We start from the raw sequence: 50,006 nt of genomic DNA on the forward strand, positions 1-50,006 counted from the left end.
GCGTGTGGTTGTTCAGCCGGGGCCACAGCTTTGCCGAGCTGATGTGGGCGCGCGCCCTGATGGGGGCGGGGCTGGGCGGCTGTTTCATGGCTGCCGTGAAAGCGATCTCGTGCGCCATCGCGCCGTCGCGCCTGCCTTCCGTGCACGGCTATCTGATCGCCGTGGGTGGCCTGGGCGCGGCCACGGCCACCATGCCCGTCAAGCTGGCCCTGCATTACACGGACTGGCGCGGCGTGTTCCTGGGGCTGGCGCTGGCGGCGCTGGCCGTCGGCTTGCTGATCCGCCTGCTGTCGCCGGCCATGCCCGCGCCTGCCGCAGGCATGCACAAGGTGAGCAAGGTCAGCGTCTGGAGCGTGTACCGCGATCCCGGCTTTCGCCGCACCATCGCGCTGATCCTGTTGCCGCACACGGTGTTCTTTGGCGTGCAGGGCTTGTGGGTGGGGCGCTGGCTGGCCGACGTGGGCGGCTTGTCCGATGACAGCGTGGCGTATTTGCTGTACCTGGGCATGGCGGCCGTCATCTTCGGCGCCATCGGCATGGGCATGCTGACGGAATGGGCCGGGCGGCGTGGCATTGCGCCCATGCAAGTGGCGGCCGTGGGCATCATCCTGTTTGTCGCCGTGCAAGCGGCGATGGCGTGTAATGTGGTGCCCAGCCTGCCGTTGCTGTCTGTGCTGTTTACCTTGCTGGGCACGGTGACGGGCCTCGAGTATGCGATCGTCGCGCAAAGCATGCCGGCCAGCCTGACGGGCAGGGCGGCCACCTGTCTGAATTTGCTCATTTTTACGGGCGCCTTCCTGGTGCAGGCGGGTTTTGGCCTGATCCTCGGCTGCTGGCCCCTGAACAGCCAGCAGCAGTATCCGCCGCAGGCGTATCAGGCGGCGTTTGGCGTGCTGGCGGCCTTGCAACTGCCGGGACTTGCGATGTTTTTCATCAACCGCTACAGGCGTGCCGGGCCATCCGGTAAAATGGCAGCCTGCACAGCGGCAATGATCAACTCCAAGGAAGACTATGAAACTCGTTCGTTATGGACGTCCAGGCAAGGAAAAACCGGGCCTGATCGATGAAGAAGGCAAACTGCGCGACCTGTCCGGCGTGATTGCCGATATTGACGGCGCACAACTGTCCGACAAGGCCTTGCGCAAGCTGGCCAAGCTCGACGAAAAGACCTTGCCCCTGGTGCGCGGCAACCCGCGCTTCGGCGTGCCGCTGGCCAAGGTCGGCAAGTTCATCGGCATCGGCCTCAATTACGCGGACCACGCGGCCGAATCGGGCATGCCGATCCCGGCCGAACCCATCGTGTTCATGAAGGCGATCACTTGCCTGAACGGTCCGGACGACAATGTCGTGTTGCCGAAAGGCTCGAAAAAGACGGACTGGGAAGTGGAGCTGGGCGTGATCATCGGCACGCGCGCGCAGTACGTGAGCGAAGAGGACGCGCTGAAATACGTGGCCGGCTATTGCGTCGTCAACGATATTTCCGAGCGCTCGTTCCAGCTGGAACGGGGCGGCCAATGGGATAAAGGCAAGGGCTGCGATACCTTCGGCCCTGTCGGCCCGTGGCTGGTGACGCGCGATGAAGTCATCGACGAGCAGGACCTGGACCTGTACCTGGAAGTCAACGGCAAGCGCATGCAGACTGGCAATACGCAAACCATGATTTTCACGGTGGCGCAGATCGTCAGCTACCTGTCGCAATTCATGACCCTGGAACCGGGCGACGTGATCGCCACGGGCACGCCGCCGGGCGTGGGCCAGGGCCGCAAGCCGCAGCGCTTCCTCAAAAAAGGCGACAGTCTGCGCCTGGGCATCGCCGGCCTGGGCGAACAGCAGCAGGACGTGGTCGCCTGGACTGCCTGATGGCCGGTAGCGATATCGACCGCTTGCCCGCGCTGCCTTTGGCGCAGCTGGACCCGCAGCAGCGCGCCGCCGCGCAAGCCATCATCGATGGTCCGCGCGGTGCCCTGTACGGCCCCTTCGTGCCGCTGATCCGCAGCCCCGAGCTGATGGAAACGGCGCAGCGCATGGGCGAGTATTTGCGCTACCGCAGCGCCATCGGCACGCGGCTGTCGGAGCTGGCGATCCTGGTGACGGCGCGCCAGTGGGACCAGCAGGTTGAGTGGGCCATCCACGCGCCGCTGGCCGTGCAGAACGGTATCGCGCAAGCGGCCGTGGACGCCATCGCCGCGCGGCGCGCGCCGCTTGCCCTGAAGGAAGACGAGCAAGCCGTGCATGACTTCTGTATCGAGCTGCAGCAAAACAAGCGCGTCAGCGACGTCACGTATGCGCGCGCGCTGGCGCTGTTCGGCGAGCACGGCGTGGTCGACTTGATGGGCATCAATGGCTATTACACCTTCCTGGCCATGGTGATGAATGGCGCGCAGACGGCCATGCCGGCCTTGGGCGTCACGCCTTTGCCCGATTAGAATAGTTCTTCGGCAAAGATGGACAAAGTGTAATGAAGTTGAAATTATTCAATATATAATTTTGCTTCCCTTCCATTGCCCATTAGCTCAATGAAAACTCGTCCGTGCATCACCCTGATGGGCCGCGCCTTCCTGGCGCTGGCCCTTTCTTTTTGTCCGTTGATGACGCTGCGGGCGCTGGCCGCCGAGACCGCCGCTACGGCGAACGCCAGCGCTTCCGCCCTGGAAAATTCCGTCGTCAAGGTGTTTTCCACCCTGCGCGGGCCGGACCCGTATAAACCGTGGAGCAAGGCCGCGCCGCAGGAGGTGACGGGCTCGGGCGTCGTCATCGAAGGCCGCCGCATCCTCACCAATGCGCACGTGGTCGGCTATGCCAGCCAGGTGCAGATCCAGGCCAATGGCGCGGGCGACAAGATACCGGCCACCGTGCTGGCCATTTCGCGCGGCATGGACCTGGCCTTGCTGAAGATCGACGACGACAGTTTTTTCGCCAGCCACAAGGCGGTGCCGCGCGCCAACGTCTTGCCGGACGTGCGCGATGCCGTGCTGGCGTATGGTTATCCGACGGGCGGCACCTCGCTGTCGATCACCAAGGGTATCGTCTCGCGCATCGAATTCGTGCGCTACAACTTCCCCGTCTCCGGCCTGCGCATCCAGATCGATGCGGCCATCAATCCGGGCAATAGCGGCGGCCCCGTGATTGCCGGTGACAAGATGATCGGCCTGGCCTTTGCGGGCATGCTCAATGCGCAAAACATCGGCTACATCATCCCCAACGAGGAAATCGAGCTGTTCCTGCGCGACCAGGAAGGCGGCGCGCCCAAGGGCAAGCCGGCCATGCGCGACGTGACGCAAACGCTGGAAAACCCCGCGTTGCGCACCTACCTGAAACTGGCCAAGGGTGTCGAGGGCGCCGTCGTGATGACGCCGGCCAGCAAGGATGCCGCCTATCCGCTCAAGGAGTGGGATGTCATCACGCATATCGGCGATTTTCCGGTCGATAACCAAGGCATGGTCAAGCTGAATGCCAACAGCCGCGTGCGCTTCCAGTACCGCGTGCAGCAGCTGGCGAAAGACGGCGAATTGCCGTTGACGGTGGTGCGCCAGGGCGCGCCCCTGAAAATCAAGGTGCCCGTCTCGGCGGCGCACCCGATGCTCATCAGCGGCCTGCAGGGCAGTTATCCGTCCTATTTCATCTTCGGCCCCATGGTGTTTTCGCGCGCCACGACGGAATTCATGGCGGCGCCCAATGGCAACCCGGCGATCTTGGGCGGCATGGCGTTTGCCGGCAATCCGCTGGCCACGCGGCGCGGCGATGCGCCCGATGCCGAGCGCGAAGAGCTGGTGGTGATCGCCGCGCCGTTCTTCCCGCACAAGCTGATGAATGGCTACAGCACCCGTTTCTTCTCGGTCGTCGATTCCGTCAATGGCGTGCGCGTGCACAGCCTGGCGCACCTGGTGGCCTTGCTGCGCGACCAGACCGATGAATTGCTGACATTCCGCTTTCAGCAGCGCGATGCGGAAATGGTCGTCGTGCCCCGCAAGGAGATGCTGGCCGCGACGGAATCGGTGCTGACGGACAACGGTATCCGCTCGGAAGCGTCGGCCGACATGCTGAAAATCTGGAATGCAAAAACGCCGGCGAACTGATCGTTCCCGGCGCTTCGTACTTTACGTACAGGTACAACAACAGGCGCGGCGCACACCGCGCCTGTTTTACTTTAAGCCAATACTTTTTTCAGCCACGCGCCGATGGCGTCGATTTCTTCCTGGCACAGCGAGTGCTGCATCATGTATTCATGCCATTCCACTTTGTAACCCATACCGGTGAGCAAGTCGCGCGACTGCTGCGCGCGGCCGATCGGCACCACGGGGTCGGCCGTGCCATGCGCCATGAAGATCGGTGTTTCCAGGCTGGCCGGCGTGCGCTCAAGAGCCGTCTTGTCGGCCAGGGGCAGGTAGCCGGACAGGCACATCAGGCCGGCCAGCGGTTCCGCATGGCGCAAGCCCGTCTGCAAGGTCATGGCGCAGCCTTGCGAGAAGCCGGCCAGGATGATGCGGCTGGCGGGAATGCCGCGCGCCTTTTCGCGCGCGATCAGCGCTTCGATCTGCGCCTGCGAGGCGCGCAGGCCGCCCTCATCTTCGCGGCGTACGAGGTCGTTTACGAGGATGTCGTACCAGGCGCGCATCACATAACCGTTGTTGATGGTGACGGGCATGGTGCCGGCGCTGGGAAAGATGAAGCGGATGGCGGGGCAGCCGCGCAAATCGAGTTCTTTCACCAGGGGCACGAAATCGTTGCCGTCGGCGCCCAGGCCGTGCATCCAGATGATGGAGACGGTGGGATTCGGTGCGCTGTCGAGTTCTATGGTTTCCAGCAAGGTGCTCATGTATTTTCCTCGGGTAATGGTTGCGCCGGACGCAGCGCCGATTTGGGACGGAAGGCCTTGCAGATGGCCGGGTCGGTTTCCATGTAGGGACCTCCGATGAGGTCGATGCAATACGGCACGGCGGCAAAGATGCCGTTCACCAGTTGCACGCCGTCGGCGTCTTTCAAGCCTTCCAGGGTTTCCTTGATGGCTTTCGGCTGGCCCGGCAAGTTCATGATCAGGCAAGCGCGCTCGGGCGTTTCGCGGATCACGGCCACCTGGCGCGACAGGATGGCCGTCGGCACGAATTGCAGGCTGATCTGGCGCATCTGTTCGCCGAAACCGGGCATTTCCTTGGTTCCCACGCTGAGCGTGGCTTCCGGCGTGACGTCGCGCCGCGCGGGACCCGTGCCGCCCGTCGTCAGGATCAGATGGCAGTGGTTCAGGTCGACCATGTCGATCAGCGTGTTTTCAATTTGCGAGCGCTCGTCCGGGATCAGGCGCTTTTCCAGGCGGAAAGGCGTACGGATGGCGGCGGACAGCCAGCTTTCCAGGGCGGGGATGCCCAGGTCTTCATACACGCCGCCGCTGGCGCGGTCGGAGATCGACACGAGGCCGATAATCAATTCGTCTTCTATCGTGGTCATGGGCACCTCTCTATGTCGTAAAAAAACCGGGCTGATCCCGGTTTTTCGCTGCTTTCGGGGTCAGACCCGTCGGGTCTGACCCCAGTTGCTTATTCGTCTTCTTCTTGCTCAACGCCATCTTCATCGGCATCTTTCTTGCCGCTGTTGTTCTTCTTGGCGATCTCTTTCAAGATCTGGAAGATTTCGCGGTAGGCTTTCGGCGGCTTGTTCTCGGCTTGCTCCTTGCGGGCATTGCGGATCAGGGTGCGCAGGTGCTGCACGTCCAGTTCCGGGTTTTCCGACAGCAAGACCGTGAGCGCCTTGTCATCCGTTAACAGCTTGTCGCGGCGGCGTTCCATCGCGTGCATATTGGCCGTGTCGGCTTTCGACAAGCCTTTCCAGCTATCGATGGTGCGTTGGATGGCGGCAACTTCTTCTTCATCCAGGGTACGCATTTTCTTGCCCACGTATTGCAGCTGGCGGCGGCGGCCTTCGTGATCCTTGATTTGCTGGCATTCGAGAATGGCGTCGCGCACGTCTTCCGGCATCGGGACGCGCTTGACGCGGTCGCGTGCCTCATTGACGAGTTCTTCGCCCAGCTTTTGCAGGACGGTCATCTGGCGCTTGAGTTCCGATTTCGACGGACGTTCATATTCCTGTTCGAATTCGGTGGATTGGAAGCCGCAAGCTCCCCGGTTTGGATTTGGCATGATAAGGCGGGATTGGCCGCGTAGGCCGCACCTGTAAACTGTAAACGACTGCTATGATAACCTTTTTAGCGGCTTTCCGAAGAAAACAGCGCATGAACGACTCCGTATTTACCCATAGTCAAGAGCAATTGCAGCAACTGGCCCGTGATGTGTTGTCTTTTGTGCGGGAAGCGGGCGGCACCGACGCTGCCGTCGAGGTCAGCGAAGGCGGCGGCCTGTCCGTTTCTGTACGAAAAGGCAAGATCGAGACGATCGAGCAAAACAAGGACAAGGGCATGGGCGTGACCGTGTTTGTCGGCAAGAAACGCGGCAATGCCAGCACCTCCGACTTTTCGCCGTCCGCCCTGCGCGCCACGGTGGACGCCGCCTACAATATTGCGCGCTTCACGGCCGAGGACGATTGCGCGGGCCTGGCCGACGCCGACATGCTGGAAATGTCCCCCCGCGATTTGCAACTGTTCTATCCCTGGCTTATTTCGACCGAGGAAGCCGTCGCACTGGCCCAACGTGCCGAAGCGGCCGCGTTTGCCGTCGATCCGCGCATCACGAACAGCGAGGGCGCCAGCGTGCACGTGCAGCAATCGCACTTTGTATCCGCCAATTCGCGCGGCTTCATCGGCGGCTACCCGTTTTCGCGCCACACGCTGTCCGTGGCACCCATCGCCGGCAAGGGTGCGAAGATGCAGCGCGACGACTGGTATTCGTCCGTGCGCGACGCCGCCAAGATGTCGAGCCCGGAAGCCATCGGCCGCTATGCCGCCGAGCGCGCGCTGTCGCGCCTGAACGCGCGCAAGCTGGGCACGCGCACTTGCTCCGTGCTGTTCGAGGCGCCGCTGGCGGCCGGTTTGCTCGGTACCTATGTGCAAGCGACCTCGGGCGGCGCCCTGTACCGCAAATCCACGTTCCTGAACGATTCACTGGGCACGCAGGTGCTGCCGTCGCACGTGCAGATCTTTGAAGATCCGCACGTGATCGGCGGCGTCGGTTCGGCGCCGTTCGACGAAGAAGGCGTGAAAACCGTCAGCCGCGACGTCGTCAAGGATGGCGTGGTGCAAGGCTATTTCCTGTCGACCTATACGGCCCGCAAGCTGGGCATGCAGACGACGGGCAACGCGGGCGGTTCGCACAATCTGTACCTGACCTCGAGCCTGACGGCCGCCAGCGACGATTTTAGTGCCATGCTGAAAAAACTGGGCACGGGCTTGCTGGTGACGGAACTGATGGGACAAGGAACCAATTACGTGACAGGCGACTATTCGCGCGGCGCGTCCGGTTTCTGGGTGGAAAATGGCGTGATCCAGTATCCGGTGGAAGAAATCACGATTGCCGGCAACATGAAGGACATGCTGCGCAACATCGTTGCCGTAGGCGCCGACGTGCTGCGCCGCGGCACCAAAGAGACGGGTTCCATCCTCATCGAGAGCATGGTGGTGGCCGGCGGCTGAGTGCTTGGGGGCCCGCCGCGGCAACGCCGCGCAGGCGGCCCATGCTTTACTGCTGGACTTGATAGCCATCCGTCAGGGTGGCCAAAAATTTCACCATATCTTCGATCTCGCCCGCCGTCAGCGCCGGCGCCATGCCGCGCTTGCGGTCGAACGGCGCTTCGCTGACGTTGACGTTGGCGCGGTACCTCGCGGGTACGTCATTGAATTTCTGCACTTTCCCTCGTTGGTCGCGCGGATACCATTCTTGCGGATGCGTATCGCGCCGCGCATAGAAGCGCAGGGCATCCGTCAGGTTGTCGAACACGCCGTTGTGGAAAAACACCTGGCGCGTGGCCACATTGCGCAGGCTGGGCACCTTGAAGGCGCCGCACAGCTCGCCTTTCAGCGCCAGGTCCGTGCGGTCGGGGCCGCACAAGCCCAGATCGAAATACGCGGGGTCGGCCGTGGCGGGAATGCGCGTATTGCGCGGCACGCCCAGATTGTCGAAACTGAAGTCCGTAAACAAGGGCGGCGCGCCATGTTCGCCCCGCCCGCTGGGGTGGCAAGCGGCGCAATTGCCCTTGCGTTCATCGTTGAACAGGGCCAGGCCACGCAATTCCGCCAGCTCCAGCGGAACCTTGTTGGCCAGGTAGAGGTCATATTTGGAATCGTAGCGGTGGAAGTCCGGCTCTTCCTGCTGGAATTGCTGCAAGGCATAGGTGATGCGGCGGAATGCCTGTTGCGGTTGCGTAAAGATGGCAGCGCCAAAGACGTGCCGGAATGCTTCCGCGTAACTGCCGTTGCGCAGCCGTTCCACCACTTCATCCGTGCTGGCATTGGCCATTTCGTGCGGTGCCAGGAAAGGCCGTTCCGCCTGTTCCGCCAGGCTGGCGGCGCGGCCGTCCCAGTTGATGCCGCCGTTGGGTGCGCCTTCCCCATCAAAGCGGAAGGGCGGAGTGTGTTCCAGGTAGCGCAGCGATGGCGTAGCGCGGTAGCCGTGCGCCTGGCCATCTGCGCCCCCCAGTTGCACGGCCAGCTTGTTGGCTGGCGCGTAAGCATGGGCCGGGTCATGGCAACTGGCGCACGACTGCTTGCCCGAGGCGGACAGGCTGGCATCGTGGAAGATGCGCCGCCCCAGCTGTGCGGCAGGGCTGAGTTCGGCCGCTGCGCCCGGCATGCCGGGCAAGCCAAGCAACAAAGATATGCACACGTGTGCAAATCGGGTCGGTGAAAATCGCGCCTCAGCGCGTGGCTGGTCTTTGATGGTCATAGGTGGGGTCGCTATCGGCAAGGGGAGGGACAGACAATGCTGCGCCCAGTATAGGCAGCAATAGCCGGCGTGGCAACGATTTACGATGCTGCGCTGCGCCATGGTTTAGAGCCTATCCCAGTAGGGAGCGTCTTCTGCTGGCAGTTCATCAGGAGCGCGGACAAGGCGTGAGGAGGACGCGTGGCGAGCCACGCGACGACGATCAACGCAGTTCCCGCTTCTGAGGGCCGCCAGCAGGGGATGTATTCATCTACTGGGATAGGCTCTTGGTGCCGCCCGCCGTGCCGGAGGGCGGCACGGGCGGCTGGCTGCGGCACCGTTAGTACGGTCAGTATTGTTCCCACTCGCCTTCCGCCACCATGGCGGGCGCGGTGCTCTTGCGGCTGGCAGGGGCGTTGGCGACGAGCCGGGGGTGGGCCGCCGTGGCGGCTGCGGGCCGTGGCGCCGGCTTTGGCTCCGGCCGCGATGCTGGCGCGGCTGGCGCGGCTGGCGCCAGCGCCTGTGTGCCGTCGAGTTTGAACACGCTGACGGCTTCAGCCAGGATGCCCGCTTGATCCTGCAGCGCTTCGGACGCGGCGGCCGCCTCTTCCACGAGGGCTGCATTTTGCTGGGTCACGGCGTCCATTTCCGTGATGGCCTGGTTGATCTGTTCAATGCCCGCTTCCTGCTCGTTGCTGGCGGACGTGATCTCGGCCATGATATCCGTGACGCGCCGCACGCTATTGACGATTTCCTCCATGGTGCTGCCCGCCTGGTTCACGAGGGTGCTGCCAAGACTGACCTGGTGCACGGAATCGTCGATGAGGATCTTGATTTCCTTGGCGGCGGAGGCGGAGCGGTGGGCCAGGTTGCGTACTTCCGTGGCGACCACGGCAAAGCCCCGTCCCTGTTCGCCTGCCCTGGCTGCTTCCACGGCCGCATTCAGCGCCAGGATATTGGTCTGGAAGGCAATGCCGTCGATAACGCTGATGATGTCGACGATTTTCTTCGACGAGGCATTGATGGAATCCATGGTGGTGATTACTTCCGCCACCACCTGGCCGCCCTTGCTGGCCACGCTGGAGGCCGATTGCGCCATCTGGTTGGCCTGGCGCGCGTTTTCGCCATTCTGCTTGACGGTCGACGTCAGTTCTTCCATCGACGAGGCCGTTTCTTCCAGCGAGCTGGCTTGCTGTTCCGTGCGCGAAGACAGGTCCATATTGCCGGAGGCGATTTCACGCGAGCCGTGGGCGATGGCGTCCGTGCCATGGCGCACGCGGGCCACGATGCCTTGCAGATTGTCATTCATCTCTTTCAAGGCGCGCAGCAGCTGGCCCGTTTCATCGTTGCCGCGCGCGTCGATGCTGACCGACAAGTCGCCGGCCGCCACCCGTTGCGCCACCTTGACGGCATCGGCGATGGGCCGGCTGATGGAACGGCTGATCAGGATGGCCAGCGCGATGGCAATGGCCGTCGCCGCGATGGACAGGGACAAGGTCAGGATGATGGCCATGCGCCCATCGGCGGCGGCTTGCTTGCCTTCGCTTTCCATCAGCGATTCCTGGAAGCTGGTCATGGCCGCCAGGGCCGTCAAGAATTTTTCTTGCGGATAGCGCAACTGCGTCAACAGGAAGATGCCCGCCGTTTCCGATTTGCCTTCTTGTAATAGTTTGATGTTCGCATCGCGCGTCCTGGCATAGCTTTCGCGGCTGCTCATCACGGCCTGGAGCAGTTCCTGGCCCTTGGGCGTGTTGATCATGGTTTTCAGGCGCGCCAGCAGCTCCGTATTCTTTTTGATCGAGGCCTGAATCTTGGTCACGGAACTGCTGACTTCGTCGGCATCGTTGGCGCCGATGATGGCGATGCTCAGCAGGCGGGCCTGGATATTGACCTCGGACTGTATCGTATTCGACAACATGACCTTGACATAGCGGTCGTTGAGAATTTTTTCCGTCGAGGTGTTGATGTTGCGAATGCGGCTGATGGAAACAAATGCCACCATGGCAAGCAGGACAATGATCAAGCCGAAACTGACGGCCAGGCGGGTACTGATTTTAAGCTTATACATAGGTCATTCATCCTCGGCGAAAAGCGGAAAGCGTGCGCAGGGAATCGTCCCGCGGACAGGCTGTGTCCATTCAAGACGATGCTGATGCGGTCAGTTTGCGTTACAGAAAGCTAATTCGGCAGGGACAGGGCCGTGGATGCGTATTGCCGGTGGCCGGGAAGTCATGGCGACCCGCCCGGCGAGATATTCTTGCGGGGCAGCGCAGCGTGGCGCGGCCCGATTCTGTTGCTTAGTGTAGGACGATAATTTCTGACAGGCAAGATGTTAGGAAAAAAATCCGCTCGGCCAGCAACGCTTGTCGTGCGGTCAAAAAAAATGCCCCGGCGAGCGGGGCAAGGGATCAAGCGGGCCGTGTCGGCCCAGGCGCTCAGGCGCGCAAGGTGGACAGGATAGGTTGCAGCACGGCCGCGCCCAGTGCGGCGCTGCGGGCGCCGCTCCAGCCCGTTTGCGGGTCGGGATCGTTGGCGTTGTCCTTGAACGGCAATTCCAGGGTCAGCGACAGGCAGCCGAAAGCGTGCGTGATGTGGGGCGAGCCCATGGTCAGCACTTCCGGCGTGAACGGGCCGTCTTCATAGCCATGCTCATCCTGGAAGTCGGGGCTGGCCACCTTGAAGTCGGCGATGAAGCGCTCTTGCTCGGCCTTTTGTGCTGGCGTGAAATTTTCCAGCGCATCGCTGCCGGCCACGAAGACGTAGGGCAAGCCTTCGTCACCATGCACGTCGAGGAACAGGTCGCAACCGATTTCATGCATTTTCTGTTTCACCAGGAACACTTCCGGGCTGCGCTCCATGGTCGGCGTCATCCATTCGCGGTTCAGGTTGGCGCCGGCCGCGTTGGTGCGCAGGTTGCCGTGCACGGAACCGTCCGGGTTCATGTTCGGCACCACGTAGAAGACGGCGTCCTGCAGGCACTGGCGGGCAAAGGGATTGGCCTGGTCCAGCAAGGCTTCAAGCATGCCTTCGACAAACCACTCGGCCATCGTCTCGCCCGGATGCTGGCGCGCGATGACCCAGACTTTTTTCTCGGCATCGGCGTCGCCGACGACCAGCAGATTCATGTCGCGGCCTTCCACCGTGCTGCCCAGGTCGATCAGGCGCACGAGCGGCGACGCTTGCGCGCTGTCGATCAGGGCCAGGTGGCGGTCCCATGGATACGGTTCGAAATAGGCGTAGTAGACGCTTTCTTCCTCGGGGGTGTGTTCGATGGTCATCACCGTGCCGTCAAAGCTGGTCGGCACGCGGAACCAGGTTTCGCGGTCGTAGCTGGCCACGGCCTGGTAGTCTTTCCAGCCGTCCGGGTAGGCGGACTTGCCGGCATTCATGAAGCGGATCGTGCACGCCTCGCCTTGCGCGCCTTGCAGGCGGAAGTAAAACCACTGCGTGATGTCGGCGTGGGAATCCTTGCGGATGTTCAGTTCGATGGACTGGGCATCGTCGGCGCGCAGCACCTCGATCGCGCCGGCGTCGAATTGCTGGCTGATTTTAATGGTCATGAGTGTTCCTGATAAAAACGTATGGGTTTTGCATCGTGTGCAATGGCGCGATGATACCTGTTTTGCGGTGGCCTTTGTGCTGGCGCAAACGATGACGGACATGCTTTGCTAACGTGGAAGCTCCGACATGGGGAGATCATCATGGACGACCATAGCAACCACATACGCGAACTGGAAAAGAAAATCAGCGCCCTCAGCGACGCGCTGGCGCACCTGGGCAAGGGCACGACCTTGCAGGAATTGCTGCGCATCATACGTTTCCCCGGCTACACGACGCCGGCCGAATTCACCTTCAACGTCGCCATCCTCGACACCATGCTGGTGCAGGCCAATGCGCTGGAAAAGCTGGGGCAGGATTTGCTGGCGGGGGCCAAGCAGGTGGTGGCAAAACAGTGAGCAGGCGGTGACTTACAACACCTAACAAAACCGTAGCGAGCGGAAGGGAGTTGTGGTTGAGAAGCGCAACTGTACGAAGGTACAGTGAGCATCGCAGGCCGCAAATACCGACGCGCAGTAGGTTTTGATAGGTGTTCTTATTCCTGAACACCTGAAAAATGGCCAGGGCAAGGCGCAGGGCCGCAGGCAGTACGAACGTACGCCCAGGCCCTGCAACGCCGCCATGGACGTTTTATCAGGTGTTCAGTCCGCCGAAGCGTTCGTAAAACCACGGCTCCACGTCCGGCGCGTGCTCATCCTCGCGACGCAGGGTGGCCAGGATGTGTTCCTCTGCAGGAGCATACGTGATGCGGTACAGGTCGCGCGCCAGCGCATAGGCTTGCGTGCCAGGCCACGGTTCGGGCAGCAGTTCGACGGGCAGTTGCGGGTCGTGCAACTGCACGCGACGGTAGGCGTGCGTCAGCAGCGAGCGGATGACGAACGCTTGCTCCGCATCGAACACGGGTTCTTCCTGCAGCAGGGTCAGCAGCGGCTGGAAGCTGGCGATGAATTTTTCGTAGCCAGCCATCACTTCCGACAAGTCCCAGCAGTCGCCCACCATGTCGCGCAGGGGACGCGTGCTGACGCCTGGCAATTCCGTGGTGTGGCAGACATACAGCTTGCCCTGCACCTCGTTGCGCACGAGGATATCTTCCAGCGCCTCCGCATTGCTGGCCGGATGGCCAAAGATGCCGGGAGAGATCAAGCCGTAGCCCGCCCACAATAATTCCTTGCGCAGCGCGCCCCGTTCGGCGGCGCCGATGCTGCCGGCCGGACCGATCACCAGGGTCCAGCTGCCATCCCAGTGCACGACCAGCGGCGCGTAGATGCGGCGGTAGGCGCGTTCGAAGCGGGCCAGCGCCTCCGGGCGTATCGCATAGGCGCTGCGGCGGCCGTCGCGCTGCGAGCTGAGCCAGCCTTCCTGCGCCAGGCGGAACACGCTGGTGCGCAATAGCCGGTCATTGACGCCGAATGGCGCCAGCAGTTCGATCAGGCTGCCCAGCCAGATGGCGCCGCCGCGCGGCACGATGGCGTCGCCGAAGATGGTCATCACCAGGGACTTCGAGCGCGGTGGGTCGCTTTCCAGGAAATCGGCTATCCATGCCGTGCAGCGGGTGTTCTTCATGTGGTTCCGGTCTGGCCGTGTTGCGGTCGGTTCAATAAAAGCAGCAGTTTACTTGGCTGCGCGGGTAGCGCGGCAATAATTTGCCGGAAGCGCGGGTAGCGCCCCATGGTGTTTTCTCATAAGCAATATCATACGCACAAAAAAGCTGCACAAGATACGATTTTTTAAAATGATTCACATCAAGTGTATGCAAATCGTTTTTTGTATCGTATTATCTGTTTATCGCACCGCGTTGCTGCGCAAAATCAAAGACATGGGAGACACATCATGTACGCACAAATGGTTGAAACCGGCCTCAAGAACGTCCGCTCCATCGACGACATGGGCCAGGAAGAGCGCGCTTTCCAGGCGCGCATCGACGAAGGCATCAAGATCGAGGCCAAGGACTGGATGCCGGACGCCTACCGCAAGACTCTGATCCGCCAGATTTCGCAGCACGCGCACTCGGAAATCGTCGGCCAATTGCCCGAAGGTAACTGGGTCACGCGCGCACCGACCCTGAAACGCAAGTCGATCCTGCTGGCGAAGATCCAGGACGAAGCGGGCCACGGCCTGTACCTGTACAGCGCCGCGGAAACCCTGGGCGTCTCGCGCGACGATTTGCTCGCTGCCTTGCACTCGGGCAAGGCCAAATATTCCAGCATCTTTAACTATCCGACCCTGTCGTGGGCCGACATGGGCGCCATCGGCTGGCTGGTCGACGGCTCCGCCATCATCAACCAGATTCCCCTGTGCCGCTGCTCCTACGGTCCGTATGCGCGCGCCATGATCCGCGTCTGCAAGGAAGAATCGTTCCATGCGCGCCAGGGCTACGACATCATGATGTCGCTGTGCAAGGGTACGCCCGCACAGAAAGCCATGGCGCAAGATGCCTTGAACCGCTGGTGGTGGCCGTCGCTGATGATGTTCGGCCCGTCCGACGCCGCCTCCGTCAACAGCGCCCAATCGGCGCAATGGCGCATCAAGCTGTTCTCGAACGATGAATTGCGCCAGCGCATGGTCGACCAGACCGTGCCGCAAATCGAATACCTGGGCCTGACCGTGCCCGATCCCGACCTGAAGTTCAACGCGGAGACGGGCCACTATGAATTTGGCGAGATCGACTGGGCCGAGTTCAACAATGTCCTGAAGGGCAATGGCCCGTGCAACCGCGAGCGTTTGCAAACGCGCGTGAAAGCGTATGAAGACGGCGCATGGTTCCGCGATGCCTTGGTCGCCTATGCCGACAAGCAAGCCGCTAACAAAGCAGCAGCGTAATTACATAAGACAGATAGGGGATAGCAACATGAGCAAAGAATGGCCTTTGTGGGAAGTTTTCATCCGCAGCCAGCACGGCCTGGCGCACAAGCATGTAGGTAGCCTGCACGCTTCCGACGCCGCGATGGCGGTCAACCATGCGCGCGACGTCTACACGCGCCGCAATGAAGGCGTGAGCATCTGGGTGGTGCGCGCGGCCGATATCGTCGCCAGCAGCCCCGGCGACAAGGGCGCCCTGTTCGAACCGTCGAACAGCAAGGTGTACCGCCATCCCACCTTCTTCCCGATGCCGGAAGAAGTCAAGAACCTGTGATGGGAGCGCCTGCAATGGATGACAAGGTCAACTACCTTTTGCGCCTGGGCGACAACGCCCTGATCCTCAGCCAGCAGCTGTCGCAGCTGTGCGGCAAGGGACCGGCGCTGGAAGAAGACATGGCGCTGACCAACGTGGCGCTCGATCTGTTGGGCCAGACGCGCTTGTGGTTCAGCTATGCGGCGGAACTGGAAAACGCGGGCCGCGACGAGGACGACATCGCCTTCTTGCGCGACGCCCACGATTTCAAGAACTGCCTGCTGGTCGAACAGCCGAACGGCAATTACGCCGACACCATGATGCGCCAGTTCTTCTTCGACAGCTGGCACTACTTCCAGCTGCTGGAACTGACGAAATCGTCGGATGGTCGCATCGTCGAAGTGGCGCAAAAGTCGATCAAGGAAGTGACGTATCACCTGCGCCGCAGCGGTGACCTCATCGTGCGCCTCGGCGACGGCACGGCAGACAGCCATGCGAAAACGCAGGCCGCGGCCGACAAGCTGTGGATGTACACGGGCGAGATGTTCACGTACGACGCCGTCGACCAGGCCATGGTCGCGGCCGGCATCGCGCCGCCATCGGACATCCTGCGCCAGGCCTTCCTCGAGCACGTGGCCGAGATCTTCGCCGAAGCGACATTGACCATGCCGGCGCCTGACGCCTGGATGCAAAAGGGCGGCAAGCAGGGCACGCACACGGAGCACCTGGGTTTTATTCTGGCCGAGATGCAGTTCCTGCAGCGCGCCTATCCCGGGGCGGAGTGGTAATGAACACGCCCATGGCAGCGCTGGACGCGGCCCAGGTCTGGGCCTGGCTCGGCGATGTGCCTGACCCGGAAATCCCCGTCATTTCGGTGGTGGACCTGGGCATCGTGCGCGCCGTCGAAGTGACGGATGGCGATGCCTGCATCGTGACGATCACGCCCACGTATTCGGGATGTCCGGCCATGCAGGTGATCGCCGACGCCGTCACCGATGCCTTGCGCAGCCATGGCGTGGCCAGGGTGACCCTGGTGAACCAGCTGGCACCCGCCTGGACCACGGACTGGATGAGCGAGGCGGGCAAGGCCAAGCTGAAAGGCTACGGCATCGCGCCGCCGCAGCAGCAGGTGATCGATATCAGCGGCTTGCGTGGTGGCGTGAAACGGCAACCGATGCCCAAGCTGGACGTCATTTGCCCGAACTGCGGTTCCACGCATACGCAGCTGACCAGCCAGTTCGGCTCCACGCCGTGCAAGGCCCTGTACAAATGCCTGGCTTGCCGCGAACCGTTTGACTACTTCAAGTGCCACTAAAAAAAATCAGGCACACGTTCCGAAGAAACTGGAGATGAAGCATGAGTAAATTTTATCCGCTGTCCGTGGCCAACGTGCGCAACGAAACGCGCGACACCATCGCCGTCACGTTCGACGTGCCGTCTGAACTGCAGCAGCAGTTCCGCTTCCAGCAGGGCCAGCACCTGACCCTGCGCGCCAACATCAACGCGGAAGACGTGCGCCGTTCGTATTCCATCTGTTCGGCGGTGCAGGACGGCACCCTGCGCGTGGCCATCAAGCGCACGCCGGGCGGCGCTTTCTCCACCTGGGCCAACGACACATTGAAAGCCGGCGCCACCATCGAGGTGATGCCGCCCATGGGCCACTTCAACGTGCCGCTCGACTGCGTCAACCGCAAGCATTACCTGGCATTCGCGGCCGGCAGCGGCATCACGCCCATCCTCTCCATCATCAAGACGACTCTGCTGACGGAACCCCTGAGCCGTTTTACTCTGTTCTATGGCAACCGCGCCTCGTCGTCCGTCATCTTCAAGGAAGAATTGACGGACCTGAAGGATGTGTACCTGGAGCGTTTGAACCTCGTCTACGTGATGAGCCGCGAGCAGCAGGACATCGAATTGTTCAACGGCCGCATCACGCAGGAAAAATGCGAGCAGTTCCTGCAGCACTGGATCAAAGTCGAAGACTACGACAACGCGTTTATTTGTGGCCCGGAAGACATGATGCTCGGCGTGTCCGCTGCCCTGCAGGCGGCCGGCATGCCCAAGCAGAATATCAAGATCGAACTGTTCGCCGCCAGCATCCCGAAAAACGCCCACAAGCCGCGCGCCCAGCTGGCTGCGGATGCTGTGCAGGAAACGGAAGTGACCGTCATCATGGATGGCAACCACACCACGTTCATGATGGACAAGGACAAGGAGTCCATCCTCGACGCGGGACTGCGCAGTGGGCTGGACATGCGCTACTCGTGCAAGGGCGGCGTATGCTCGACCTGCCGCTGCAAGATCCTCGACGGCAAGGTCGAGATGGACGTCAACTACGCGCTGGAAGACTATGAAGTGGCGCGCGGCTTCGTCCTCAGTTGCCAGAGTTTCCCGCTGACCGACAAGGTCGTCGTCGATTTCGATCAGGCAGAATAAAAGCCGGGGTCAGTTCCTGCGGAATCGTAATTCGGCCCATTGGGGCGAATTACCCCGCCGGGTCTGACCCCAGATTTCCGCTGCGGGCCAATAAATAAAAATAGCGAGATGCCATGACCTACCAAAACATCCTCTTCACCATCGAGCAGGGTATCGCGACGCTCACCCTGAACCGTCCCGACAAGCTCAATAGCTTTACGCAAGCCATGCACGAGGAAGTGCGCGACGCGATTGCGCAAGTGAACGCCGACAGCACCGTGCGCGTCTTCGTGCTGACGGGCGCGGGCCGCGGCTTTTGCGCGGGCCAGGATTTGTCCGACCGCGCCGTGGAACCTGGTTCGAAGGGCGTGGACCTGGGCGAATCGGTGGAAAAGAACTACGCGCCGCTGGTGCTGGCCTTGAAAGCCCTGGCTATGCCCGTGATCTGCGCCGTCAACGGCGTGGCCGCCGGCGCGGGCGCCAACCTGGCGCTGGCTTGCGACATCGTCATCGCCGGCAAGTCGGCCAGCTTCGTCGAAGTGTTCTGCAAGCTGGGCCTGATTCCGGATACGGGCGGCACCTTCTTCCTGCCGCGTCTGATCGGTTCGGCGCGCGCCATGGGACTGGTCATGCTCGGCGAAAAACTGACGGCCGAAAAGGCCGAGGACTGGGGTTTGATCTGGAAATGCGTGGACGACGCCGAATTGGCGGAAGAGACGCGCAAGCTGGCCGTGCACTTTTCCACGGCGCCGACCAAGGGCTTGGCGTACACCAAGCAGGCGCTGGGTCTCAGTGGCGCCAATACCCTGCCGCAGCAGCTTGCGCTGGAAGCGCGCATGATGAGCGATCTCGGTAACAGCGACGATTACCGCGAAGGCGTGGCCGCCTTCATGGAAAAACGCACACCGCAATTCAAGGGACACTGATATGGCAGCTTTGGACAACAACAGTATCGTCGCCGTCATCGGCAGCGGCGCCATGGGCGCCGGCATCGCGCAGGTGGCCGCTGCCGCCGGCTACAGAGTCAAACTGTACGACACGCGCGCGGAAGCGGTGAGCAAGGCTTTGCTTGATATCGGCAAGATGTATGCGAAGCTGGCCGAGAAGGGCCGCATGACGTTGGACGAAGCCACGGCCGCCACGGCGCGCCTGCAGGCGGCCGGCAGCCTGGCCGATGTGAGCGATTGCGCCCTGGTGGTGGAAGCCATCGTGGAAAACCTCGACGTCAAGCGCGGCCTGTTCGCCGAACTCGAAGCGTTGGTCAGCGACGACTGCATCCTGGCGACGAATACCTCGTCGATCTCCGTGACGGCCATCGCCGCCAAGCTGCGCCGGCCGGAACGCCTGGTCGGCATGCATTTCTTTAATCCCGTGCCCCTGATGGCGCTGGTGGAAGTGATCAGTGGCCTGGCCACCAGCGAGCAGGTCGCTGCCACCGTGTATGACACGTCCATCGCCTGGGGCAAGAAGCCCGTGCATGCGAAATCGACACCGGGCTTCATCGTCAACCGGGTCGCCCGTCCGTTCTATGCGGAAGGCTGGCGCTTGCTGAATGAACAGGCGGGCGATGCCGCCACCATCGATGCCGTGCTGCGCGACGCGGGCGGTTTCCGCATGGGCCCATTCGAACTGATGGACCTGATCGGCCACGACGTGAATTTCTCCGTCACCCAGTCCGTGTTCGGCGCCTACTTCAACGACCCGCGCTTCACGCCATCCGTGCTGCAGCAGGAAATGGTCAACGCGGGATTCCTTGGCCGCAAATCGGGCCGAGGCTTTTATCTGTACGGCGAAGGCGCGGCTGCACCCGTGGCGCAGGCGGAAAGCGCGCAAGCGGCCCCGGAATTCGTCGCCCTGTCGGCCGCCATCGGCGGCGATGGCCGTGGCCACAGCGGCATCATCCGCAGCCTGGTGCAGCGGCTGGAGCAGGCGGGCGTCACCTTCAGCCGCCGCGTGACGCAGGAAGGCCAGGCGCATGACGAGGCACCGGCCCTGCATTGCCATGGCGCCGCGATCTATCTGACCGATGGGCGCAGCGCCACCCAGCGCGCGCACGACAACCAGCATCCGGACACGGTGCTGTTCGACCTGGCGCTCGATTACGCCAGTGCAAAGCGCATCGCCGTGGCCCGTGCCGACCAGTGCAGCGACGACGCCTATGCGGCCGTCGTCGGCCTGTTCCAGGCAGCCGGTTTCACCGTCACGCGCCTGGACGACGTGCCTGGCCTGGCCGTCATGCGCACCGTCGCCATGCTGGCCAACGAGGCGGCCGACGCCGTCAACCAGGGCGTGTGCACGGCGGATGCCGTCGATATCGCCATGCAGAAGGGCGTCAATTATCCGCGCGGACCGCTGGCCTGGGCCGATGCGGTAGGCGTTCAACAGATTGTCACCGTGCTGCACCACCTGGCGCAAGGCTATGGCGAAGACCGCTACCGGGTCTCGCCGCTGCTGCGCCGCAAACTCGCCAATGGAGCACCGTTTCATGCATAAGGAAGACCATATTCACGCTGCCCAGGCTTTGGCCGAAGCGGCTGCCGCCTCCATGCTGTCGCGCGATAACGCCACCGCCGCCATGGGCATCGCCCTGGCCGACGTGGGTCCCGGCCATGCGCGCATGACGATGACGGTGCGCGCCGACATGCTCAACGGCCACCAGACCTGCCACGGCGGTTTTATTTTTGCCCTGGCCGACAGCGCCTTCGCCTTCGCCTGCAACAGCTACAACATGAACACCGTGGGCGCCGGCTGCACCATCGACTACCTGGCGCCAGGCCGCGAAGGCGACGTGCTGACGGCGCACGCCGTCGAGCAGGCGCTGGCCGGCAAGAGCGGCGTCTATGACGTCAAGGTCAGCAACCAGGAAGGCCGCGCCATCGCGCTCTTCCGGGGCAAGTCGATCCGCGTGGCGGGCGAAGTCATACAAGAGCAGGCTTGAACTGCCGGAACTGTTTTAGATTTTTTTTAAGATTAAAAACGCCTCGACAAAACCGTCGCGAGCGGAAGTGAGTTGTGGCCGAGAAGCGCAACTGTGCTGTGGCACAGTGAGCATCGCAGGCCGCAAATCACGACGCGCAGCAGGTTTGGTCAGGCGTTACTAGAGGAGACAATGATGGTCCAACGTACGCCTTCCCCGAATGACCTCGAGCCGATCGAGCGCGCCAGCAAGGATGAACTGCAGGCGCTGCAGCTCGAACGCATGAAATGGACACTCAAGCACGCGTATGACAACGTGCCACATTACCGTGCCGCTTTTGACGAAGCGGGCGTGCATCCGGACGATCTCAAATCCTTGTCCGATCTTTCCAAATTCCCGTTCACGGACAAAAAAGTCTTGCGCGACAATTACCCGTTTGGCCTGTTTGCCGTGCCGCGCGAGCAGGTGGTGCGCATCCACGCCTCGAGCGGCACCACGGGCAAGGCCACGGTGGTCGGCTACACGCAGAACGATATCGACACCTGGGCCAACGTGGTGGCGCGCTCGATCCGCGCCGGCGGCGGCCGCGCGGGCGATATGGTGCATATCTCGTATGGCTACGGCCTGTTCACGGGCGGCCTGGGCGCGCACTACGGCGCCGAGCGCCTAGGCTGCACGGTCATCCCGATGTCCGGCGGGCAGACGGAAAAGCAGGTGCAGCTGATCCAGGATTTCAAGCCGTCCATCATCATGGTCACGCCGTCGTACATGCTCAACATCATCGAGGAATTCACGCGCCAGGGCCTGGACCCGGCCGAATCGTCGCTGAAGGTGGGCATCTTTGGCGCCGAACCGTGGACGGACGCCATGCGTTCGGAAATCGAAGCGCGCGCCGGCATCGACGCCGTCGACATCTACGGCCTGTCCGAAGTGATGGGGCCTGGCGTGGCGTCCGAATGCATCGAGAGCAAGGACGGTCCCGTCATCTGGGAAGACCATTTTTATCCCGAGATCATCGATCCGGAAACGGGCGAAGTGCTGCCGGACGGCGAAGAGGGCGAACTGGTGTTTACCTCCTTGTCGAAAGAGGCGCTGCCCATCATCCGCTACCGCACGCGCGACCTGACCCGCTTGCTGCCGCCGACCTCGCGGGCCATGCGCCGCATCGGCAAGATCACGGGCCGCTCCGACGACATGCTGATCATCCGCGGCGTGAACGTCTTCCCCACGCAGATCGAAGAGCTGATCCTCAAAATGCCGAAGCTGGCGCCGCAGTACCAGCTGGTGGTCACGCGCGACGGCCACCTCGACAAGCTCGAAGTGATCGCCGAGCTGCGCATCGACCTGACGGCCACCATCTCGGCCAGCGAAACGGATGCCCTGGCGCGCGAGCTGGAACACCGCATCAAGACGCACGTGGGCGTGAGCACGCGCGTGCGCCTGGTGGCCGCCGCCGGCATCGAACGCACGCTGACGGGCAAGGCCCGCCGCGTGGTCGACCAGCGCCCGAAGATTTTCTCCTGATAGCCCGAACAAGGAAGCAAACATGAACGAAGCCTTTATCTGTGACGCCGTGCGCACACCTTTCGGCCGCTACGGCGGTGCCTTGTCCAGCGTGCGCGCCGACGACCTGGGCGCGCTGCCGATCGCCGCGCTGATCGCCCGCAACCCGTCCGTCGACTGGTCCGCCATCGACGACGTGTTCTACGGCTGCGCCAACCAGGCGGGCGAAGACAACCGCAACGTGGGCCGCATGGCCGCGCTGCTGGCGGGCTTGCCGGCGGCAGTGCCGGCCAATACCATCAACCGCCTGTGCGGCTCCAGCCTGGACGCCGTGGGCATGGCCGCCCGCTCGATCAAGGCGGGCGAGGCGGAGCTGATCATCGCCGGCGGCGTGGAAAGCATGACGCGTGCGCCTTTCGTGATGGGCAAGGCCGACAGCGCGTTCTCGCGCGCGGCGAAAATCGAAGACACGACCCTGGGCTGGCGCTTCGTCAACGGCAAAATGAAGGCGCAGTACGGCATCGACACCATGCCGGAAACGGCGGAAAACGTGGCCGTGGAATTTGGCATCAGCCGCGCCGACCAGGACGCGCTGGCCTTGCGCAGTCAGCAGCGCTGGGCCGCCGCCAACGCGGCCGGCGTGTTCGATCGCGAAATCGTGCCCGTCGCCGTGCCGCAAAAAAAGGGCGAGCCGAAGATGGTGACGATGGATGAACATCCGCGTCCGGACACCTCGCTGGAAATGCTGGCGAAACTGAAAGGCGTGGTGAAAGCGGATGGCACGGTCACGGCCGGCAATGCCTCGGGCTTGAACGACGGCGCCTGCGCGATCTTGCTGGCGTCCGCCGCCGCCGTGGATAAATACAAATTGACGCCGCGCGCAAAGGTGCTGGGCATGGCCACGGCGGGCCTGGCGCCGCGCATCATGGGCTTCGGTCCCTCGCCGGCATCGCGCAAGGTACTGGCGCAGACGGGATTGGGCATCGAACAGATGGACGTGATCGAACTCAATGAAGCGTTTGCTGCACAGGCGCTGGCCGTCACGCGCGACCTGGGCCTGGCCGACGATGCGGCCCACGTGAACCCGAATGGCGGGGCGATTGCCATCGGCCATCCGTTGGGCGCATCGGGCGCGCGCCTGGTGATGGCTGCATTGAACCAGCTGGAACGCACGGGCGGGCGCTATGCGCTGTGCACCATGTGCATCGGCGTGGGGCAGGGTATTGCTGTCGTCATTGAACGCGTATAAAAAAGTAAAACAACAAAAAAGGCGCAGGCTTGCAAAAAAGCGCCAACCATAATTGACCGTAGTGCCAACCTGGTGGAGACCATAATGATTGCCAATATCTTCAAGAAAACCCTGATCGCCGGCGTGCTGACCATGACTGCCGCGGGTGCGTACGCGGCCGACAACATCAAGATCGGTTCCGTGCTGTCCGTCACGGGCCCGGCCGCCTTTCTGGGCGACCCGGAACTGAAAACCCTGCAGCTGTATATCGAGAAAATCAATGCGGCCGGCGGCGTGCTGGGACGCAAGCTGGAACTCGTGCATTACGACGACGGCAGCGATGCGGCCAAGGCCAACGGTTTTACCAAGCGCCTGATCGAGTCGGACAAGGTCGACGTGCTGATCGGCGGCACCACCACCGGCGCGACGATGGCGATGGCGCCGCTGGTGGAGCGCGCCAGCATGCCGTTCATCTCGCTGGCGGGAGCCGTGGTGATCATCGATCCGGTCAAGAAATGGGTCTTCAAGACGCCCCATACGGACCGCATGGCGGCCGAAAAGGTGTTCGAGGACATGAAGAAGCGCGGCATCAGCAAGGTGGGCCTGCTGTCGGAAACGAGCGGCTTCGGCGCCTCGGGCCGCAAGGAGTCGCAGATCGTCGCTTCCAAATATGGCATCACCCTGGTGGCCGATGAAACCTACGGCCCGAAAGACACGGACATCACGGCGCAGCTCACGCGCATCAAGAATACGGCTGGCGTGCAGGCCGTCTTCGTCTTCGGCCTGGGCCAGGGCCCGGCGGTCGTGACCAAGAACTACGGCCAGCTGGGCATGGCCGCGCTGCCGCTGTACCAGTCGCATGGCGTGGCGTCGGACGAATACCTGAAGCTGTCGGGCAAGGCTGCCGAAGGCGTGCGTCTGCCGACGCCGGCCCTCTTGATCGGCGCCATGCTGCCCGACAGCGACGCGCAAAAGGCAGTCGTCGTCGGCTACGACAAGACGTATAAAGAGCGCTACAAGATCGATCCGTCGACTTTTGGCGGCTATGCGCTCGACGCCCTGAACCTGTCGGTGGACGCCATCAAGCGCGCCGGCGGCACGGACCGCGAAAAAGTGCGCACGGCGCTGGAGCAGACCAAGGGTTTTGTCGGCACCACCGGCGTGTTCAACATGTCGGCCAAAGACCACATGGGTCTGGACCTGTCGGCTTTCCGCATGGTGGAAGTGAAGAACGGCGAGTGGCAATTGTCGAAGTGATGTAAGCCAGAGTACCTGCGCGAGGCCGCCCTCGAAGGCGGCCCGCGCATAGCCGAACATAATGGAGACACCATGGAAGTCGCTCAATTTCTACAATTTCTGTATTCCGGGATGACGGTCGGTTCCGCCTACGCGCTGGCGGCGCTGGGCTTTACCATCATCTACAACACCAGCGGCGTGATCAATTTCGCGCAAGGCGAATTCATCATGCTGGGCGGGATGCTGGCCGCCGTGATGTCGGCCGCCGGCGTGCCGCTGCCGCTGGCCATCATCCTGGCCGTCATCGCCACCGGCATCGTTGGCCTGTTGATGGAAAAAGCCGTGATCGAACCGGCGCAAAACGCGCAGGTCATCACGCTCTTGATCATCACCATCGGCGCCTCGCTGGTGTTGCGCGGTCTCGTGCAAATCTGGCTGGGCAAGGATACGCACTCGCTGCCGGCCTTTTCCGGCGACGCGCCGATCGAATTTCTGGGTGCGAGCCTGCTGCCGCAAAGCCTGTGGGTGCTGGGCGTGACGGTCGTCATCGTGCTGGTGCTGGGCTGGTTCTTCGGCCGCACGCTGATGGGCAAGGCCATGCTGGCCACCTCGCACAACAAGCTGGCCGCGCAACTGGTGGGCATCAACACGCGCAAGGTGCTGCTGTTCTCGTTCGGCCTGTCGGCCCTGCTGGGCGCGGCGGGCGGCATCCTCGTCGCACCGATCACGTATACCTCGTATGACGCGGGCATCATGCTGGGCCTGAAAGGTTTTGTCGCCGCCGTCCTCGGCGGCCTCGGTGGCGGCGCGGGCGCCATTGCCGGCGGCCTGATCCTCGGCATCGCCGAAGCCATGACGGCCGGCTACATCTCGTCGGCCTACAAGGATGCGGTGCCGTTCGTGCTGATTCTATTGATCCTGTTCTTCCTGCCGCAAGGCTTGTTTGGCGCTAAAAATTCGGAGCGTGTATGAAGAATTTCCTTACCCGCTCGCGCCATGGCGGCTTGCTGGTGCTGGCCCTGGTGCTGGCCATCCTGCCCCTGTTCCTCAGCAATGCGTTCTACTATGACGTGGCGATCCGCATCGCGCTGAACGCCATCGTCGTCATCGGCCTGAACCTCTTGATGGGCTATACGGGCCAGATCAGCCTCGGTCACGCGGGCTTCTATGGCCTGGGCGCGTATGCGTCGGCCGTGCTGACCACGCATTATGGCTGGCCGCCGCTGGCCGCCCTGGCCGCCGGCGCCGTCGCCACGGGCCTGCTGGCGCTGCTGCTGGCGCGTCCCGTACTGAAACTCAAGGGCCATACCCTGGCCATGGCGACGCTGGGACTGGGCATCATCATTTCCATCGTCATCAACAACGAGACGCAATGGACGGGCGGCCCGGACGGCATCGGCGTCTCCGCCTTCAGTGTCGCCGGCCTGGAAATCGCCGGCGAAAAATCATGGTACCTGGTGTGCGCCGTGCTGCTGTTGCTGGTCACGTGGCTGGCCCTGAACCTCATCGATTCGCCCGTCGGCCGCGCGCTGCAGGCCATCCACGGTTCGGAAGTGGCGGCCCGCGTCGTCGGCGTCGACACGACGCGCTTCAAGGTGCGCGTGTTCGTGCTGTCGGCGGTGATTGCCAGCATCGCGGGCAGCATCAGCGCCCATTACATCGGTTTCATCACGCCCAACCTGGCCGGCTTCTTCCACTCGATCGAGCTGGTGACGATGGTGGTGGTGGGCGGCATGGCGTCGATCTTCGGTTCCATCATCGGCGCCGCGCTGCTGACGGTCTTGCCGCAACTGCTGTCCAGTTTTGAAGGCTGGGAAACGGTGGTGTTTGGCGTGATCCTGATGGCGACCATGATCTTCATGCCCAAGGGCCTGGTGCCGAGCCTGGCCAGCCGTTCGCGCAAGCGTTCTGCCACGCCGAAAGCACCGCCTCAATCTGCACGGGAGGTGTGAGATGCTGACGATTAACAACCTGAGCAAGAGCTTCGGCGGCGTGCATGCGGTGCAGGACGTGAGCTTTACCGTCAAGGAAGGCAATATCCACTCCGTGATCGGGCCGAACGGCGCCGGCAAGACGACCCTGTTCAACCTGATCACCGGTGTCTATACGCCGACCAAAGGCGAGATCCTGCTCAATGGCGAGAACGTGGCCGCCATGTCGCCCGATGCGCTGGCGCGGCGCGGCATGAGCCGCACCTTCCAGAATCTGCAGGTATGCATGAACATGACGGCCATCGACAATGTGATGGTGGGCGCGCACCTGCGCCTGAACCAGAACCTGTTCGCCTCCATGCTGCGTTTGCCGTCCGTGCGCCGCGCCGATGCGGCCTGCCGCGACGAGGCGGCGGGCCTGATGGAATTTGTCGGCGTGGGCCGCCACATCGGCGACGAGGCGGGGCAGATGTCGTATGGCGCATTAAAACGCCTGGAAATCGCCCGTGCGCTGGCGGCCAAGCCGAAGGTGCTGCTGCTCGATGAGCCGGCGGCGGGCCTGAACCACACGGAGACGGGCGAGATCGAAGCCCTGATCCGCAAGGTGGCGCAATCGGGCGTGACGGTGGTGCTGGTCGAGCATGACATGAAACTGGTGATGAATCTGTCGGACCATATCCTGGTGCTCGACTATGGCAAGAAGCTGGCCGAAGGGACCGCCGCCGAAGTGCGCGCCAATCCCGACGTGGTGGCGGCATACCTGGGAGTGGCGGCATGATGAAGATGGAAAAACCTCAGACACCGCTGGTGCTCGATATCGCCGGCCTGACCAGCCATTACGGCCGCATCCAGGCCCTGCACGGCATCGACCTGCAGGTGCGCCAGGGCCAGCTGGTGGCGCTGGTGGGCGCCAATGGCGCCGGCAAGACGACCTTGCTGCGGGCGATCTCCGGCGTGCAGCCGATCAGCGCCGGCAGCATCGCCTTCGCCGGCCAGGACGTGAGCCGCATGAGCGCCGACAAGCGCGTGCGCGCCGGCATTTGCCAGGTGCCGGAAGGGCGGCAAGTGTTCGGCCCCATGACGGTGGAAGACAATCTGCGCCTGGGCGCGTTTACACGCCCCGCACAGGACGTGGCGGGCGACATGGAGCGCATGTACGGCCTGTTCCCGATCCTGAAGGAAAAGCGCCTGCTGCTGGCCGGCACGCTCTCCGGCGGACAGCAGCAGATGCTGGCCATGGCGCGCGCGCTGATGGGCCGCCCGCAACTGCTGCTGCTCGATGAACCGAGCATGGGCCTGGCGCCGCTCCTGATCGCGGAAATCTTCCGCATCGTGGCCGAGCTGCGCGACCAGGGCATCACCATCTTCCTCGTCGAGCAGAACGCGCACGCGGCCCTGTCGATCGCGGACGTGGGCTATGTGATCGAGACGGGCGCGATTACCCTGTCCGGTCCCGGTCCCGAGTTGCTGCACAACGAGCAGGTACAGAGCGCGTACCTGGGTATGTGAAGACAGCAGCGGAGGGCCGGGGTCAGACCCGCCGGGTCTGACCCCAGTTTTCCGCTGCGTCTAGTAATAGCGTGCATGGCGCGCAGATGAATAGGAGTTTGCATGGTCAAAGTCTACGAAATCAACGGCGTCACCCCCGTCGTCCACCCCAGCGCCTACGTGCACCCGTCGGCCGTGCTGATCGGCGACGTGATCGTCGGTCCGCGCTGCTATATCGGTCCGCTCGCTTCGATCCGCGGCGACTTCGGCCGATTGATCCTGGAAGAGGGGGCGAACCTGCAGGACACGTGCGTCATGCACGGCTTCCCCGGCTGCGACACGGTAGTCGAAGTCGATGGCCATATCGGCCATGGCGCCGTGCTGCACGGCTGCCGCATCGGCCGCAATGCGCTCGTCGGCATGAACGCCGTGGTGATGGACAACGCCGTCATCGGCGAGGAATCCATCGTCGCCGCCATGAGTTTCGTGAAGGCAGGCATGGTCGTCGCGCCGCGCAGCATGGTGGTGGGCACGCCCGCCAAGGTGATCCGCGCGCTGACCGACGATGAAATCAAATGGAAAAGCTCGGGCACGGGCCAGTACCACGAACTTGCCGTGCGCTCGATGCAGACGATGCGCGAAGTGGAAGCGCTGACGCAAGTCGAGGCGAACCGCCAGCGCCTCAATTTCGAATCGGCCTTGCCGCTGCATTTGCACAAGAACGCTGCTGCGCAATAACCTTTAACCCTTTAAATGCTGGGGTCAGACCCGACGGGTCTGACCCCTAACGGAGAAACCACATGGCTCACATATCCACCCTGCAAAGCCTGATCGCCGGCCGCTGGCTGGGCGAAAGCGCCGCCGTGCCCCTGCACAGTGCCTTGAACAACCGCGTCATCTATCACACGCATGCGGAAAAGATCGACTTCGACGAAGCCGTCACGTATGCGCGCAAGACGGGCGTGCCGGGCCTGATGGCGCTCGATTTCCAGCAGCGCGCCGCGCGCCTGAAGGCGCTGGCCCTGTACCTGGTCGAGCGCAAGGAAGAACTGTATGCGATCTCGCACCTGTCGGGCGCCACGCGCGCCGACAGCTGGGTCGACATCGAAGGCGGCACGGGAACGCTGTTCGCCTACGCCAGCATGGGCAGCAACGAGCTGCCGTCGTCGAACGTGCTGCATGAAGGCCCGGCGATCGCGCTGGGCAAGAAGGGCGGTTTCGCCGGCACGCACATCCTGGTGCCGCGCGGCGGCCTGGCCGTGCATATCAACGCCTTCAACTTCCCCATCTGGGGCTTGCTGGAAAAATTCGCGCCCAGCTTCCTGGCGGCCATGCCCTGCATCGCCAAGCCGGCCACGGCGACCAGCTATCTGACGCAGGCCGTCGTGCGCATGATGCATGAATCGGGCTTGCTGCCGGCCGGCAGCTTGCAGCTGGTGATCGGTTCCACGGGCGACTTGCTGGACCGCCTGAATGGCCAGGATTTCGTCACGTTTACAGGGTCGGCCGCCACGGCCGCCAAGCTGCGCACGAATTCCAACCTGATCGCCCAGTCCGTGCCTTTCAACGGTGAAGCCGATTCGCTCAATTGCGCCATCCTGGCACCGGACGTCACGCCCGATGATGTGGAATTCGACCTGTTCGTCAAGGAAGTCGTGCGCGAAATGACGGGCAAGTCGGGCCAGAAGTGCACGGCGATCCGCCGCATCATCGTGCCCGAGCACCTGATGGACGCCGTCGGCTCGCGCCTGCGCGAGCGCCTGGCCAAGGTGGTGGTGGGCGACCCGTCCATCGAAGGCGTGCGCATGGGCGCGCTGGCGTCGAAAGAGCAGCAGAACGACGTGGCCGAACGGGTCGCCACCCTGTCGCAGGGTAATGAAGTGGTGTTCGGCGCGGCCGACGGATTCAATCCGCTCGGCGATGGCGCGCAGGACGGCAGCTTCTTCTCGCCGACCCTGCTGCTGTGCCGCGATGCCTTCGGCAACGATGCCGTGCATGACGTGGAAGCGTTCGGCCCCGTCAGCACCATGATGGGCTACCACGATATCGACGAAGCGCTGGCCCTGGCCGCGCGCGGCAAGGGCAGCCTGGTGAGCACCCTGGTGACGCGCGATCCGAAGATCGCCGCGCGCGTGGTGCCGCAGGTGGCGGCTACGCATGGCCGCGTGCACGTGCTCGAGCGCGTGGCTTCCGTCGATTCGACGGGCCATGGCTCGCCCCTGCCGCAGCTGAAGCATGGCGGTCCTGGCCGCGCGGGCGGCGGCGAGGAACTGGGCGGCGTGCGCGCCGTGCGCCATTACCTGCAACGGGCGGCCGTGCAAGGCTCGCCGACCATGCTGGCGGCCATCACGGGCGAATACGTGCGCGGCGCGGACGTCAACGAAAGCCCGATCCACCCGTTCCGCAAGCACTTCGAGGATTTGAAGACGGGCGACTCGCTGCTCACGCACCGCCGCACAGTCAGCGAAGCGGACATCGTCGCCTTCGGCGGCATCTCGGGCGATTTCTTCTACATGCACTTCGATGAAATCGCGGCGAAGGAATCGCAGTTCGGCAAGCGCATCGCCCACGGCTACTTCGTGCTGTCCGCCGCCGCCGGCCTGTTCGTCTCGCCCGGTGTCGGTCCCGTGCTGGCCAACTACGGTCTGGACAACCTGCGCTTCGTCGCGCCGGTGGCGATTGGCGACACCATCCGCGCCCGCCTGACGTGCAAGCGCAAGGTCGACCGCAACCGCAAGGACGTGTTTGGCGTGGGCCAGGGCGTGGTCGCGTGGGACGTGCAGGTGACCAACCAGAACGAGGAACTGGTGGCCAGCTATGACATTCTGACCCTGGTCTCCAAGCGCGAGTAAGTCCGAGAGTAAGCGTCTCCGGCAGGACCGGTGTGAATGGCGCCACCCGCGAACTTCGCGCGGGTGGCGCTTTTTTTATGGGGGTTCTTTTGGTCTTGAATTATCCATAAGTGTATGAAAAATATAGGCTAAGTGTGGTTTTGCACAGCGTGCTATTTAGATAAACCCCTCTAGAACGCGTGCTTTTTTCATCAAAAGCGGCGAATTCGCTCATTGCCGCAAGAAAACTTTCCAACGTAAAACCTTTTCTATGTAGCATGGTTTTACTCACTGGTCACGTCGCCATGCACGCCCAAGGCGATGGTGGCGCGAAAAAAAACGGACCCGGCCTTTTGCGGCTGGTGAACCCTCGACCGCGAGTTCCATTCCACGATTAACGTTCACCGCTACGGGTATTTAATTACTATGAATAAACACGTCCTGATTTTCCTGTTGGCCATGCCCCTGGCCATCAGCCATGCCTACGCCGAAGAGGCCGTTGGCCCCGCCGTCAAGATCAGCGGTTACGGCACGGCCGCCCTGACCATGGCCGATACGGACAACGCGCAGTTCGCGCGCCCGAACCAGGCTGCCGGCGCCGGCCGCACCGCCCGCACGGGCGTCGATTCCAACCTGGGCTTGCAAGCCAATGTCACCGTCAACCCGTGGCTGTCGGCCACCGTGCAGGGCCTGGCGCGCAAGGATGGCGAAGATGATGTCGGCGCCGAACTGGCGTGGGCCTTCGCCAAGGCCAAGGTATCGGACAGCTTCAGCGTGCGCGTCGGCCGCATGGGCCTGCCCGTCTTCATGATTTCCGATTATCGCAACGTGGGCTATGCCAACACCATGCTGCGCCCGCCCGGCGAAATGTATTCGCAGGTGCCCCTCAATAGCATCGATGGCATCGACGGCACCTACCAGTTCAGCGCGGGCGATACCAGCATCACCACGCAGCTGGCGCTGGGCCGTACCAAGGCCACCCTGGCCACGGGTCCCGCTTCGACCGTGCAGGTGGAAGGCAAGTCCATCGTCGCCTTGAACGTGGTGGCTGAACATGGCCCCGTCACCGTGCGCTTCGGCCGGGCCGAGACCAGGTTGACGATCAACGATTCACCGAGCCTGAACACCTTGATGGGCAGCTTGCGCGCGGCCGGCAGCGGCTACCGGATCGCCCAGCTGGGCGCCCTGGCCGATGCGCTGGAAGTCAAGGACAAGAAGGCGTCGTTTACCTCCGTGGGCCTGGGCCTGGACTGGAACAATGTGCTGCTACAGTCGGAATATGCGAAGCGCAAGACGGACAGCTATGTCAGCGACAGCACCTCGTGGTATGTGATGGGCGGCTACCGCATCGGTGCTTTCCTGCCCTACTACAGCCACGCCAGCCTGAAGGCCGATGGCCGCGTGAACAACACCGTGCCGGCATCCTGCCCTGCCGGCTATCCGGCCGCCTGTACGCCGACCCTGCGCGCCCTGTCGGCCGGCGTCGAGACCCTGGCCACCATGCGCAACCAGCTCGAGCAATCGACGGACAGCATCGGCGTGCGCTGGGACTTCCACCGTTCGGCCGCGCTGAAAGTGCAGATCGACCGCATCAAGCCGAAGAATGGACCTGGCCTGTTCGTGCAAGCCAAGCCGGGCTTCCATGGTCCCGTCACGGTGGCTGCCGCCGCCATCGATTTCGTTTTCTGAGGAGCGCCGCATGAAACCATTGATCTTGAATGTGGCTGCCTTGCTGGCGCTGTCGACCGCCGTTCCCGCCATGGCCGAAGTGGTCGTGGTGGTCAATCCGAAAAGCGCCGCCGGCGCCATGACGAATGAACAGGTGGCGCAATTCTTCCTCGGCAAATCGACGGCCATGACGCCGATCGACCAGCCGGAAAGCGCCCCCGTGCGCGCCGAGTTCTACAAGAAGGTGACGGACAAGGAACCGTCGCAAGCGAAGGCCCTGTGGTCCAAGCTGGTCTTCACGGGCAAGGCCACCTTGCCGAAGGAAGTGGCCAATAGCGCCGACGTGAAGAAGGCCGTGGCTGCCGATCCGAAAGCCATCGGCTATATCGAAAAGAGTGCCGTCGACGCCAGCGTCAAAGTGGTGCTGACGGCGCCATAAAGCCGGCCCGGGCCGCACGCCATGCGGCGGCCCGGTACACATACCATCAGGAGACAGCAATGAGCATCAAACGCAAGATATGGGCGCTGCCTGCCGTCTCGGCCGTGATTTTCGGGCTGGGGCTGGCCGTCAGCGCCTATCTGTCCACGGCCACGCTCAATTCCATCCACGCTACCGAAAGCGCCGACTATCCCGTGCTCGACATGGCCAAGTCGCTGACTCTGGACGTGGCCGCCGTGGGCGACGCCCTGCGCGACGCCGTCAGCGAAGGCGACAAGGAGCGTATCGGGCAAGTTGGCGGCCAGGCCGTCAAGCTGCGCGAAAAACTGGCCGCCTTTGCGGCGATTCCCGGCCAGCGCGAGCAGGGCCAGCGCCTGACCAGGGAATTCGATGCCTACTATGCGCCGGCACTGAGCGCGGCGCGCATCATGCTGGAAATGGAAGAGGGCGACCCGCAAGCGACCGTGGCGCGCATGCAGGGCGCGCTGGCGGTGCTCAATGCCGACCTGGCAAAGACCAACGAACAGGCGCAAGCGCAGTTCAGGCAGGGCATAGAACGCAGCGCGGCCAATGTGCGCAATGCGCTCAATACCAGCATCGCCGTGGCGCTGGCCGTCATCGTCTGCCTGGTGGCCGTGTCGCATTTCGTCGTGCGCGCCATCTGGCAGCAGCTGGGCGGCGAACCCGAATATGCGCGCCAGATCGCGCGCGCCGTGGCCGATGGCGACCTGTCGATGCACATCGTGACCGAGGCGGGCGACCAGGACAGCCTGCTGGCGGCGCTGAAGGACATGCGCGCCAAGCTTGGCGGCATGGTCTCCGATATCAAGGCGTCGGCCGAAACCATCCAGGTGGCCAGCGCGGAAATCGCGCAGGGCAATGCGGACCTGGCCGCGCGCACGGAATCGCAGGCGGGCAGCCTGGACCAGACGGCGCGCAGCATGGACAGCCTGACTTCCACCGTGCGCGACAACGCCGCCAACGCGGGCCAGGCGCATGCGCTGGTGGTGTCGGCATCGTCGGTTGCCGTGAAGGGCGGGCAGGTGGTCAGCCAGGTGGTCACCACCATGGGCGAGATCAACGATGCATCCAAACGCATCGTCGACATCATCGGCGTCATCGACGGCATCGCCTTCCAGACGAACATCCTGGCCTTGAATGCGGCCGTGGAAGCGGCGCGCGCCGGCGAACAGGGGCGGGGCTTTGCCGTAGTGGCGTCCGAAGTGCGCAACCTGGCGCAGCGCAGCGCGGCAGCGGCGCGCGAGATCAAGCAATTGATCGGCGATTCGGTGGCCAGGGTGAATGTCGGCTCGAAGCTGGTCGACGAGGCGGGTCTGACCATGGGCCAGATCGTCGATTCCGTGAAAAAGGTGGCCGACATCATGGCCGAGATCAGTGCCGCCAGCCAGGCGCAGAGTGCCGGCATCGGCGACATCGGCGTGGCCATCGGCAGCATGGATCAGATGACGCAGCAGAATTCCGCGCTGGTGGAAGAAGCGTCGGCGGCGGCTGAATCGCTGCAGGAACAGGCCGTGCAGCTGGGTACGGCGCTGGCCGTGTTCAAGCTGGCGCAGGGTGCTGTGTCGGATTACGCGCTGCGCGCTAATCCGACCTACCGGGCATTGGCGGTATAGGTTGGATTAGCGCAGCGTAATCCAACACAGCAGTGTAGGTTGGATTAGCGCAGCGTAATCCAACACAGGAGCGCCGGCTTACGTGCGCAAACCGAACGGATCGTCGATGCTGTGCGCCGGTTGCGTGAACCAGCGCGGTCCGTTTTCCGTCATGTAGAAATGGTCCTCGTGGCGGATGCCGAATTCGCCGGGGATGCAGATCATCGGCTCGTTCGAGAAGCACATGCCCACGTCGAGCGGCGTCGTGTCGTTGCCCACCAGGTAAGGCCACTCGTGGATATCGAGGCCGATGCCGTGGCCCGTGCGGTGCGGCAGGCCGGGCAGCTTGTAGCCGGGGCCGTAGCCGTCCGCTTCCAGCGAGACGCGCGCGGCGCGGTCCACGTCGCCGCACGGTACGCCCAGTTGGGCGGCCGCGAATGCGGCGGCTTGCGCGGCCTTTTCGCTGTTCCATACGCTGCGCTGGCGCTCGCTGATCTGTCCGAAAACATAGGTGCGCGTGATGTCGGAGATGTAGTTCATCACCTGGCAGCCCGTGTCGATCAGCACCGTGTCGCCCGCCTTCAGGGTCTGCTCGTAGTTGACGCCATGCGGGTAGGCGGTCGCCTCGCCGAACAGCACGATGCAGAAGTACGAGCGGGGCGCGCCTACCTTGCGGTGCGCGCGCTGGATGAATTCCTCCACTTCCACCGTCGTGATGCCTTCGTACAGCATGCTGGCCGTGGCCACGTGCACGGCCAGGGTCATGTCCATCACGCGCTGCATCAGGGCGATTTCCGCCTGTGATTTTCTGCTGCGGCAGTACGCGGTGACGGTGCGCGCGTTTTCCAGTGCATAGCCGGGTGCCAGCGGCTTGATGCCGTCGTAGATGAAGAAGGCGGCGCTTTCGCAGATGCCCACGCGTAGCGGTCGATTCGCGTCCTGGACGATTCCCATGCGCGCCAGCACGTCGACGAACAGCTGGTACGGGCTTTCATGCTCTTCCCAGCAATTGACCTTGCCCTCGATGAGCATGAAGCCTTGCAGGGTGCTTTCCTCGAAGGCGGGGGCGATGTATTCGATCTCGCCGCTGGCCGGCAGGATGGCGCCCACCATGCGTTCGCTGGCATACCATTTGGTGCCCGTGAAATAGGTGAGGTTGGCGCCCGCGTTCAGGTAGATGGCGGCGATGCCCTGTGCGCGCATGAACGCTTGCGCCCTGGCGATGCGTTGCGCATGTTCGTCCTTGCCGATGGCGACCATGCCGCCCGTCATGTCCGACAGCGATGCCAATGCCTGTTCGATGGAAGTGCCACCTATGCTCATGCCTGCTCCTTTGCTCGATGCTGAATATGGAATGCGGGCATGATATCAGTTCGCGCCTTTCGGCTTGAGGCCGGGCGCGCCGCCGGCCGCGTCGGGCGGAGCCAGCACCAGGTCGTGCGGATACGTGAAGTGCCAGTCGGCGTAGCGCTGCTTGCGGCGCAGGCTGGCGTCTTCGTCAAGGAAGTTGTCCTGCTTGATGGGCAGCTGCGGCGACAGCGAATGGATGCCGACGATGCGTCCCTCCTGCCGCAGCACGCCCCATTCCGCCTTGCCCGTGACGGGGTCCGCATACAGGCGGCGCAAATGGCGCCGGGCGTTGGCAAAGCGCGGGTCACGCAGCAGTTCCTGCAGGGTCAAGGGATAGCGGGGTCGCCCGTCGGCCGGCGTGCTGTCGTAGTAGCGGCCCAGCGCGTTGCGGAATTCATGACCGATGAACAGCAGCTCGCGTTCCTTCTCGCGCCGCGCGGCCGTGGCAAACAGTTCGCTGGCCAGCACCAGGCCCACGCCCATGAATGCCACCAGCATCAGGGTCCAGATATACGCGAAGCCCCGTGCGCGGCGCCGGAAACTAGAGCTGTTCAAACGGAATGCCCTCGCGCGTCTTGCCCTTGGCGCCGCTGCGCACGTCGGCCACGCCGCCGATCTCGCCATTGGGCGAAGGGATCAGCTGCCAGGTGGCGGCCGACTCCGTGACGGGGTCCAGCGGCACGCTGCGGAAGTAATGGTGGGTCACCAGGTCGGCCAGCGCGGCCGGGTATTCTCCCTTGTCGGCATAGTATTTATCGAGGCCGCTCCTGAGCACCTGCAGGTTTTCCTTCAGGGCGACTTCCTTCGACTTTTCCACGGAGCCGAAATAGCGGGGGATGGCGATCGTCAGCAGCAGCGAGATGATCGCCAGCACCACCAGCAGTTCGACCAGGGTAAAGCCGCGGCGTATGGTCGGGGTATGCATGGCGGTCACCATTGATTGAGCGGCACGCCGTTCAGGCCCACCTTGGTCGAGCGCGAGGCGACGTCGAACACGTCTTCGCCTTCGCTGGGATTGTCGGGCGGCGAGGCATAGGCGCGCTTGCTCCAGCTGTCGGCCGCGCTGCCGGCTTCCCTGGGCTGGAACGGGTCGCGCGGCAGGCGGCGCAAAAAGTAGATGTTCTGCTTCGACGGGCTGCGCTGGTCGGGCACGCCCTCGACCAGTTCCTCGAGTTTTTTCGGATAGCCCGATGCGCCCAGCGACAGCTTGATGCGGCCATTGTCCGACGCGCGCTTGTAGGCGTCGATCGCTTCGCGCATCTCGATCAGGGCGCTGCGCAGTTCCTGCTCCTTGGCCCGTTGCAAGGCCACCTGCGCCATCGGCACGGCCACCGTGGCCAGCGTCGCCATGATGGCCAGGGTGATCATCAGTTCGATGAAGGTAAAGCCCCGCTCTTTCACTGGCCACCTCACTGGCCACCTTTGCCGGACTTGTCGCCTGCCGCGGGCGCCTCGTCGCCGCCCGTCATGGGCGAGCCTGCGCGCGCAGGGGCTTGCTCGGGCGCGGCGATGGCTTCCGGCGTGCCGCCCACGCTGGCGCGCCCGCCCACGGACGCCTCGGTGCCCGAGTTGAATTCGGCCGTCATCAGGTCGGGGCGGCGGATGCTGCGCAGCAGGCGCGGCGTGATCGACAGCACGATCTCGCTGCGCATGGCGTCGTCCTTCTGGCTGCCGAACAGGCGGTTCAGCACGGGCAGCTCGCCCACGCCGGGCACCTTGTTGGCCGTGCCCCGGTCTTCGTCGCTGATCAGGCCCGCCAGCACCTGCGTCTCGCCATCTTTCAAACGCAACACGGTCGAGGCGCTGCGCGTGCCGATCTGGTAAGCCTGCGTGCCCGTTTTGCTGATCACTTCCTTGACGACGTTCGATACTTCCAGGTTGATCTTGATGGCCACCTCGTCATCCAGGTAGACGTTCGGTTCCACGTCGAGTTTCAGGCCCACGTCGATGTAGTTGACGCTGTCGGAACTGACGCCGTTGTTCGTCGTGACGGTAATGACGGGCACGCGGTCGCCGATGAGGATCTTCGCCTTTTCCTTGTTGCGCACGCGGATGCGCGGGTTGGCCAGGATATTGCTGTCGCTGTCCGTCTTGTTGGCGTTGAGGGTGACGCCGCCGATGCCCAGGTTGATATTGTCGCCATTGATGCGGTGCAGGTCCGCCACCTTCAGGCCGCCCAGGCCACCCGTGCTGCCTGCGACGCCGGCCAGGGTCAGGCTGGCCTGGTCGGGCCAGCGCACGCCCAGTTCCATCAGGCGCGTGCGCTTGACTTCCAGCACCTCGACTTCCAGCATCACTTCCGGGTCGGCCAGGTCCTGCACGTTGATGATGCGCTCGGCCATGCGCACCATTTCCGGCGTATCGCGCAGCATGATGATGCCCAGGCGCTCGTCGGTGACGACATCCTTGGCCTTGAGCAGGGTCTTGATGGAGAACGCCACCGTCTTGACGTCCGCATTGGCGAGGAAAAAAGTGCGTACCACCAGCTGCTGGTAATCCTTTACCTTTTGCGGCGTGTTCGGGTAGATCGTGATCGACTTGTCGCTGGTGACGCTTTGCTCGAGCTGGTTCGCGCCCAGCAGCATGGCGATCGCTTCCTCGATGCTGGTGTCGCGCACGGAAATGGTGGCGCGCAGGGCCGGGTCGACCTCCTTGTCGAAGACGAAGTTCAGGCCTGACACCTTGCTGAGAAGATCGAACACGGAGCGCAGGGGCGCGTCGCGAAATTCCAGGGTCACGGGTTTGCGGTACGCAGCCGCCAGCTTGCCGCCGGCCGGACGGCTTTTGGCCAGCTCGTCGCCGATGCGGCCGTTCAGGGCCAGCGCCTCGCGCTGCGCGGGACGCTCCTGCAGCACCTGGCGCAAGGCTTCCTGCGCCTGCGCGACATTCGCTTCGCCGCCGCGCTGGTAGCTGGACTGCGCCTCCTGCACCAGCTTGCGGTGCCGTTCATCCTGCGCCACGCCGGCCAGGCCCCGCTGCGCCACGTCGTTGCTGGCGTCCAGCGCCAGCGCCTGCTGGTACAGCGCTTGCGCTTCGGGCAGCTTGCTCTGCTGGCGCAGCGCCTCGGCGCGGCCATTGAGGTTGTTCAGCGCGCGCATCCTGCCGTTGGTGACGGCGATGCGGTACTTGGCGTTGGTCGGTTCGGCCTGCGCCGCCTGTTCCAGCAGGGCCAGGCCCTGTTCCGTGCGGCCGGCGCCCAGCATGGCCTGGCCGTCGGTATAGGCCTGGTTGCCGGCGCAGGCGGCCAGCAGGGACAGCATCGGCAGCAGGGTAATGCCAGTACGTGGTGTGCGTCGTTTCAATTGATATCCCCTACGGCGAGTGTCTGTTTCAGGTTGAGCGGCAGATAGGTAAATTGCAGGGCGCCCTGCACCACGCCATCGAAGCGGTAGCGCTCTTCGAGCGTGTCGCCGGGCCGCGCCACCACGTTGCGTTCGCCCGCCTGCAGGAAATAGGCGGCCTTGCCTTCGTCGACGAAACGGCCAAGGAACTGGAAGGGCAAAGGTGGCGGTGCGTTCGCATCGACGGCGGCGACAGTGCGCGTGGCCTGCGCCGCCTGCTGGTCGAGCATGATCTTTTTCGGCGTCTCCGGCTGCCAGCTTTGCTTGGCGAACAGGGTGGCCGCTTCCTCGTCATCGAGGCCCCGGCGCGGTTCGATGGCCAGCGCGCGATTGGCTGGCGCAGCGGCAGTGGCGACGACGAGGGGCGCGACCGCCACCCGTTCCACCTGGCGCGGCGTGGCAGTGGCCGGCCCCACGATGCTGCCTTCGTCCTCCGGGGCGAAGAGGGCGGCCAGCAAGGTCGCCACGGCGGCGCCCCCCAGTACGGCTTTTTTCATCGGCGCGCCTCCGGCTTCTTGACCAGCAGGATGAACTGGATGCGTGCATCGATCTCGCCCGCCTCGATCTGTTCGCGCTTGAACAGCACGGAGTCGAGCGTCAGCGTGGGCAACGCTTGCAGGGCGTCGACGATAAAGGTTTGCAGCTGCGCGTATTCGGCCTTCACGGGCAAGGTGATCTGGTAGCGCAAAAAGGCCGTGTTGCCGTCTTCCTGCGGCTTGTAGTCGGCCTTGGCCAGGGTGACGCCGCTCTTTTGCGCCGCTTCCAGCAAGGCCTTCAGCTGCTCGGGAATGCTGTCGTGCGCGGGCAGGTAGGCGTGAAAGGCGGCCAGGCTGTCAGCGTCGGCATCGAGCGTGACGGGCGCCGGCGGCAGCGCCGCCTGTTTCGCCATCACGGCCAGTTGCGCGCGCAATGGCTGCTGGCGTCCGGCCAGGGCCTCGCCCTGCTGCATGGCGACGGCGGCCAGCGCCAGGCTTGCCGCGCCGATGGCGCTGGGCCAGCCCAGCATGCGCCACAGACGCTGCGCTTCCCACGCCACGCGCGGCGGCATATGCAAGTGGAGGCGTGCGCGGGCCACGGGCGTGCCGGCTTTTAACACAGGTTTTATTGCCGCCATTGCGCCTCCAGCTGAAAACGGTAAGGGTGTGCGGGCGCGTTCGCGTGACTGTTCATCTCGTGCTTGAGCAGATACACGGAACTGAACATGGGCTGCTGGTTCAGGAAGGCCAGGTAGTTGAGCATGTCTTGCGGGGTTTCCGCCTCGGCGGCGATTTTCAGCACGCTGGCGCCATCCTGTCCCTGCTGCGCGTTCAGGTCCAGCCCCAGGAGGGCCACGCGCACGTCGCGCGGCGCCTGCACCGTCCTGACCAGGCGCGTGACGGGCAGGTTGAGCTGGCGCACGGCGGCGGCCACCTGTTTCAGTTCGAGGTCGCGCTCGCGCTGCTGGTTCGCCGAGAGCGGAGCATGCACGGGACGCGCGGGCTGCAGCTGCGCCAGCTGCGCCTCCAGGCGCCGCGTTTCCTGCGCCTGCACCAGCCAGTACACGGCGGCCGGCAGCAACAGCAAGCCGCCCGCCAGGCACAGGGCCAGGCGCCAGCCCTTGAACGTCTGCGCGGCGCCGGGCGGCAGGAATTCCAGGCGGCTCAGGCCCATGCGGCCTCCCGCAGCAGGTGGGCGGGGCCGGCCACGGCGATGGGCGCGAAGCGTTCGGGCACGTTCGCCTGCGGCACGCCGCTCAAGTCGATCAGGGTCACGTGTTCGATGGCGTCGAGCTGCGGTGCGCGCAAGTTCCAGCGCCGCCATGCCCGGTCCAGTTCGTCGCCCCAGGCCGCGGCGCAGGACTGGCTGTGCAGGGCCGTGATGCGTCCGCCGCCCGTCGTTGCCAGCAGCAGCCGGCCCGCTTCCACCAGGGCGAAGGCGTCGGGCTTGGCACCGGCGATGCTGCGCCAGGCCGGTCCGGCGATCGGTTCGATGGACAGGCAGCGCCGGCCATGTGCGGCCGCCGCGTCCTGCACGCCTTGCAGCAGGGCCGCATCGATGCCGCAGGCCAGGCGCGGCGTGCCGTATGGGGCGTCGTCGGCGGCCAGGCGCCAGGCGCGCGCACCCTCGCCATACACGGCGCCGAACTGGCTGTGCAGGAAGCGCTGGGCGCTGCTCCGGTCGAGCAAGGCACCGCTCCACGGTACCATCAGCATGGCGCACCAGCGGCTGGCCAGGCTGACGGCCAGCGGCATTTTTTTGCCGCCATCGTGTTCGAGCCAGCCGCGCAGGGCGGCCAGCGCGACTTCCCAGCTGGCGTCGGGATTCGCAATGGGCAGGTGGAAGGCGCTGTCGGGCAAGGGGCGGCCGGCGCGGCGCAGCACGCCGTGCAGCCCGTGCGGGGCCAGGTGCAGGCACACGGTGGCGCGGGTAAGGCGTTCAATAAGTGACACGATTGAGCTCCGCTAAAGTGGTTTCTCCGCGCCGCACCAGGTCGAGGCCCGCTTCGCGCGCCAGGCGGAAGCCGTTGCGCGCCGCCTCTTCCTTCATCTGGCTCAGGGGCGCGCGCGTGCAGATCATTTCGCGCATCGTATCGCTGAGCATCAAGACCTCGGCGACGGCCTTGCGGCCCTTGTAGCCGGTGCCGCGGCAGTGGCCGCAGCCCTTGCCGGCCATGAATTGCCAGTCCTGCACCTGATGCAGGGCCAGGCCGCTGTCGCGCAGCTGCTGCGCGTCGGCCAGCACCTCGGCGCTGGCGTCGATGGCGCAATGGGCGCAATTGAGGCGCAGCAGGCGCTGCGCCACGATGCCGTTCAGGGCCGCCGCAAAGCTGTAGGCATCGACGCCCATGTGGAGGAAGCGGCCGACCACATCGAACACGTTGTTCGCGTGCACGGTGGTAAATACCAGGTGGCCCGTGAGCGCCGCCTGCACGGCGATCTGCGCCGTTTCATCGTCGCGGATTTCGCCGATCATGATCTTGTCGGGATCGTGGCGCAGGATGGAACGCAGGCCGCGCGCGAACGTCAGCCCCTTCTTTTCGTTGACGGGTATCTGCAGCACGCGCGGCAGCCGGTATTCGACGGGGTCTTCGATGGTGACGATCTTGTCGCGGCCCGTGTTGATTTCCGTGATGGCCGCATACAGGGTGGTGGTCTTGCCGGAACCGGTGGGGCCCGTCACCAGCAGCATGCCGTGCGGCTTGGCGGCCAGGCGGCGGATCTGTTCGATGGCGTCCTCGTTCAGGCCCAGGCTTTCCAGGCGCAGCGCCTGCGCCGCTTCCGTCAGCGCGCGCCGGTCGAGCAGGCGCAGCACGGCATCCTCGCCAAAGATATTGGGCATGATGGAAACGCGAAAGTCGATCTCCGCCCCCTTTACGCGCACCTTGAAGCGGCCATCCTGCGGGATACGGCGCTCGGCGATGTCGAGGTCGGCCATCACCTTGATGCGCGAGATGATCTGCTCGGCCATCTGCAGCCCCTGCACCTGGCCCGCCTGCACCAGCACGCCGTCGACGCGGTATTTGATGACCAGGCTGGCCACGTCGCATTCGAGGTGGATGTCGCTGGCCTGGAATTTCAGGGCATCGTAGATGGTGGAGTTCACCAGTTTCACGACCGGGCTGCTGTCTTCGCTGATGCGGATGAGCGAGATGTCTTCGATGCTCTGGTCGAGGCCCGGCAGATCATCACCGTGCTGCATTTCCTGCATCGCCTGCTGCACGCTTTCCTGCTGCTGCAGGTAGGCGACCAGGTCGTCCGGATGCGCCAGCGCCACCGTGAAGGGCGTGGACAGGGCGAAGTCGGCCCATTGCAGCAGGTCCTCGCTGAAGGGATTGCCGATGACGAGCACGGGCGGCGCGCCCGGGGCATCGGGCTGCAGCAGCACGCAGTCGCGCTGGGCGCAATCGGTGTAGGGCAGCAGGGAAAAGGCGGGCAGGGCGGCCTGCAGTTCGGCCATCGTCCAGGCCGGGTAGCGGAACAGGGCGGCCAGCTGGCGCAAAAACACTTCGGGCGGCAGGGCCGCCGTTTCCTGCAGCACGGCCATCTGCGGGCGGCCCTGTTCCAGCGCACTGGCATGGGCGCGGCGCAGCATGGCCGCATCGAGCACGGCCCGTTCTTCGTCGCGCGCGTTCATGGCAGCACCTTCACGATAAGGTTCAAGACAAGCTCCCCGCCAGTTCAAAGATCGGCATGTACATCAGCACCACCACGCCGCCGATCACCACGCCGATGATGGTCATCAAGAGCGGCTCGAGCAGGCGCGAAGCCCAGTCCACCCAGCGGGCGAATTCCTCGTCGTGGAACTTGGCCGAGCGTTCCAGCATGTCGCCCAGGCGGCCCGTATTTTCTCCCACCTTCAGCAGCGATTGCGCCACCGGCGTGGCCATGCCGGCCTGTTCCAGCGCGGTGGAAAACGGCATGCCTTCCTGCACCGCGCGGCGCGCCTGCGCCAGCTGCTCCTGCTGCGCCGGCAGCAGCATGGGGCCGACCATGGCCAGCGCCTTGTGCAGCGGGATGCCCGCGTGCAGCAGCAGGCTCAGGGCGCGGTAGAAGCGGGCCAGGCGGAATTCGGCCGCCTTCTCCGCCAGTACGGGCAGGCGCAGCAGGCGCAAGACCAGGGCCTGGCGCGCGCCGGCATTGGCAACGCCGAAGACCACGGCGCCGACGGCGGCGGCCAGCGCGCCGGCGCACAGCAGCGGATGCGCGGCCAGGGTCTGGCCAAAACCGAGCAGCATTTGCGACATCCAGGGAATTTCGCGGCCCGAGCTTTCGTAGACGACGCTGAATTTGGGCACCACATAGCCGAGCAGGAACAGGGTCACCAGGCCGCCGACGACGAGCAGCATGCACGGGTAGATGGCGGCGGAAATGAGTTTTTTGCGGATGGCGTCGAACTGCAGCTGGTAGGCGACGAAGCGGGCCAGCGCCTCGGGCAGGTTGCCCGAGCGTTCGGCCGCGTGCACGGTGGCGATGTAAATGTCGGGGAAGATGTCGGGAAAACCGGCCAGGGTGTCGGAAAAGCTTTGCCCCTGCTGCAGGGTGAGCACGATGGCGGCCAGGGTGCTCCTCGCGCCCGGGCGCGTTTCCTTGTTGTGGAGGGTGGCCATGGCCTCGCCCAGGTTCAGGCCCGCTTCGAGCAGGGCCAGCAGCTCCTGGCTGAATTGCAGCAGGGGCAAGCCCTGCTTGCCGGGGCGCAGCGCGGCGCCCGCGTCCGGCGCGGCGCCGTCATCGACGGCCAGCACGCGCCAGCCGCCGCGCACGGCCGCGCGGATCGCCTCGGCCTCGCTGGCGGCGTCGATGGCCAGCGCCTGGCTGCCCGCCGGGCCCTGCACCTGGAGGTGGAACTGCATGGCCGGCTCAGGCGAGCATGGTGGCAGGCGTAAAAATGGACAGGCTGGAATGGGGGAAAGCGCGTGCGGACAAGGTCGAAGTAGGCATCGGTCAGGAACCATCCAAAAAAGTTCAATTCGTCGCGGGTACCGGCAGCAGGCAAGATGCAATCACTGCCTCAGGGTAGACTGGAATTGCCAGGAAATCAATCGTGCTGTGCGGGCAAGCCATCGTTTCGATGGCTTGCCCGCATGTTCAGCCGCTTACTGGGTAACCAGGCTGACCTTGTCGATCACGAACGAGGTTTGCAGCGAAGCGTCCTCGGTGGCGGCGAACGAGATCTGCACGGTCTGGCCCTTGTAGGCGATCAGGTCGAAAGTGCGGATCTGGTAGCCGGCCGCCTTGTTCACGTTCGAGTACGAGGCCAGGGTGCCCAGCACCGTGCCGGCGCTGTTCTTCACGGTGACGACCAGCTTGTCGTACACGGTATTGCCCGTTTCCGCCGTGTCGATATGCAGCGCGAAGCTCAGGCTGGCGGACGTGGCGGCGGCCGGAATGGCCACGCTTTGCGTCAGCGATTCGCTGGCCGTGACGCCATTGCCGCCCAGCCAGGCGTACTGCGTGCCTTCGTACGCGGTTTGCCCCGTAAATGTGCCGATGGCGCCGGTGGTGCCGCTCCAGCCCGTGGCGCCGGCCTCGAAGCCGCCGTTCGTCACTCTTTCGGTGGCGCTGCTGGTGCCCACCGTCAAGGTGGCGTTGTTCGACGTGGCCGTCACGGCGGGCGACGAGGAATCCGTCACCGTGGCCTTGAAGACGGCGCCGCTGTCGGCCGCCACGGCCGTGAAGCTGTAGGCCGGCGACGTGGCGCCGCTGATCACGGCACCGTTGCGGTACCACTTGTAGGTGTACGGCGCCGTGCCGCCGCCCGCGCCCACGGCGAACGAGGCGGTGGCGCCCGGTGCGACGGTGATGCTGGCCGGCTGGCTGGTGATGGTTACCGCGCCGCCCGTCGTCGATTCATCGACGTCGGTACCCACGTTGATGGCCGCATACGCGCGCTTGACGGCGATCGATTCCGCGCTGCCCACGCCATACAGTTCCTCGGCTGCCTGCAGCACCTTGTTGCGCGCGTCGGCATAGTTGGTCGACGAGGTGAACTTGGTGGTGGCGGCCTTGAACCAGATGCGGTAAGCCTTGTCGCTGCCGATACCGGTCATGGCCAGCGGGCTTTTGTTCAGGTAGGAGCTGTAGTAGTCGCTGCTGGACGTGGAATTCGAGCCTTGCGACAGGAAGTAGAACATGCGGTTGTTCGGGCCGCTGCTGTAGTGGACGTCGAGGTTCTTGATGGTGCTGCTCCACGCATTCGGGCTGCTGCCATCCTTGCTCGGCTTGTACAGCCAGCGCAGCGGCTGGCCGTTCTTGGCGATCTCCTTGCCCGTCATCCAATCGTTGCCCGTGTTCGGAATCGTGGTGCCCGTGCCGCCGGCGCGCGCATACGCTTCCACCATCTCGCCGGCGATGTCCGAGCTCGATTCGTTCAAGCCGCCCGACTCCTGCGAGTAGATCAGGCCCGAGGTGGCGTCCGTGATGCCGTGACCCATCTCATGGCCGATCACGTCGATGGAGCCGAGGTTGTTGAACGCGCTGCCGCCGTCGCCGATGTACATGCATTTGCAGTTGCTGTCGTAATAGGCGTTGTCGTAGGCCGTGTTGACGTGGGCGGCGATGTGGGTGGCCGTGTTGTTGCCGTCCAGGCTGGACCAGCCCAGCACGTTCTTGTGCGTGTCGTAGGTGTTCATCAAGCCCCACATCGCATTGACGGCCGCCGTCTGACCGTTGGCGTTGGTGGTGCTGCCGCCGCTGATGTATTGCTGGCCGTCGCCCCAGGTATTGCTGGTGTTGCTGTACACGCTGCCCGAGGTGGTGCCGTGGTTGGCATTCGTGATGGCCATGCCGCCGAAGCTGCCGCCCGTGCCGCGGCTGGGGTCCTTCATGGTGTAGGTGCTGCCCGTGAGCGTGGTGTTGAGCGGCACCTGGCCGTTGTACTGGCTGTTGCCGATGCCGGCGACGGTTTTCAGGGCTTTCCATTGGCGCAGGATGCGGCCATCCCGGGCGCTGACGATGGTGTCGTAGTAGACGGGCTTGCTGCCGCTGATCATGCGCGTCTGCACCAGGTAGGCCAGCTCGTAGTGGTCGACCACGTCCTGCACGTCGAGGGCGTTCAGCGCGGCTTCCGACTTGTTCTCGGCGCCGGCCACGCGCACGGTTTTCATTACGGGATAGATCAGCAGCTGCGCATGCGGCGGCACATGGTCGACGGCCGGCACGCCGATGCTTTTTACTGCAGCGGCAATGGCGGCGGCGGCGCTGACGGCCGGCGTGGTGTCGATATCGGTGGTGGCGCTGCGGGTGACGGAATTGACGCCGCCGCTGCCGAGGCCGGACGCGCGGTCCGACACGGATTCGCTGACGATGTCGCCGGCGCTGTTGCTGACCACCACCGTCTCGGAACCGAAGACGGGCAAGCCCTTGTAGGTGTGCTGTACGCGGCTCACGCGCGTGCCGCTGACGCCCGGATGCTGGGCGCCGACGGCAAAGCCATGCTCGGTATTCAGACCGCGGCTGCGTGCCTGCGCGGCCAGCTTGTTGACCAGGCTGGCGGTCTCTTGTGGAGAAGCCAGGGCGACCGGCGCGGCCATCAGGGTCTGTGGCAGCGGGGTGGCGGCATCGGCCGTGGTGGCCATCAGCGGCAGGGCGGCGATGGATGCGGCAACTATCGTCAAACGTAAATTCATTTCTGCTCCATGGTATCGGTTAAGGAAATGGTGAATGAGCTGGCCGCGATGCCTGATGGCCACCCCGGCGCGCCTGGCGGCGGGCGGATAGCCTGCCGTTTTGTGGTGGCATGACGCCGGGTAGGGGGACACTAAACTTGTCGAGATCGCCATGTCAAAAAATTCAAGAAATGGGTCACCAGGCGATTTTTTGTTAAGAATTGAACATTTATCGGCATCGCATCGTTGGAAAGTTTGATCTACCACAAGCTGCAACTTTTGTTTTGGACTACTACCCCTATTGGCGCGCTCTGTTGGAAAAACACTGTTGCCTTTTCTAAATGTTGCGATCTACACTAGCTCTTCGCATTGCCCCCCAGCGGAGCACGCGAAGACAAAAAAAGCGCACGCGGCAATGACCGCGTCCAGATACAGCGCATCGGGAAAAAAAATCGGGAGTTTCACATGACGTCAGTTCTGTTTTCTGCTGTTGGTTTCAGCCATTTCCCCTCTGGAGCGGCACTCATGCTGCATCCGCCTTCCTAGCGGCCGCCAGCCGGCTTTTCCCCCGCGAGGGGATTCTTTTCTGTAAGTCCGACCGTGCCGCCCGGCGCGGCCGCTGGCGCAGTGCATCTTTTTTTCAGGAAGGGTTGCCGGCTCCTGGTGCGTGCACCGGAATCACCGGCCCGACGAACTATGCTTTCGATAGCGACCAAAGTGGAACAGATCGTGATGGAATCGGCCTTTCTCAGCGAGGGATTGGGCCGTGGCTTGCTCAACCTGTCGGAGCTGGCGCGCCAGCTGCAGCCGCAATTGCAGACCGACTTATGGAAACCGGTGGGGCAGGCCGCCGTGGTGATGGCGCTGCGCCGCCTGGCCGAGCGGATGCCGCAGAAAAACGGCGAGATCGTGCTGGCGCACCGCGCGGGCGAACTGTCCACGCGCAGCGAATTGATGGTTGTTACCTACCGCTATTCCGACCAGACGTATGCCTGCCAGCGCCAGTTGCTGGCGCTGGCAGCGCCGCAGCGGGGCACATTCATCACCATTACGCGCGGCGTCAACGAGGTGATGGTGATCTGCAGCCGTTCGCTGCACGCGCTGGTGGAAGAGGTGTTCGGCGAAGAGCAGGAACTGGCGCGCCTGGAGCGGGTGACGGCCGTGACCCTGCACCTGGCGGCCGAAACCTGCTATACGCCGGGCGTGTATCACGCCATCCTCAAGCGCCTGGCCTGGGAGCGCATCAACCTGATCAACATCATTTGCACGTATACGGAACTGACCTTGCTGCTGGAAGCATCGCAGACGGGCGCGGCCTTTTCCGTATTGTCGAAAATCGTCGCGCAATGAAAAGGCTCTGTCCCCGTTAAGTAGGGGAAGTTCAGGAATCTTCCTGTATCCCTGCTGTCTGACTGTGCATCGCAGACAAACGGGAGCCTTTCATGCAGATAGCTCAATGGAAAACCTTCATCGCCCAGTTCGCCGTACTGAACCGTCGCCAGCGCCTGGCGGGCATCGCTCTGCTGCGAGGAAGCGCACCGCAGGGCGCTGCCGCGGCACTGATCGAAAGCGTGGCCCGGCAGCGGTTGCACTGTCCTGCCTGCAATAGCAGTCATGCTCACCTGCATGGCCATGCGCACGGACTGCAGCGCTACCGTTGCGTGCCGTGCGGCCGCACCTTCAATGCACTCACCGGCACGCCGCTGGCGCGCTTGCGCCATAAATCACTGTGGCTTGATTACGCCGATTGCCTGCTGGCATCAGATTCCGTGCGCAAGGCGGCGTTACAACTGGGCGTGCACCGCAACACCACCTTTCGCTGGCGCCACCGGTTTTTAAGCCTGGCCAAGACGGACCGGCCCCATTGCCTGCATGGCATCGCCGAAGCGGACGAGCTGTATGTGTTGGAGTCGGAAAAGGGATCGCGGCATCTGACCCGTCCGGCGCGCCGCCGTGGCGGTCATGCCCGCCGGCGTGGCATTTCCAATGAGCAGGTCTGCATCCTGGTGGCGCGCGACCGTACGGGACAAACCCTCGATTTCGTCACCGGAAAAGGGGCGCTGACGAAGGCGCAGGTGCGCCATTATTTATTGCCCATGATCGACAAGGACATTTTGCTGGTCACCGACGGCCACGCTGCCTATCGCGCCTTCGCGCGTGAAGCGGGCATCAGTCACCAGGCCGTCAATTTGCGCGCAGGCATCCGCGTGCAGGGCGCCGCGCATGTACAGAACGTCAATGCATATCACAGCCGCCTGCGGGCATGGCTACGCCCCTTTCACGGCGTGGCGACGCGCTACCTGCCGAATTACCTGGGCTGGCGCTGGATACTCGACGCCGGGCGCATCCGCTCCCCGGAAACATTATTGAAGGCAACGCTGGGAGCATTCCCACATCTGATGGTGACATAGCTGTCCAGTCCTAAAATAGGTTGACAGTATTTATTGCTGCACAAACGCCCGATGCACCGCATCGGGCGTTTTGTACTT

Annotated in this window: 47 protein-coding genes (1 of these 47 running past the window's edge); 28 read left to right on the forward strand and 19 right to left on the reverse strand. The window is 63.8% G+C overall.

Translation table 11 applies throughout. The annotated features are described in order from the left end of the window. The 4 genes from AC1Q6X_RS14595 to AC1Q6X_RS14610 form a co-directional block, all read left to right on the forward strand. Positions 1–1,067: the 3' portion of an MFS transporter gene (locus AC1Q6X_RS14595; protein ID WP_492497664.1), read on the forward strand. It extends 283 nt beyond the left edge of the window; the window shows 1,067 of its 1,350 coding nt (coding positions 284–1,350); the start codon falls outside the window, past its left edge; the stop codon is at positions 1,065–1,067. Next, complete coding sequence (locus AC1Q6X_RS14600; RefSeq protein WP_070291020.1) at positions 1,012–1,860, forward strand: fumarylacetoacetate hydrolase family protein; 849 nt, start codon at positions 1,012–1,014, stop codon at positions 1,858–1,860. Before AC1Q6X_RS14595 ends, AC1Q6X_RS14600 begins: the two co-directional genes overlap by 56 nt. Continuing rightward, positions 1,860–2,426, forward strand: a complete 567-nt coding sequence (locus AC1Q6X_RS14605) for a carboxymuconolactone decarboxylase family protein (RefSeq protein ID WP_492497665.1) — start codon at positions 1,860–1,862, stop codon at positions 2,424–2,426. Before AC1Q6X_RS14600 ends, AC1Q6X_RS14605 begins: the two co-directional genes overlap by 1 nt. 90 nt (positions 2,427–2,516) lie before the next feature. Continuing rightward, positions 2,517–4,076: a S1C family serine protease gene (locus AC1Q6X_RS14610; protein ID WP_492497666.1), complete on the forward strand. Its 1,560-nt coding sequence runs from the start codon at positions 2,517–2,519 to the stop codon at positions 4,074–4,076. A 71-nt stretch (positions 4,077–4,147) separates the two neighbouring features. Here the strand turns inward: AC1Q6X_RS14610 and AC1Q6X_RS14615 are convergent, their stop codons facing one another. The 3 genes from AC1Q6X_RS14615 to yjgA all read right to left on the reverse strand — a co-directional run bounded on the left by AC1Q6X_RS14615 (position 4,148) and on the right by yjgA (position 6,131). Then, a complete protein-coding gene (locus AC1Q6X_RS14615; protein WP_070224231.1) occupies positions 4,148–4,816 on the reverse strand; it encodes an alpha/beta hydrolase in 669 nt (222 codons plus the stop codon). Next, entirely contained in the window at positions 4,813–5,442 is a 630-nt protein-coding gene (mog, locus tag AC1Q6X_RS14620; protein WP_492497667.1) for a molybdopterin adenylyltransferase, read from the reverse strand. Before mog ends, AC1Q6X_RS14615 begins: the two co-directional genes overlap by 4 nt. 89 nt (positions 5,443–5,531) lie before the next feature. After that, positions 5,532–6,131, reverse strand: a complete 600-nt coding sequence (gene yjgA, locus AC1Q6X_RS14625) for a ribosome biogenesis factor YjgA (protein ID WP_070224233.1) — start codon at positions 6,129–6,131, stop codon at positions 5,532–5,534. 92 nt (positions 6,132–6,223) lie between these two features. On the opposite strand from yjgA, the gene pmbA reads away from it, so the two are divergent. Beyond that, complete coding sequence (gene pmbA, locus AC1Q6X_RS14630; RefSeq protein WP_492497668.1) at positions 6,224–7,576, forward strand: metalloprotease PmbA; 1,353 nt, start codon at positions 6,224–6,226, stop codon at positions 7,574–7,576. Positions 7,577–7,622: 46 nt separating this feature from the next. Here pmbA and AC1Q6X_RS14635 read toward each other — a convergent pair whose 3' ends face one another. The 3 genes from AC1Q6X_RS14635 to AC1Q6X_RS14645 all read right to left on the reverse strand — a co-directional run bounded on the left by AC1Q6X_RS14635 (position 7,623) and on the right by AC1Q6X_RS14645 (position 12,364). Further along, entirely contained in the window at positions 7,623–8,732 is a 1,110-nt protein-coding gene (locus AC1Q6X_RS14635) for a cytochrome-c peroxidase (protein WP_492497669.1), read from the reverse strand. A gap of 421 nt (positions 8,733–9,153) precedes the next feature. Next, entirely contained in the window at positions 9,154–10,872 is a 1,719-nt protein-coding gene (locus tag AC1Q6X_RS14640) for a methyl-accepting chemotaxis protein (protein WP_492497670.1), read from the reverse strand. Positions 10,873–11,239: 367 nt separating this feature from the next. Beyond that, positions 11,240–12,364, reverse strand: coding sequence for a M14 family metallopeptidase (locus AC1Q6X_RS14645; protein WP_086137170.1), 1,125 nt, complete (start codon positions 12,362–12,364; stop codon positions 11,240–11,242). 141 nt (positions 12,365–12,505) lie between these two features. Here AC1Q6X_RS14645 and AC1Q6X_RS14650 point away from each other — a divergent pair, with 141 nt between their 5' ends. Then, entirely contained in the window at positions 12,506–12,760 is a 255-nt protein-coding gene (locus AC1Q6X_RS14650) for a hypothetical protein (RefSeq protein ID WP_070224236.1), read from the forward strand. A gap of 235 nt (positions 12,761–12,995) precedes the next feature. Here AC1Q6X_RS14650 and paaX read toward each other — a convergent pair whose 3' ends face one another. After that, positions 12,996–13,925, reverse strand: coding sequence for a phenylacetic acid degradation operon negative regulatory protein PaaX (paaX, locus tag AC1Q6X_RS14655; protein WP_070224237.1), 930 nt, complete (start codon positions 13,923–13,925; stop codon positions 12,996–12,998). Positions 13,926–14,192: 267 nt separating this feature from the next. Between paaX and paaA the strand changes: the two genes are divergently transcribed. The 20 genes from paaA to AC1Q6X_RS14755 all read left to right on the forward strand — a co-directional run bounded on the left by paaA (position 14,193) and on the right by AC1Q6X_RS14755 (position 34,764). Continuing rightward, positions 14,193–15,182, forward strand: coding sequence for a 1,2-phenylacetyl-CoA epoxidase subunit PaaA (gene paaA, locus AC1Q6X_RS14660; RefSeq protein ID WP_070291027.1), 990 nt, complete (start codon positions 14,193–14,195; stop codon positions 15,180–15,182). Between the two features lie 28 nt (positions 15,183–15,210). Beyond that, a complete protein-coding gene (gene paaB, locus AC1Q6X_RS14665; protein WP_070224239.1) occupies positions 15,211–15,495 on the forward strand; it encodes a 1,2-phenylacetyl-CoA epoxidase subunit PaaB in 285 nt (94 codons plus the stop codon). Between the two features lie 14 nt (positions 15,496–15,509). Further along, positions 15,510–16,262, forward strand: coding sequence for a 1,2-phenylacetyl-CoA epoxidase subunit PaaC (paaC, locus tag AC1Q6X_RS14670; RefSeq protein WP_121670504.1), 753 nt, complete (start codon positions 15,510–15,512; stop codon positions 16,260–16,262). Further along, a complete protein-coding gene (paaD, locus tag AC1Q6X_RS14675; protein ID WP_492497671.1) occupies positions 16,262–16,789 on the forward strand; it encodes a 1,2-phenylacetyl-CoA epoxidase subunit PaaD in 528 nt (175 codons plus the stop codon). The genes paaC and paaD overlap by 1 nt, the downstream gene beginning before the upstream one ends. A 41-nt stretch (positions 16,790–16,830) precedes the next feature. Beyond that, the gene (gene paaE, locus AC1Q6X_RS14680) at positions 16,831–17,910 is read left to right on the forward strand and encodes a 1,2-phenylacetyl-CoA epoxidase subunit PaaE (protein WP_070311618.1); all 1,080 of its coding nucleotides are present in this window, start codon (positions 16,831–16,833) and stop codon (positions 17,908–17,910) included. 113 nt (positions 17,911–18,023) lie between these two features. Further along, positions 18,024–18,815, forward strand: a complete 792-nt coding sequence (gene paaG, locus AC1Q6X_RS14685) for a 2-(1,2-epoxy-1,2-dihydrophenyl)acetyl-CoA isomerase PaaG (protein WP_492497672.1) — start codon at positions 18,024–18,026, stop codon at positions 18,813–18,815. Between the two features lies 1 nt (position 18,816). Continuing rightward, positions 18,817–20,382 carry a 3-hydroxyacyl-CoA dehydrogenase PaaH gene (paaH, locus tag AC1Q6X_RS14690; protein ID WP_492497673.1) on the forward strand — a complete coding sequence of 522 codons (1,566 nt, stop codon included), beginning with the start codon at positions 18,817–18,819 and terminating at the stop codon, positions 20,380–20,382. Next, complete coding sequence (gene paaI, locus AC1Q6X_RS14695) at positions 20,375–20,827, forward strand: hydroxyphenylacetyl-CoA thioesterase PaaI (RefSeq protein ID WP_076566221.1); 453 nt, start codon at positions 20,375–20,377, stop codon at positions 20,825–20,827. Before paaH ends, paaI begins: the two co-directional genes overlap by 8 nt. Before the next feature lie 174 nt (positions 20,828–21,001). Next, entirely contained in the window at positions 21,002–22,330 is a 1,329-nt protein-coding gene (gene paaK / locus AC1Q6X_RS14700) for a phenylacetate--CoA ligase PaaK (RefSeq protein ID WP_230502666.1), read from the forward strand. 22 nt (positions 22,331–22,352) lie between these two features. Further along, the gene (pcaF, locus tag AC1Q6X_RS14705) at positions 22,353–23,558 is read left to right on the forward strand and encodes a 3-oxoadipyl-CoA thiolase (RefSeq protein ID WP_492497674.1); all 1,206 of its coding nucleotides are present in this window, start codon (positions 22,353–22,355) and stop codon (positions 23,556–23,558) included. An 84-nt stretch (positions 23,559–23,642) separates the two neighbouring features. Further along, positions 23,643–24,794 carry an ABC transporter substrate-binding protein gene (locus AC1Q6X_RS14710; RefSeq protein ID WP_070291035.1) on the forward strand — a complete coding sequence of 384 codons (1,152 nt, stop codon included), beginning with the start codon at positions 23,643–23,645 and terminating at the stop codon, positions 24,792–24,794. A 72-nt stretch (positions 24,795–24,866) separates the two neighbouring features. After that, positions 24,867–25,745: a branched-chain amino acid ABC transporter permease gene (locus tag AC1Q6X_RS14715; RefSeq protein WP_070224249.1), complete on the forward strand. Its 879-nt coding sequence runs from the start codon at positions 24,867–24,869 to the stop codon at positions 25,743–25,745. Next, positions 25,742–26,725: a branched-chain amino acid ABC transporter permease gene (locus AC1Q6X_RS14720; protein WP_070291037.1), complete on the forward strand. Its 984-nt coding sequence runs from the start codon at positions 25,742–25,744 to the stop codon at positions 26,723–26,725. The genes AC1Q6X_RS14715 and AC1Q6X_RS14720 overlap by 4 nt, the downstream gene beginning before the upstream one ends. A gap of 1 nt (position 26,726) precedes the next feature. Continuing rightward, complete coding sequence (locus AC1Q6X_RS14725; protein WP_070224251.1) at positions 26,727–27,482, forward strand: ABC transporter ATP-binding protein; 756 nt, start codon at positions 26,727–26,729, stop codon at positions 27,480–27,482. Beyond that, positions 27,482–28,213 carry an ABC transporter ATP-binding protein gene (locus tag AC1Q6X_RS14730; RefSeq protein WP_070291038.1) on the forward strand — a complete coding sequence of 244 codons (732 nt, stop codon included), beginning with the start codon at positions 27,482–27,484 and terminating at the stop codon, positions 28,211–28,213. The genes AC1Q6X_RS14725 and AC1Q6X_RS14730 overlap by 1 nt, the downstream gene beginning before the upstream one ends. Before the next feature lie 102 nt (positions 28,214–28,315). Further along, positions 28,316–28,930: a phenylacetic acid degradation protein PaaY gene (gene paaY, locus AC1Q6X_RS14735; protein WP_492497675.1), complete on the forward strand. Its 615-nt coding sequence runs from the start codon at positions 28,316–28,318 to the stop codon at positions 28,928–28,930. 62 nt (positions 28,931–28,992) lie between these two features. Further along, positions 28,993–31,044: a phenylacetic acid degradation bifunctional protein PaaZ gene (gene paaZ / locus AC1Q6X_RS14740; RefSeq protein ID WP_492497676.1), complete on the forward strand. Its 2,052-nt coding sequence runs from the start codon at positions 28,993–28,995 to the stop codon at positions 31,042–31,044. 405 nt (positions 31,045–31,449) lie between these two features. Beyond that, the gene (locus AC1Q6X_RS14745; protein ID WP_070224255.1) at positions 31,450–32,712 is read left to right on the forward strand and encodes a hypothetical protein; all 1,263 of its coding nucleotides are present in this window, start codon (positions 31,450–31,452) and stop codon (positions 32,710–32,712) included. A 10-nt stretch (positions 32,713–32,722) separates the two neighbouring features. Next, positions 32,723–33,130: a type 2 periplasmic-binding domain-containing protein gene (locus AC1Q6X_RS14750; RefSeq protein WP_070224256.1), complete on the forward strand. Its 408-nt coding sequence runs from the start codon at positions 32,723–32,725 to the stop codon at positions 33,128–33,130. Positions 33,131–33,189: 59 nt separating this feature from the next. After that, a complete protein-coding gene (locus AC1Q6X_RS14755; protein ID WP_492497677.1) occupies positions 33,190–34,764 on the forward strand; it encodes a methyl-accepting chemotaxis protein in 1,575 nt (524 codons plus the stop codon). A gap of 78 nt (positions 34,765–34,842) precedes the next feature. Here the strand turns inward: AC1Q6X_RS14755 and AC1Q6X_RS14760 are convergent, their stop codons facing one another. From AC1Q6X_RS14760 to AC1Q6X_RS14815, 12 genes are all read right to left on the reverse strand, one after another. Further along, positions 34,843–36,066, reverse strand: a complete 1,224-nt coding sequence (locus AC1Q6X_RS14760) for a M24 family metallopeptidase (RefSeq protein ID WP_492497678.1) — start codon at positions 36,064–36,066, stop codon at positions 34,843–34,845. 45 nt (positions 36,067–36,111) lie between these two features. Continuing rightward, positions 36,112–36,648, reverse strand: coding sequence for a type II secretion system protein (locus AC1Q6X_RS14765; protein WP_492497679.1), 537 nt, complete (start codon positions 36,646–36,648; stop codon positions 36,112–36,114). Continuing rightward, positions 36,635–37,018 (reverse strand): type IV pilin protein, encoded by a 384-nt coding sequence (locus tag AC1Q6X_RS14770; protein WP_230502007.1) that lies wholly within the window; start codon positions 37,016–37,018, stop codon positions 36,635–36,637. Before AC1Q6X_RS14770 ends, AC1Q6X_RS14765 begins: the two co-directional genes overlap by 14 nt. Positions 37,019–37,023: 5 nt before the next feature. Next, a complete protein-coding gene (locus tag AC1Q6X_RS14775) occupies positions 37,024–37,506 on the reverse strand; it encodes a type II secretion system protein (RefSeq protein WP_492497680.1) in 483 nt (160 codons plus the stop codon). Further along, complete coding sequence (locus AC1Q6X_RS14780; protein WP_492497681.1) at positions 37,503–39,395, reverse strand: secretin GspD/PilQ domain-containing protein; 1,893 nt, start codon at positions 39,393–39,395, stop codon at positions 37,503–37,505. The genes AC1Q6X_RS14775 and AC1Q6X_RS14780 overlap by 4 nt, the downstream gene beginning before the upstream one ends. Then, positions 39,392–39,931, reverse strand: coding sequence for a hypothetical protein (locus tag AC1Q6X_RS14785; RefSeq protein ID WP_070224261.1), 540 nt, complete (start codon positions 39,929–39,931; stop codon positions 39,392–39,394). The genes AC1Q6X_RS14780 and AC1Q6X_RS14785 overlap by 4 nt, the downstream gene beginning before the upstream one ends. Continuing rightward, a complete protein-coding gene (locus AC1Q6X_RS14790; RefSeq protein WP_492497682.1) occupies positions 39,928–40,548 on the reverse strand; it encodes a hypothetical protein in 621 nt (206 codons plus the stop codon). Before AC1Q6X_RS14790 ends, AC1Q6X_RS14785 begins: the two co-directional genes overlap by 4 nt. Next, a complete protein-coding gene (locus AC1Q6X_RS14795) occupies positions 40,536–41,084 on the reverse strand; it encodes a hypothetical protein (protein ID WP_492497683.1) in 549 nt (182 codons plus the stop codon). The genes AC1Q6X_RS14790 and AC1Q6X_RS14795 overlap by 13 nt, the downstream gene beginning before the upstream one ends. Next, the gene (locus AC1Q6X_RS14800; protein ID WP_492497684.1) at positions 41,075–41,863 is read right to left on the reverse strand and encodes a hypothetical protein; all 789 of its coding nucleotides are present in this window, start codon (positions 41,861–41,863) and stop codon (positions 41,075–41,077) included. Before AC1Q6X_RS14800 ends, AC1Q6X_RS14795 begins: the two co-directional genes overlap by 10 nt. Beyond that, positions 41,850–43,547 (reverse strand): GspE/PulE family protein, encoded by a 1,698-nt coding sequence (locus tag AC1Q6X_RS14805; protein ID WP_492497685.1) that lies wholly within the window; start codon positions 43,545–43,547, stop codon positions 41,850–41,852. Before AC1Q6X_RS14805 ends, AC1Q6X_RS14800 begins: the two co-directional genes overlap by 14 nt. A 22-nt stretch (positions 43,548–43,569) precedes the next feature. Continuing rightward, on the reverse strand, positions 43,570–44,763 hold the full coding sequence (locus AC1Q6X_RS14810) for a type II secretion system F family protein (protein WP_492497686.1): 1,194 nt from the start codon (positions 44,761–44,763) through the stop codon (positions 43,570–43,572). A 243-nt stretch (positions 44,764–45,006) separates the two neighbouring features. Next, a complete protein-coding gene (locus AC1Q6X_RS14815) occupies positions 45,007–47,538 on the reverse strand; it encodes a M4 family metallopeptidase (RefSeq protein ID WP_070224267.1) in 2,532 nt (843 codons plus the stop codon). A gap of 675 nt (positions 47,539–48,213) precedes the next feature. Between AC1Q6X_RS14815 and AC1Q6X_RS14820 the strand changes: the two genes are divergently transcribed. Next, on the forward strand, positions 48,214–48,867 hold the full coding sequence (locus AC1Q6X_RS14820) for a hypothetical protein (RefSeq protein WP_492497687.1): 654 nt from the start codon (positions 48,214–48,216) through the stop codon (positions 48,865–48,867). Positions 48,868–48,959: 92 nt separating this feature from the next. Beyond that, a complete protein-coding gene (locus AC1Q6X_RS14825) occupies positions 48,960–49,928 on the forward strand; it encodes an IS1595 family transposase (protein ID WP_230502026.1) in 969 nt (322 codons plus the stop codon). Positions 49,929–50,006 lie beyond the last annotated feature (78 nt).

The organism is Janthinobacterium sp. GW823-FHT06H09 (genome assembly GCF_058794735.1).

Coding starts and splice junctions, on each gene's coding strand:
- AC1Q6X_RS14720 (WP_070291037.1), top strand. CDS start 25,742: ATGAAGAATTTCCTTACCCGCTCGCGCCATGGCGGCTTGCTGGTGCTG.
- AC1Q6X_RS14645 (WP_086137170.1), bottom strand. CDS start 12,364: ATGACCATTAAAATCAGCCAGCAATTCGACGCCGGCGCGATCGAGGTG.
- paaY (WP_492497675.1), top strand. CDS start 28,316: ATGGTCAAAGTCTACGAAATCAACGGCGTCACCCCCGTCGTCCACCCC.
- AC1Q6X_RS14650 (WP_070224236.1), top strand. CDS start 12,506: ATGGACGACCATAGCAACCACATACGCGAACTGGAAAAGAAAATCAGC.
- AC1Q6X_RS14790 (WP_492497682.1), bottom strand. CDS start 40,548: ATGGCGGCAATAAAACCTGTGTTAAAAGCCGGCACGCCCGTGGCCCGC.
- paaB (WP_070224239.1), top strand. CDS start 15,211: ATGAGCAAAGAATGGCCTTTGTGGGAAGTTTTCATCCGCAGCCAGCAC.
- AC1Q6X_RS14640 (WP_492497670.1), bottom strand. CDS start 10,872: ATGTATAAGCTTAAAATCAGTACCCGCCTGGCCGTCAGTTTCGGCTTG.
- paaH (WP_492497673.1), top strand. CDS start 18,817: ATGGCAGCTTTGGACAACAACAGTATCGTCGCCGTCATCGGCAGCGGC.
- AC1Q6X_RS14820 (WP_492497687.1), top strand. CDS start 48,214: ATGCTTTCGATAGCGACCAAAGTGGAACAGATCGTGATGGAATCGGCC.
- AC1Q6X_RS14730 (WP_070291038.1), top strand. CDS start 27,482: ATGAAGATGGAAAAACCTCAGACACCGCTGGTGCTCGATATCGCCGGC.
- AC1Q6X_RS14825 (WP_230502026.1), top strand. CDS start 48,960: ATGCAGATAGCTCAATGGAAAACCTTCATCGCCCAGTTCGCCGTACTG.
- AC1Q6X_RS14710 (WP_070291035.1), top strand. CDS start 23,643: ATGATTGCCAATATCTTCAAGAAAACCCTGATCGCCGGCGTGCTGACC.
- AC1Q6X_RS14805 (WP_492497685.1), bottom strand. CDS start 43,547: ATGAACGCGCGCGACGAAGAACGGGCCGTGCTCGATGCGGCCATGCTG.
- AC1Q6X_RS14610 (WP_492497666.1), top strand. CDS start 2,517: ATGAAAACTCGTCCGTGCATCACCCTGATGGGCCGCGCCTTCCTGGCG.
- AC1Q6X_RS14715 (WP_070224249.1), top strand. CDS start 24,867: ATGGAAGTCGCTCAATTTCTACAATTTCTGTATTCCGGGATGACGGTC.
- AC1Q6X_RS14795 (WP_492497683.1), bottom strand. CDS start 41,084: ATGGGCCTGAGCCGCCTGGAATTCCTGCCGCCCGGCGCCGCGCAGACG.
- paaD (WP_492497671.1), top strand. CDS start 16,262: ATGAACACGCCCATGGCAGCGCTGGACGCGGCCCAGGTCTGGGCCTGG.
- AC1Q6X_RS14750 (WP_070224256.1), top strand. CDS start 32,723: ATGAAACCATTGATCTTGAATGTGGCTGCCTTGCTGGCGCTGTCGACC.
- AC1Q6X_RS14745 (WP_070224255.1), top strand. CDS start 31,450: ATGAATAAACACGTCCTGATTTTCCTGTTGGCCATGCCCCTGGCCATC.
- mog (WP_492497667.1), bottom strand. CDS start 5,442: ATGACCACGATAGAAGACGAATTGATTATCGGCCTCGTGTCGATCTCC.
- paaX (WP_070224237.1), bottom strand. CDS start 13,925: ATGAAGAACACCCGCTGCACGGCATGGATAGCCGATTTCCTGGAAAGC.
- AC1Q6X_RS14770 (WP_230502007.1), bottom strand. CDS start 37,018: ATGCATACCCCGACCATACGCCGCGGCTTTACCCTGGTCGAACTGCTG.
- yjgA (WP_070224233.1), bottom strand. CDS start 6,131: ATGCCAAATCCAAACCGGGGAGCTTGCGGCTTCCAATCCACCGAATTC.
- pcaF (WP_492497674.1), top strand. CDS start 22,353: ATGAACGAAGCCTTTATCTGTGACGCCGTGCGCACACCTTTCGGCCGC.
- AC1Q6X_RS14810 (WP_492497686.1), bottom strand. CDS start 44,763: ATGCAGTTCCACCTCCAGGTGCAGGGCCCGGCGGGCAGCCAGGCGCTG.
- AC1Q6X_RS14760 (WP_492497678.1), bottom strand. CDS start 36,066: ATGAGCATAGGTGGCACTTCCATCGAACAGGCATTGGCATCGCTGTCG.
- paaG (WP_492497672.1), top strand. CDS start 18,024: ATGACCTACCAAAACATCCTCTTCACCATCGAGCAGGGTATCGCGACG.
- paaI (WP_076566221.1), top strand. CDS start 20,375: ATGCATAAGGAAGACCATATTCACGCTGCCCAGGCTTTGGCCGAAGCG.
- AC1Q6X_RS14755 (WP_492497677.1), top strand. CDS start 33,190: ATGAGCATCAAACGCAAGATATGGGCGCTGCCTGCCGTCTCGGCCGTG.
- AC1Q6X_RS14635 (WP_492497669.1), bottom strand. CDS start 8,732: ATGCCGGGCGCAGCGGCCGAACTCAGCCCTGCCGCACAGCTGGGGCGG.
- pmbA (WP_492497668.1), top strand. CDS start 6,224: ATGAACGACTCCGTATTTACCCATAGTCAAGAGCAATTGCAGCAACTG.
- paaC (WP_121670504.1), top strand. CDS start 15,510: ATGGATGACAAGGTCAACTACCTTTTGCGCCTGGGCGACAACGCCCTG.
- AC1Q6X_RS14815 (WP_070224267.1), bottom strand. CDS start 47,538: ATGAATTTACGTTTGACGATAGTTGCCGCATCCATCGCCGCCCTGCCG.
- AC1Q6X_RS14600 (WP_070291020.1), top strand. CDS start 1,012: ATGAAACTCGTTCGTTATGGACGTCCAGGCAAGGAAAAACCGGGCCTG.
- paaA (WP_070291027.1), top strand. CDS start 14,193: ATGTACGCACAAATGGTTGAAACCGGCCTCAAGAACGTCCGCTCCATC.
- paaE (WP_070311618.1), top strand. CDS start 16,831: ATGAGTAAATTTTATCCGCTGTCCGTGGCCAACGTGCGCAACGAAACG.
- AC1Q6X_RS14725 (WP_070224251.1), top strand. CDS start 26,727: ATGCTGACGATTAACAACCTGAGCAAGAGCTTCGGCGGCGTGCATGCG.
- AC1Q6X_RS14785 (WP_070224261.1), bottom strand. CDS start 39,931: ATGAAAAAAGCCGTACTGGGGGGCGCCGCCGTGGCGACCTTGCTGGCC.
- AC1Q6X_RS14615 (WP_070224231.1), bottom strand. CDS start 4,816: ATGAGCACCTTGCTGGAAACCATAGAACTCGACAGCGCACCGAATCCC.
- paaK (WP_230502666.1), top strand. CDS start 21,002: ATGGTCCAACGTACGCCTTCCCCGAATGACCTCGAGCCGATCGAGCGC.
- AC1Q6X_RS14605 (WP_492497665.1), top strand. CDS start 1,860: ATGGCCGGTAGCGATATCGACCGCTTGCCCGCGCTGCCTTTGGCGCAG.
- paaZ (WP_492497676.1), top strand. CDS start 28,993: ATGGCTCACATATCCACCCTGCAAAGCCTGATCGCCGGCCGCTGGCTG.